The sequence below is a fragment of the Acinetobacter sp. YH12239 genome (assembly GCF_013417635.1).
Lineage (GTDB): Bacteria > Pseudomonadota > Gammaproteobacteria > Pseudomonadales > Moraxellaceae > Acinetobacter.
In genome coordinates, this window is the sequence record NZ_VPDP01000015.1 from 1 (window position 1) to 56414 (window position 56414).

Annotated in this window: 52 protein-coding genes, 4 tRNA genes and 1 rRNA gene; 32 read left to right on the top strand and 25 right to left on the bottom strand. The window is 39.6% G+C overall.

Going from position 1 to position 56414, the window contains the following annotated elements:
• Both rrf and FTV17_RS11970 read left to right on the top strand, forming a co-directional pair.
• Positions 1-84, top strand: a 5S ribosomal RNA gene (rrf, locus tag FTV17_RS11965); the annotation flags it as partial.
• Positions 85-291: 207 nt separating this feature from the next.
• The gene (locus FTV17_RS11970) at positions 292-1455 is read left to right on the top strand and encodes an acyl-CoA dehydrogenase family protein (RefSeq protein WP_179999823.1); all 1164 of its coding nucleotides are present in this window, start codon (positions 292-294) and stop codon (positions 1453-1455) included.
• Between the two features lie 52 nt (positions 1456-1507).
• Here the strand turns inward: FTV17_RS11970 and FTV17_RS11975 are convergent, their stop codons facing one another.
• Positions 1508-2110 carry a TetR/AcrR family transcriptional regulator gene (locus tag FTV17_RS11975; RefSeq protein WP_035269534.1) on the bottom strand — a complete coding sequence of 201 codons (603 nt, stop codon included), beginning with the start codon at positions 2108-2110 and terminating at the stop codon, positions 1508-1510.
• Between the two features lie 160 nt (positions 2111-2270).
• Between FTV17_RS11975 and FTV17_RS11980 the strand changes: the two genes are divergently transcribed.
• From FTV17_RS11980 to FTV17_RS12005, 6 genes are all read left to right on the top strand, one after another.
• Positions 2271-4070 carry an acyclic terpene utilization AtuA family protein gene (locus tag FTV17_RS11980; RefSeq protein WP_179999824.1) on the top strand — a complete coding sequence of 600 codons (1800 nt, stop codon included), beginning with the start codon at positions 2271-2273 and terminating at the stop codon, positions 4068-4070.
• 72 nt (positions 4071-4142) lie between these two features.
• Positions 4143-5024 carry an SDR family oxidoreductase gene (locus FTV17_RS11985; RefSeq protein WP_179999826.1) on the top strand — a complete coding sequence of 294 codons (882 nt, stop codon included), beginning with the start codon at positions 4143-4145 and terminating at the stop codon, positions 5022-5024.
• 31 nt (positions 5025-5055) lie between these two features.
• Entirely contained in the window at positions 5056-6669 is a 1614-nt protein-coding gene (locus FTV17_RS11990; RefSeq protein WP_179999828.1) for an acyl-CoA carboxylase subunit beta, read from the top strand.
• 129 nt (positions 6670-6798) lie between these two features.
• Positions 6799-7956, top strand: coding sequence for an acyl-CoA dehydrogenase family protein (locus FTV17_RS11995; protein ID WP_179999830.1), 1158 nt, complete (start codon positions 6799-6801; stop codon positions 7954-7956).
• Between the two features lie 14 nt (positions 7957-7970).
• A complete protein-coding gene (locus tag FTV17_RS12000) occupies positions 7971-8801 on the top strand; it encodes an enoyl-CoA hydratase/isomerase family protein (RefSeq protein ID WP_179999832.1) in 831 nt (276 codons plus the stop codon).
• Between the two features lie 83 nt (positions 8802-8884).
• On the top strand, positions 8885-10834 hold the full coding sequence (locus tag FTV17_RS12005) for an acetyl/propionyl/methylcrotonyl-CoA carboxylase subunit alpha (protein WP_179999834.1): 1950 nt from the start codon (positions 8885-8887) through the stop codon (positions 10832-10834).
• Between the two features lie 46 nt (positions 10835-10880).
• Here FTV17_RS12005 and FTV17_RS12010 read toward each other — a convergent pair whose 3' ends face one another.
• The 5 genes from FTV17_RS12010 to rplM form a co-directional block, all read right to left on the bottom strand.
• Positions 10881-11531, bottom strand: a complete 651-nt coding sequence (locus FTV17_RS12010; RefSeq protein WP_179999836.1) for a hypothetical protein — start codon at positions 11529-11531, stop codon at positions 10881-10883.
• Between the two features lie 19 nt (positions 11532-11550).
• Positions 11551-11985: a ClpXP protease specificity-enhancing factor gene (locus FTV17_RS12015; protein WP_035269488.1), complete on the bottom strand. Its 435-nt coding sequence runs from the start codon at positions 11983-11985 to the stop codon at positions 11551-11553.
• Between the two features lie 21 nt (positions 11986-12006).
• A complete protein-coding gene (locus FTV17_RS12020) occupies positions 12007-12660 on the bottom strand; it encodes a glutathione S-transferase N-terminal domain-containing protein (RefSeq protein ID WP_179999838.1) in 654 nt (217 codons plus the stop codon).
• A gap of 870 nt (positions 12661-13530) precedes the next feature.
• The gene (gene rpsI, locus FTV17_RS12025; RefSeq protein ID WP_035270019.1) at positions 13531-13917 is read right to left on the bottom strand and encodes a 30S ribosomal protein S9; all 387 of its coding nucleotides are present in this window, start codon (positions 13915-13917) and stop codon (positions 13531-13533) included.
• Positions 13918-13929: 12 nt separating this feature from the next.
• Positions 13930-14358: a 50S ribosomal protein L13 gene (gene rplM / locus FTV17_RS12030; RefSeq protein ID WP_035270016.1), complete on the bottom strand. Its 429-nt coding sequence runs from the start codon at positions 14356-14358 to the stop codon at positions 13930-13932.
• 313 nt (positions 14359-14671) lie between these two features.
• Between rplM and FTV17_RS12035 the strand changes: the two genes are divergently transcribed.
• From FTV17_RS12035 to FTV17_RS12050, 4 genes are all read left to right on the top strand, one after another.
• Positions 14672-14992 carry a hypothetical protein gene (locus FTV17_RS12035; RefSeq protein ID WP_179999840.1) on the top strand — a complete coding sequence of 107 codons (321 nt, stop codon included), beginning with the start codon at positions 14672-14674 and terminating at the stop codon, positions 14990-14992.
• A 106-nt stretch (positions 14993-15098) separates the two neighbouring features.
• On the top strand, positions 15099-16079 hold the full coding sequence (gene pdxA, locus FTV17_RS12040) for a 4-hydroxythreonine-4-phosphate dehydrogenase PdxA (protein ID WP_257219940.1): 981 nt from the start codon (positions 15099-15101) through the stop codon (positions 16077-16079).
• A gap of 30 nt (positions 16080-16109) precedes the next feature.
• Positions 16110-16922: a 16S rRNA (adenine(1518)-N(6)/adenine(1519)-N(6))-dimethyltransferase RsmA gene (gene rsmA / locus FTV17_RS12045; RefSeq protein WP_035270009.1), complete on the top strand. Its 813-nt coding sequence runs from the start codon at positions 16110-16112 to the stop codon at positions 16920-16922.
• Entirely contained in the window at positions 16923-17774 is an 852-nt protein-coding gene (locus tag FTV17_RS12050; protein WP_179999842.1) for a symmetrical bis(5'-nucleosyl)-tetraphosphatase, read from the top strand.
• A 74-nt stretch (positions 17775-17848) separates the two neighbouring features.
• Here FTV17_RS12050 and FTV17_RS12055 read toward each other — a convergent pair whose 3' ends face one another.
• The 3 genes from FTV17_RS12055 to hflX are packed head-to-tail and all read right to left on the bottom strand — an operon-like array spanning position 17849 to position 20281.
• A complete protein-coding gene (locus FTV17_RS12055; protein WP_179999844.1) occupies positions 17849-18526 on the bottom strand; it encodes an LrgB family protein in 678 nt (225 codons plus the stop codon).
• 9 nt (positions 18527-18535) lie between these two features.
• Positions 18536-18907 (bottom strand): hypothetical protein, encoded by a 372-nt coding sequence (locus FTV17_RS12060; RefSeq protein ID WP_179999900.1) that lies wholly within the window; start codon positions 18905-18907, stop codon positions 18536-18538.
• A gap of 42 nt (positions 18908-18949) precedes the next feature.
• A complete protein-coding gene (gene hflX / locus FTV17_RS12065) occupies positions 18950-20281 on the bottom strand; it encodes a ribosome rescue GTPase HflX (protein WP_179999846.1) in 1332 nt (443 codons plus the stop codon).
• 378 nt (positions 20282-20659) lie between these two features.
• On the opposite strand from hflX, the gene FTV17_RS12070 reads away from it, so the two are divergent.
• Positions 20660-21454 carry a 1-acyl-sn-glycerol-3-phosphate acyltransferase gene (locus FTV17_RS12070; RefSeq protein ID WP_179999848.1) on the top strand — a complete coding sequence of 265 codons (795 nt, stop codon included), beginning with the start codon at positions 20660-20662 and terminating at the stop codon, positions 21452-21454.
• Between the two features lie 40 nt (positions 21455-21494).
• Here FTV17_RS12070 and FTV17_RS12075 read toward each other — a convergent pair whose 3' ends face one another.
• Positions 21495-23129, bottom strand: coding sequence for a phospholipase D family protein (locus FTV17_RS12075; protein WP_179999902.1), 1635 nt, complete (start codon positions 23127-23129; stop codon positions 21495-21497).
• A 99-nt stretch (positions 23130-23228) separates the two neighbouring features.
• Between FTV17_RS12075 and FTV17_RS12080 the strand changes: the two genes are divergently transcribed.
• The gene (locus FTV17_RS12080; RefSeq protein WP_179999850.1) at positions 23229-24239 is read left to right on the top strand and encodes a metallophosphoesterase; all 1011 of its coding nucleotides are present in this window, start codon (positions 23229-23231) and stop codon (positions 24237-24239) included.
• Between the two features lie 40 nt (positions 24240-24279).
• Here the strand turns inward: FTV17_RS12080 and FTV17_RS12085 are convergent, their stop codons facing one another.
• Both FTV17_RS12085 and FTV17_RS12090 read right to left on the bottom strand, forming a co-directional pair.
• Positions 24280-25590, bottom strand: a complete 1311-nt coding sequence (locus tag FTV17_RS12085) for an MFS transporter (RefSeq protein ID WP_179999852.1) — start codon at positions 25588-25590, stop codon at positions 24280-24282.
• 140 nt (positions 25591-25730) lie between these two features.
• Positions 25731-26369, bottom strand: coding sequence for a hemolysin III family protein (locus FTV17_RS12090; protein ID WP_179999854.1), 639 nt, complete (start codon positions 26367-26369; stop codon positions 25731-25733).
• A 103-nt stretch (positions 26370-26472) separates the two neighbouring features.
• Between FTV17_RS12090 and FTV17_RS12095 the strand changes: the two genes are divergently transcribed.
• Both FTV17_RS12095 and FTV17_RS12100 read left to right on the top strand, forming a co-directional pair.
• Entirely contained in the window at positions 26473-27684 is a 1212-nt protein-coding gene (locus tag FTV17_RS12095; RefSeq protein WP_179999856.1) for an SAM-dependent methyltransferase, read from the top strand.
• A gap of 21 nt (positions 27685-27705) precedes the next feature.
• Positions 27706-28134, top strand: coding sequence for a GNAT family N-acetyltransferase (locus FTV17_RS12100; protein ID WP_179999858.1), 429 nt, complete (start codon positions 27706-27708; stop codon positions 28132-28134).
• A 37-nt stretch (positions 28135-28171) separates the two neighbouring features.
• Here the strand turns inward: FTV17_RS12100 and FTV17_RS12105 are convergent, their stop codons facing one another.
• Entirely contained in the window at positions 28172-28501 is a 330-nt protein-coding gene (locus tag FTV17_RS12105; RefSeq protein ID WP_179999860.1) for a hypothetical protein, read from the bottom strand.
• A gap of 120 nt (positions 28502-28621) precedes the next feature.
• The gene (locus tag FTV17_RS12110; RefSeq protein ID WP_179999862.1) at positions 28622-29275 is read right to left on the bottom strand and encodes a LysE family translocator; all 654 of its coding nucleotides are present in this window, start codon (positions 29273-29275) and stop codon (positions 28622-28624) included.
• Positions 29276-29412: 137 nt separating this feature from the next.
• Between FTV17_RS12110 and FTV17_RS12115 the strand changes: the two genes are divergently transcribed.
• A complete protein-coding gene (locus FTV17_RS12115; protein ID WP_179999864.1) occupies positions 29413-29880 on the top strand; it encodes an Lrp/AsnC family transcriptional regulator in 468 nt (155 codons plus the stop codon).
• A 38-nt stretch (positions 29881-29918) separates the two neighbouring features.
• On the opposite strand, the gene FTV17_RS12120 is transcribed toward FTV17_RS12115, so the two are convergent.
• The 4 genes from FTV17_RS12120 to FTV17_RS12135 all read right to left on the bottom strand — a co-directional run bounded on the left by FTV17_RS12120 (position 29919) and on the right by FTV17_RS12135 (position 35032).
• Complete coding sequence (locus FTV17_RS12120; protein WP_179999866.1) at positions 29919-32051, bottom strand: 3-hydroxyacyl-CoA dehydrogenase NAD-binding domain-containing protein; 2133 nt, start codon at positions 32049-32051, stop codon at positions 29919-29921.
• Positions 32052-32062: 11 nt separating this feature from the next.
• Positions 32063-33268 carry an acetyl-CoA C-acetyltransferase gene (locus tag FTV17_RS12125; RefSeq protein ID WP_035267939.1) on the bottom strand — a complete coding sequence of 402 codons (1206 nt, stop codon included), beginning with the start codon at positions 33266-33268 and terminating at the stop codon, positions 32063-32065.
• A 209-nt stretch (positions 33269-33477) separates the two neighbouring features.
• Positions 33478-33768, bottom strand: a complete 291-nt coding sequence (locus FTV17_RS12130; RefSeq protein ID WP_179999868.1) for a hypothetical protein — start codon at positions 33766-33768, stop codon at positions 33478-33480.
• Positions 33769-34021: 253 nt separating this feature from the next.
• Positions 34022-35032, bottom strand: a complete 1011-nt coding sequence (locus FTV17_RS12135; RefSeq protein WP_092768523.1) for an AraC family transcriptional regulator — start codon at positions 35030-35032, stop codon at positions 34022-34024.
• A gap of 210 nt (positions 35033-35242) precedes the next feature.
• On the opposite strand from FTV17_RS12135, the gene FTV17_RS12140 reads away from it, so the two are divergent.
• Complete coding sequence (locus FTV17_RS12140) at positions 35243-36361, top strand: CaiB/BaiF CoA-transferase family protein (RefSeq protein WP_179999869.1); 1119 nt, start codon at positions 35243-35245, stop codon at positions 36359-36361.
• A 131-nt stretch (positions 36362-36492) separates the two neighbouring features.
• A complete protein-coding gene (locus FTV17_RS12145; RefSeq protein ID WP_179999870.1) occupies positions 36493-37488 on the top strand; it encodes a DUF2804 domain-containing protein in 996 nt (331 codons plus the stop codon).
• A gap of 54 nt (positions 37489-37542) precedes the next feature.
• On the opposite strand, the gene FTV17_RS12150 is transcribed toward FTV17_RS12145, so the two are convergent.
• Positions 37543-38412, bottom strand: a complete 870-nt coding sequence (locus FTV17_RS12150; RefSeq protein ID WP_179999872.1) for a metal-dependent hydrolase — start codon at positions 38410-38412, stop codon at positions 37543-37545.
• Between the two features lie 159 nt (positions 38413-38571).
• On the bottom strand, positions 38572-39447 hold the full coding sequence (locus FTV17_RS12155; protein WP_179999874.1) for a metal-dependent hydrolase: 876 nt from the start codon (positions 39445-39447) through the stop codon (positions 38572-38574).
• A 141-nt stretch (positions 39448-39588) separates the two neighbouring features.
• On the opposite strand from FTV17_RS12155, the gene FTV17_RS12160 reads away from it, so the two are divergent.
• Positions 39589-40644: an AraC family transcriptional regulator gene (locus tag FTV17_RS12160; protein WP_179999876.1), complete on the top strand. Its 1056-nt coding sequence runs from the start codon at positions 39589-39591 to the stop codon at positions 40642-40644.
• A gap of 62 nt (positions 40645-40706) precedes the next feature.
• On the opposite strand, the gene FTV17_RS12165 is transcribed toward FTV17_RS12160, so the two are convergent.
• Positions 40707-42044, bottom strand: coding sequence for a Na+/H+ antiporter NhaC family protein (locus FTV17_RS12165; RefSeq protein ID WP_179999878.1), 1338 nt, complete (start codon positions 42042-42044; stop codon positions 40707-40709).
• A gap of 351 nt (positions 42045-42395) precedes the next feature.
• On the opposite strand from FTV17_RS12165, the gene trpA reads away from it, so the two are divergent.
• The 4 genes from trpA to FTV17_RS12185 are packed head-to-tail and all read left to right on the top strand — an operon-like array spanning position 42396 to position 46327.
• Positions 42396-43199 (top strand): tryptophan synthase subunit alpha, encoded by an 804-nt coding sequence (trpA, locus tag FTV17_RS12170; RefSeq protein WP_035267926.1) that lies wholly within the window; start codon positions 42396-42398, stop codon positions 43197-43199.
• Complete coding sequence (accD, locus tag FTV17_RS12175; protein ID WP_035267924.1) at positions 43196-44092, top strand: acetyl-CoA carboxylase, carboxyltransferase subunit beta; 897 nt, start codon at positions 43196-43198, stop codon at positions 44090-44092. Before trpA ends, accD begins: the two co-directional genes overlap by 4 nt.
• Positions 44089-45378 carry a bifunctional tetrahydrofolate synthase/dihydrofolate synthase gene (gene folC, locus FTV17_RS12180; protein ID WP_179999880.1) on the top strand — a complete coding sequence of 430 codons (1290 nt, stop codon included), beginning with the start codon at positions 44089-44091 and terminating at the stop codon, positions 45376-45378. Before accD ends, folC begins: the two co-directional genes overlap by 4 nt.
• Positions 45365-46327 (top strand): SPOR domain-containing protein, encoded by a 963-nt coding sequence (locus FTV17_RS12185; protein ID WP_373687208.1) that lies wholly within the window; start codon positions 45365-45367, stop codon positions 46325-46327. Before folC ends, FTV17_RS12185 begins: the two co-directional genes overlap by 14 nt.
• Positions 46328-46470: 143 nt before the next feature.
• Here FTV17_RS12185 and FTV17_RS12190 read toward each other — a convergent pair whose 3' ends face one another.
• Entirely contained in the window at positions 46471-47112 is a 642-nt protein-coding gene (locus FTV17_RS12190) for a peroxiredoxin (protein WP_179999884.1), read from the bottom strand.
• 329 nt (positions 47113-47441) lie between these two features.
• On the opposite strand from FTV17_RS12190, the gene secA reads away from it, so the two are divergent.
• The 8 genes from secA to FTV17_RS12230 all read left to right on the top strand — a co-directional run bounded on the left by secA (position 47442) and on the right by FTV17_RS12230 (position 53777).
• On the top strand, positions 47442-50156 hold the full coding sequence (secA, locus tag FTV17_RS12195) for a preprotein translocase subunit SecA (protein WP_035267914.1): 2715 nt from the start codon (positions 47442-47444) through the stop codon (positions 50154-50156).
• Between the two features lie 134 nt (positions 50157-50290).
• Positions 50291-50641: a hypothetical protein gene (locus FTV17_RS12200; RefSeq protein WP_179999886.1), complete on the top strand. Its 351-nt coding sequence runs from the start codon at positions 50291-50293 to the stop codon at positions 50639-50641.
• Positions 50642-50810: 169 nt separating this feature from the next.
• On the top strand, positions 50811-52031 hold the full coding sequence (gene argJ, locus FTV17_RS12205; RefSeq protein ID WP_179999888.1) for a bifunctional glutamate N-acetyltransferase/amino-acid acetyltransferase ArgJ: 1221 nt from the start codon (positions 50811-50813) through the stop codon (positions 52029-52031).
• Between the two features lie 114 nt (positions 52032-52145).
• A complete protein-coding gene (gene nadA, locus FTV17_RS12210) occupies positions 52146-53213 on the top strand; it encodes a quinolinate synthase NadA (RefSeq protein ID WP_179999890.1) in 1068 nt (355 codons plus the stop codon).
• Between the two features lie 156 nt (positions 53214-53369).
• Positions 53370-53446 (top strand) — tRNA-Pro (locus FTV17_RS12215).
• A 47-nt stretch (positions 53447-53493) separates the two neighbouring features.
• A tRNA-Arg gene (locus FTV17_RS12220) sits at positions 53494-53570 on the top strand.
• 37 nt (positions 53571-53607) lie between these two features.
• Positions 53608-53683, top strand: a tRNA-His gene (locus FTV17_RS12225).
• Positions 53684-53700: 17 nt separating this feature from the next.
• Positions 53701-53777, top strand: a tRNA-Pro gene (locus FTV17_RS12230).
• Between the two features lie 109 nt (positions 53778-53886).
• Here FTV17_RS12230 and FTV17_RS12235 read toward each other — a convergent pair.
• Genes FTV17_RS12235 through FTV17_RS12245 form a run of 3 tightly spaced genes read right to left on the bottom strand, consistent with a single transcriptional unit; the run spans position 53887 to position 56021 of the window.
• A complete protein-coding gene (locus FTV17_RS12235) occupies positions 53887-54366 on the bottom strand; it encodes an OmpA family protein (protein WP_179999892.1) in 480 nt (159 codons plus the stop codon).
• A 24-nt stretch (positions 54367-54390) separates the two neighbouring features.
• A complete protein-coding gene (locus FTV17_RS12240) occupies positions 54391-55608 on the bottom strand; it encodes a sensor domain-containing diguanylate cyclase (RefSeq protein ID WP_179999894.1) in 1218 nt (405 codons plus the stop codon).
• A 5-nt stretch (positions 55609-55613) separates the two neighbouring features.
• Positions 55614-56021, bottom strand: a complete 408-nt coding sequence (locus FTV17_RS12245; RefSeq protein WP_257219941.1) for a YfiR family protein — start codon at positions 56019-56021, stop codon at positions 55614-55616.
• Between the last annotated feature and the right edge of the window lie 393 nt (positions 56022-56414).

Below are 56414 nucleotides of genomic sequence, written 5' to 3' on the forward strand. Positions count from 1 at the left end.
ATCCCTTCCCGAACTCAGAAGTGAAACCTCTTAGCGCTGATGGTAGTGTGGGGTTACCCATGTGAGAGTAAGTCATCGCCAGCTCATTATTCTAAACACCCCCTTCATTCGAAGGGGGTGTTTTTTTTTATATCAAAAAATGGAATTTGAAAATAATTAAATCCTTGTAACTAAATAAGAAGCTCCATTCAGTTAATTTATGCCAAAAGATTGATGATTCTTGCAATTAAAAAAACAACAATAAATGTCAGTATGCCTATGAGGATTTAAATAATTTCAGGGACATAGTTGATGCAATACAATCCGATCTATTACACAGATGAACACTTTGCATTTGCAGATGCAGTAAAAAAATTTGTAGAAAAAGAAATTATTCCCTACGTAAATGAGTGGGATGAAGCCGAATCTTTTCCACGAGAACTCTACAAAAAAGCTGCAGAAGTTGGATTGATGGCATCAGGTTTTGATGAAAAATACGGCGGTATCCCTGATACAGATGCATTCTATACTTTATTGGGATGTGTGGAGTTGGCAAAGGCGGCATCAGGTGGGTTAATCGCTTCATTACTTTCACATATGATCGGTGCGCCACCAATTAATAGCTTTGCAAGTGAAGAGGTGAAAGCAGAGGTTTTGCCACAAATCTTATCAGGTGAGAAGATTTCGGCATTAGCAATAACAGAACCGGGAGGGGGGTCTGATGTTGCAGCACTTAAAACAAAAGCAGTAAAAGAAGGTGATTACTATGTAGTCAGTGGCGAAAAAACATTTATTACTTCTGGTATTCGCGCTGATTACTATACCGTTGCCCTTCGAACTGATCCTGAAGGAAAAGGACCCAATGGTATCTCAATGCTACTGATTGATGCCCATACACCAGGTATTACAAAAACGAAGTTAGATAAAATGGGATGGTGGGCGTCTGATACCGCTCATTTGCACTTCGATCAAGTTAAAGTACCTGCAAAAAATTTGATTGGTCCTGAGAATATGGGCTTCTTTGTTATCATGAATAACTTCAATATGGAACGTTTTTTCTTGGCTGCGAGTAGTTATGGTTATGCAAAAGTTTGTTATGAAGAAGCTCTAGATTGGGCTCAACAGCGACGTACTTTTGGTAAACGCTTGGTAGATCATCAAGTTGTTCGTCATAAATTGGTAGATATGGCAACACGTTTACAAACGACTCGTGCTTTACTTGAAGATACGGCATATAAAATGGGTCGTCCTGAACTTCAGGGGAATGAAATGATTGCACAAATTTGTATGCTCAAAAATGTAGCAACGCAAACTATGCAATTCTGTGCTGATGCAGCCGTTCAAACACTAGGTGGCATGGGCTTTATGCGTGGCATGAAATCTGAACGTATATATCGCGAAGTTAAAGTGAATATGATAGGCGGTGGAGCTGAGGAAATTATGAAAGATTTGGCAAGCCGACAGCTGGGCTTCTAAAAGAAATAAAAAGGTGGCTTAAGCCACCTTTTTTAATTGATCAGATATAAAGTTAAGCATTCATTGCCATATCCCAGACGATATTGGTTAACTCATCAAGTGACATTTTCCCTTCTGGATTGTACCAAGTTACGGTCCAAGCGATTGACCCACCAATCAGTCTTCGCCAGATAAAAGGATCGTGCTTAATTTTGCCTTTGTCATGTAATACCTTGATGACACTCAGCCATATCCCCTCATAATCATTTCTTAATTTTAATAGTTTCTTCTGATTTTCCTCAGAAAGTGAAAACCATTCATAGACCAATACAGCCATAGCGGAACCTGTATCCCCAGAGATCGCATCGAGTTCAGCTTTAATCAGAGCCTTGAGTTGTTGCTCTGGATGGTCTGAAGTGGATATGGCACTTTCAAGGCAAGCGTGATTGTAAATGATGGTTTGTTCCATCACATGCGCCAAAATATCGTCTTTGGTTTTGAAATGATGAAATAAACTTCCAGATTGGATACCAATAAACTGTGCGAGTTCACGAACAGTGGTTTTGGCATAACCTTGTTTATGGAATAAATAAGCTGCCCCCAAAAGTAAACGACCACGTGGTGTATCGTCAAAGCAGGCTATCGGTTGAATTTGGTCAATAGAGGTCGCGATCATCTTGTTATTTTATCCTATTTTGTTTTCTAAACGCGTTGCTTCCATGCAAATTTTAGCGCAATAAGCAGATTTGCAAATAATAATAACATTTTGCACTTTACAAACCAAGCGCTTGCTTGGTAGATTAAGCTCAAATTCTAAACAGAATAATGAGATGGTTATGACAAATATTCAGGACGAACAAAAAATTGTAAAAATTGGCTGTGCTTCAGGTTTCTGGGGAGATACCAACACAGCTGCATTTCAATTGGTACACATGTCGGATATTAACTATTTAGTATTTGATTATCTTTCAGAAATCACCATGTCCATCATGGCAAAAGCCAAAATGAAAGATCCTTCTCATGGATATGCATTGGACTTTGTTAGTCGTGTCATGACACCACTCATCAAAAAAATTGCGGACAAGAAAATCAAAGTTGTAAGTAATGCTGGCGGTGTAAATCCATTGGCATGCCGTGATGCACTTCAAGAAGTGATCAAAAATGCTGGTTTAGATTTGAAAGTAGCGGTGGTACTTGGTGATGATTTAATGGATCAGCACGTTGAACTTCAAAAACAAAATATAAAAGAAATGTTTAATGGTGAGGATCTTCCTCCACATGTCGCAAGTAGTAATGCTTATTTGGGTGCTGTAGGGATTCGTGACGCTCTGGATTTAGGTGCAGACATTGTGATCACAGGTCGTGTCGTGGATTCTGCTGTTGTGATTGGGCCTTTATTGCATGAATACAAATGGGATTTAGCGGATTACGATAAATTGGCACAGGCGGCACTTGCAGGTCATGTGATTGAGTGTGGTGCACAATGTACTGGCGGTAACTTCACAGATTGGCGTTTGGTTGAAGGCTTTGACAATATGGGCTTCCCAATTGTTGAAGTGAAAGCAGATTCATCATTTGTGGTGACTAAGCCAAATGGTACAGGTGGTTTAGTATCTCCGGGTACGGTAGGCGAACAAATTGTATATGAGATTGGTCATCCACAAGCTTATCTATTGCCTGATGTAACGGCTGATTTTAGCCAAGTCAAACTTGAGCAAGTGGGTGTGCATCGTGTACTTGTGACAGGTGCAAAAGGTACAGCGCCAACACAACACTACAAAGTAAGCACGACCTATCCTGATGGTAACCGTGTATTAGTCAGCTTCTTACTTGCAGGCCAAGATGCAGAAGAAAAAGCTTATGCCGTTTCTAATGCAATTTTAAATAAAGTTGAACGTGTGATGGCACTGCGTTCGATTCCACCATTTACTGAAAAATCAATTGAGATTTTAGGTACAGAAACAACGTATGGCGCAAATCGTCGTGTGCAAAAACCTCGTGAAGTTGTGGTGAAAATTGCCGTTAAACATATGTTTAAAGAAGCATGTATGTTCTTTGCATCTGAGATTGCGCAAGCTTCAACAGGTATGGCACCTGCATTAACAGGGATTGTGGGTGGTCGTCCAAAACCATCTCCAGTGATTAAATTATTCTCGTTCTTGGTAGAGAAATCTCAACTAAATGTTGAAGTGGATATCAATGGTGAGCGTCATAAAGTTGATGTACCACAGGGTGAGCCGCTTGCAGAGATTCCAACGATTCCTACAGGTGAAGTGGCAACTTTAACAGGTAATGAAATCGAAGTGCCATTGGTTGAAGTTGCACATGCACGTAGTGGTGATAAAGGTAACTACAGCAACATCGGTGTACTTGCACGTAAACCAGAATTCTTACCTTGGATTCGTGCATCTTTAACTGAAGCCAATGTTGCTGAATATATGAAGCATGTATTTGAAGGCGGTGAGGGTGGCGAAGTTCGTCGCTATGAATTACCGGGTTTAAATGCCATGAACTTCTTATTGATTGATGCGCTTGGTGGTGGTGGTGTTGCGAGTTTACGTATTGACCCACAAGGTAAAGCCTTTGCACAACAATTGTTAGATATGCCAGTGAAAGTGCCTGCAAATTTATTGTAAGCACAGCTTTGGGCATCGCCATGATGCCCAATCCAGAAAAATTTACATCAATTAAAAATGGAAGTATGCGCAATGGGTTATCAATCAATTTTTAGAAATGATGCGTTCGCTGGCAAAGTCGTGATTGTGACAGGTGGTGGTTCGGGGATTGGTCGTTGTACGGCACATGAGCTTGCATCACTTGGTGCGCAAGTGGTCATCACAGGTCGTAAGATTGAAAAACTTGAAAAAGTGATTGCTGAAATTACAGAAGATGGCGGTAAAGTGCATGGCATCGTGTGTGATAACCGCGAAGAAGAACAAGTCAAAAATATGATTGCGGAAGTGATCGAAAAATTTGGTCGCATTGATGGTTTAGTCAATAACGCAGGTGGTCAGTTCCCATCAACATTAGAAAGTATTTCTGCCAATGGTTTTGATGCTGTCATCCGTAATAACTTACATTCGACCTTCTATCTTATGCGTGAAGCCTATAACCAGTGGATGGCAAAAAATGGTGGTGCCATCGTCAATATGGCAGCAGATATGTGGGGCGGTATGCCTGGTATGGGGCACTCAGGTGCAGCACGTTCAGGTGTTGATAACCTGACCAAAACGGCTGCGGTGGAATGGGGTAAATCAGGTGTGCGGGTAAACTGTGTGGCACCGGGTTGGATTATCTCATCAGGTATGGATACCTATTCAGGCCCTGTCGCAGAATTCATTATCCCTAACCTTTCTAGCAATGTGCCTTTACAACGTATGGGAACAGAGTCGGAAGTATCTTCGGCGATTGTTTATCTATTATCTGATGCTGCTAACTTTGTTTCAGGGATGACAGTACGTATCGATGGTGCGGCTTCACAAGGTACACGCGTATTCCCATTATCATCTGCAGAAAATAGTGAGTCTTATAACGGCTTCCACCGTGCATTTATTCCAGATGTACTAAAGAAAAAAGACGAAAAGAATTAATCGAGATTATAAGGAACAAGGAGGAAACGGAATGGCAGTGATTCAGTCCGAAGTTGCAGTAGGAAGCGAAGTATTTGAACAGAATAAAGCGAAATTGCTCGAGCAAATTGAAGAGATTCGAGCGATTCAAAAAAGTGCGCTAGATCGTTCTTATAAAGCTAAGCCTAAGTTTGATAAAAAAGGAAAAATTTTACCGCATGAGCGTGTACGTATGTTGCTCGATGCAGATTCTCCATTTGTAGAGTTGTGTGGTCTTGTGGGTTACAAGATGCATGATGATAAAGATGGTTCAGAAGCAGGTGGCGGGATCATTGCAGGGATTGGTTTTGTAAATGGTACACGTTGTATGGTGGCTGCCAATAACAGTGCTATCAAAGGCGGTACGATTGCCCCAATGGGTGTACACAAAAGCCTTCGTTTACACCAAATTGCGTTAGAGCAAAAATTACCAATCATTACTTTGGCAGAAAGTGGTGGTGCAAACTTAAACTACGCAGCAGAAGTATTTACTGCCGGTGGTACAACATTTGCCAACCAAGCACGTTTATCTGCAAAAGGAATTCCACAAGTTTCTGTGGTACATGGTAACGCAACAGCAGGTGGTGCATACCAACCGGGTCTTTCTGATTATGTGATTACTGTACGTAAGCAAACTGAAATGCTGCTTGCAGGTCCGCCATTGTTATTGGCTGCAACAGGTGAAGTCGCAACTGCTGAAGAATTGGGCGGTGCGGAAATGCATGCTCAAGTCGCAGGTACAGCAGAATACTTGGCAGAAAATGATGCCGATGGTATCCGTATCGCACGTGAAATCTTTAAGCATTTAAACTGGAAAGAGCAAGTTAAGCTTGAAACACCAGAATATAAAGAGCCACGTTATTCAGCAGAAGAATTACTTGGCATCATTCCATCAGATCCAAAACAACCATTGGATATGAAAGAAATCATTGCACGTATTGTTGATGATTCTGATTTCTTCGAATTTAAAAATGAGTATGACTCACATACGGTATGTGGTTGGTCGCAAATTGGTGGTATGCATCTAGGCATCATTACCAATAATGGCCCAATTACCCCACAAGGTGCAGCAAAAGCAGCGCAGTTTATTCAGTTATGTGAACAAACACGTCGCCCAATTTTATTCTTGCACAACACCACAGGCTTTATGGTGGGCACAGATGCAGAACAAAACGGTATCATCAAGCATGGTTCTAAACTGATCCAAGCTGTTGCGAATTGCACAGTGCCGAAGATTTCGATCATTGCACATGGTTCATACGGTGCAGGTAACTATGCGATGTGTGGTCGTCCACTTGGCCCACAATTTATCTTCTCATGGCCGAACTCTCGTGTTGCGGTGATGGGCGGTGCGCAAGCAGGTAAGGTACTTCGTATTGTTGCGGAAGCGAAACAACGTGAATCTGGCATGGAGCCAAATGAACAAATGTTGGACTTCTTAGAGCAATCGACAGCAATGAAATTAGAGTCGCAATCGACCGCATTGTTCAATACAGCGATGTTGCATGATGATGGCATTATCGATCCACGTGACACACGTAAATTGCTAATTTTCTTATTGCAAACGATTAACGAGTCACAAGCACGTGAACTGAATCCAACACGTTTTGGTGTACCAAGATTCTAATAAATCCCTCTTGCGGAATATATTCCTCATCCCTGTGAAAAGGGAGGGACTTTACCCCACTTAGAAAAAGAGGGGCAAGGGGAGATTCAAGATTAAAAACAAATATTGAAATTTTAAGGAAGACAAAAAATGAAATTTACTGAAGAACATGAAGCGCTACGCCGTACAACACGTCAATTTGTAGAAAATGAAATCAACCCATTTACAGCAGAATGGGAAAAAGCGGGTCGATTCCCAATCCATGAAGTGTTCAAAAAAATGGGCGATTTGGGTTTATTAGGTATTTGTAAGCCTGAAGAAAACGGTGGTTTGGCACTCGATTATTCTTATAACTTAGTCGTTGCTGAAGAGTTAGGTCGTATTAATGTTGGTGGTGTTGCGCTTGCGATGGGTGTACAAACGGATATGGCAACCCCTGCAATTGCTCGTTTTGGTTCTAAAGAATTACGTGACGAGTTTTTAACACCAGCGGTTGCAGGTGAAAAAGTGGCAGCGATTGCGGTATCTGAAGTTCAAGCAGGTTCTGACGTTGCAGCACTTAAAACGACAGCAGTAAAAGATGGTGATGATTACATCATCAATGGTCACAAAATGTGGATTACTAACTCACTTCAAGCGGACTTCTTCTGTTTGTTAGCGAATACCTCTGATGGTAAGCCACACTTTAATAAGTCAATGATTGTGGTTCCTGCAAACACACCGGGCATTACTTTCTCTGAACCATTAGACAAATTAGGTATGCGTTCTAGTACCACTGCACAAGTGTTCTTTGACAACGTACGTGTGCCACAACGTAACTTAGTGGGTCAAGAAGGTATGGGCTTTATGATGCAAATGCTTCAGTTCCAAGAAGAGCGTATGTGGGGTGCTGCAAACGCTATGGGCGGTATGTTGCAATGTATCGAAAAAACAATTCAGTACACGAAAGAGCGTACGACATTTGGTCAGCCGTTAATTGACAACCAATATATCCATTTCCGTTTTGCTGAACTTATGACTGAGATCGAAGCACTTAAAGCATTAACCTATCGTGCTTGCCAATTACATATCGAAGGCGAAAACGTAACGCAAATGGCATCTATGGCAAAACTAAAAGCAGGTCGTTTAACGCGTGAAGTTGCGGATAGCTGTTTACAGTTCTGGGGGGGTAATGGCTTTATGGCAGACAACCCAGCAGCACAATTCTACCGTGATGGTCGTTTAGTTTCGATTGGCGGTGGTGCGGATGAAATCATGCTTGGCATTATCTGTAAGATGATGGACATCCTTCCTGGTAAGAAAAAATAAGCAGGAGATCTGATATGACATTATCAAGTTCAATTGCCAATTTAGAAGTTGATGGCAGCATCATCCTAGAGCAAGACGGTGGTATTTTAACCTTATGGTTAAACCATCTTGAAAGCCGTAATGCGATGAGCCTAAAAATGGTCCAATCGATGCAAGCGGTATTTGCTGCAATTAAAGATGATGTATCTGTACGTGCAGTGATTTTGCGTGGTAAAGGTGGTCACTTCTGTGCAGGTGGTAACATTAAAGATATGGCAGCGATCCGTGCTAAAGCAATGGAAGTGGGCAACAACACACCATATACCGAATTTAACCGTACGTTTGGTGCACTGATTGAGCAAGTCGATCAAGCACCGCAAACTGTTGTGGCTTTACTTGAAGGTGCTGTACTCGGTGGTGGTTTTGGTTTGGCATGTGTCTCTGATGTGGCAATTGCCCATGCGGAAGCACAATTTGGCTTACCTGAAACTGGTTTAGGGATTTTACCTGCACAGATCGCACCGTTTGTGGTGACACGTGTTGGCTTAACTCAAGCACGTCGTTTAGCCTTATTAGGTATGCGCTTTAATGGTCAAACCGCTTTAGAGGTGGGGATTGTGCATCAAGTGGTTGCAGATGAAGTTGAACTTGCATCAGCACTTGAAGAAACCATTACCCAAATTAAACGCTGTGCACCATTGGCATCGCGTGCAACCAAAGCATTATTACATCGTACCACCAAAGAAGAATTAGGGCCGTTACTTGATGATGCAGCACGTCAATTTGCAGATGCCGTGGCAAGCGCAGAAGGGATGGAAGGCACAATGGCGTTTATTCAAAAACGCCAACCAAGCTGGGCAGAATAAACCACATTTCAACGCCTGTATGAATGTGAATTAAAAAGGATACGCTCTTCAAAACAAGAGGAGCCTAAAAAATTGGTGGAACTATGGCGTTTACAAAAGTATTAGTTGCAAACCGTGGTGAAATTGCTGCTCGTGTAATGCGTACAGCAAAAGCCTTAGGTTACGAAACCGTTGCTGTGTACTCTGATGCCGACAAAAATGCGGGTCATGTACAAGTGGCTGATGAAGCGGTTTATATTGGTCCTTCTAAAGTATCAGAATCTTATTTATCGATTGAAAATATCATCGAAGCATGTAAGAAAACAGGCGCAGATGCGGTGCATCCGGGTTATGGTTTCTTATCAGAAAATACTGATTTTGCTGCGACATGTGCAGAAAATGGCATTACCTTTATTGGTCCACCAGCAGGTGCGATTGAGCTTATGGGTAGCAAGCGTTTGTCTAAAATCGCCATGATCGAAGCAGGCGTACCATGTGTACCGGGGTATGAAGGCGACCAACAAGACATCGACTTTTTAGCAGATCAAGCGAAAAAAGTAGGTTTTCCATTGATGGTAAAAGCATCAGCAGGTGGTGGTGGACGTGGTATGCGTCTTGTTCATCAAGAAGCTGATTTGCTTGAAGCTTTAAAAACTGCCCGTTCTGAAGCAGAAAATGCTTTCGGTTCGGGTGAGTTGATTATCGAGAAAGCGGTGATTGCGCCTCGCCACGTGGAAATCCAAGTGTTTGGTGATACGCATGGTAACTACGTGTATTTATTTGAACGTGATTGCTCGATCCAACGTCGTCACCAAAAAGTGGTGGAAGAAGCACCTTGTCCAGTTTTGACTGAAGAAACTCGTCAAGCAATGGGGAATGCCGCAGTTGCCGCAGCGAAAGCCTGTGACTATGTGGGTGCGGGTACGGTCGAATTCTTACTCGATCAATCAGGCGAATTCTATTTCTTAGAAATGAATACACGTTTGCAAGTAGAACATCCTGTGACAGAGATGATTACAGGTCTAGATCTTGTTGAATGGCAGCTTCGTGTGGCAAACGGTGAAACTTTACCGCTCAAGCAAGAAGAATTGACCATGAATGGTCATGCCATTGAAGTGCGTTTATATGCAGAAGATCCACGACAAGATTTCTTACCACAAACAGGCAAAGTATTACGTTGGCAACCTTCGGATTTAGAAGGCGTACGTATCGACCACGGTATGATGCCAACTGATGAAGTGAGCCCATTCTATGATCCAATGGTCGCGAAGATTATTGTACATGGTAAAACACGTACCGATGCGATCCGTTTATTGGCACGTGCGGTAAATGACTCTGTACTGCTTGGTGTAAACAGTAATAAGGAGTTTTTAGTTAACTTATTACGTCATCCACTTGTGGTGGAGGGTGATGTGAACACTGGTTTTATTCAACAGCATTTCCAAAGTGATGTGAGTTTGAATAAACAAAGTCTAAATTTAGAAAGCTTAGCATTGGTTGCAGCGTTGTTGACAAATGCATCTGCGCAAACAGATTGGAACACAGGGGTTTCTTCAGCATTGCCACTGAAACTTAGATATGATGATCAAAAGTTAGATCTCATTGTGCATCGTGATGGTCGTTCAGTGAGTGTTGAAATCTGTGGTGAAAGCCAGTCGATTGAGGTTGTAGCGCAAAATACACAGCAATTGATTTATAGCATTAATGGAATTCGACGTCGAATCGACTATGTTCTTGATGGTAATTTCGTTTATTTAGATCGCGCGAATGGCAACGTCATGGTGGAAAATATTACCTATTTACCACCTGAGACTGCCGATGTGGCAGGGGATGGTAAAATTCGTGCCCCAATGGATGGTGCAATTATAAATGTCATTGCTCAACCTGGAGAGCGTGTAACTAAAGGGCAAACATTATTGATTCTTGAAGCGATGAAAATCCAACAGCAAATTAAGTCAGATGTGGACGGTGTTGTGGGTGAAATCGTAGGACAAGTTGGCCAGCAAGTGAAAAAACGTCAAATCTTGATGAATATTGAGGTTGATGCTGAATAAGCAATAAAAAAAAGCCATCTAACGATGGCTTTTTTTATGACAGAATTTATGCAAATACTGTTTGTACGGCACAGTAAAGCACCCAAAGAATTGCAATCGCAACTACAGGTTCTAAAACTTTTGCCCAAGTTGGTGTAGCCACTACTTCTGGCTCAGCAACATCGTGGTGATCATGTTGAACTTGATTGACCATGTCATGAAACTCCTTCATCGTTTGGTCTAATGATATCTCTTCTTGAATGACAGGTTGAGAACCAATCAACTCATTTAGGTTATTTGTTAGCCAAACCCAATCTTTTGCTTTACCAGAGAGATGTTCAACTTGACCCTGAAGTAATTCATTCATGCCTTGTAGTTGATAATGACCTGTTACATCAAGTTGTTTAAGTTCATTAAGCTGTAAGGTCAAAATCTCTGATGTTGCAGTTTCAAGTTCTTGATGAGACAGCGTAGACTGATTATGTTGAGATGTCGTCAAATGCCGTGCGACTTCTTGAATATAAAGTTGGTCAGTGGCATGAATTTCTTGGTATATTTTTTTTTCGTCTTTACGCCATAGGCTGATGAGTTTGCCTAAAGCTAAGATATTTAATTCATTGAGATATTCATGCCGTTGTTCAGCTGGATACTGTTTCAACAGCTGAGGCTTTTGAATTTTGGTCTGCTCAACAAAATATTGTACTAAATCAAAAGCCATTCAACTCTCCTGTAAGTTTTTAATCCAAAATTCTTAAACTTGGTTTTTTCTTTGGTGCTTCATTTTCTTGATTTTGTTGCTGTTTAGATTCTATCGGATTTTCATCCGTTTGTGCATTGGCATATTCATCAGGGTCGAAGAATAATCCTTGACCATTTTCTTTTGCATACAATCCGAGTACAGCATTGATCGGGACATAAATATCTTTGGAAACACCACCAAAACGTGCAGAAAAGGTAATCGCTTCATTGCTCATGTGTAGTTGATGCACAGCATGTGGCACGATATTTAAAACAATCTGACCGTCTTGAACGAACTGTGTAGGTACATCGGTATAAGGCTGTGTGGCATCTACCAGTAGATATGGGGTGAGATTGTTATCGCAAATCCATTCATAAATCGCACGTGCTAAATACGGGCGAGTTGGACTTAATTTGATTTCTTGATCAGACATGTGACTCACTCTTTTGCTTTTTTAAGCGGATTTTAATTCAGGACTATAACGATTTTTTTCCTGAACCGTCATGGACTTAATGAAGGCTGGACGACTGAAAACACGCTGGCAATATAAATAAAACGGGCGGCATTGTTGCTTTGGAAGCTCAATACCCATCGTTCTTAACCGTATAAAAATCGGTGCCAACATGCAATCTAAAATTGTAAATTGTTCAGACATGAAATAAGGATAGTGCTGAAACAAAGGTGTCAGCGAGATAAGCGTATCTTTTAACTTTTTTTGGGCTGCCTTTTGTGCGTCAACATCAAGGGTGTCTGGGTGGCGCAACATATCATCTGCAAGTTTTAACCAGTCATTTTCAAAACGCCATATATATTGGCGTTGTTCTGCACGTGGAGCAGGAGCATCTGCATATAACTTATTCTGACGATAGCGATCATCTAAATATTCAGAAATGATGGATGTATTGAAAAGTTTTAACTCATTTTCAATCATCATCGGGAGTCGATTGTATGGATTTAAACTCGCAAGATCCTCGTTGTCTTCGTCGACAATAAATACATTGTGTTTAATTTGTTTTTCTGCCAGTAAGAAGCGAATCCAATGCGATCGAAAGTCATCTGCATGACTATAAACGGTGATGCCTTGTAAGGGGGTGGTTTCGACTGACATATTCCAATCAAAGTATTAATGAATAGATAAGGATACTAAAAATGCACGCTAAAATCATCGTTTAATGAGCGATGCCTATTAAAACACTTGAATTTCATATTGAATCGTATTTATGTCTGTAACGTGGTTTTCTAAATTTCTATCCTTGTATTGTTGAAATTTAATGTTTAGCTTTTTATCCAAAGCGATATAAAAAGCCGATCTTTAAATCGGCCTTGTGCACTAATGTATGATTCCAATCCACCATTGATGGACGTCGCGATTGTTAGTTAATGCACTTGTGTCGCCAGGTCTAAGTTTATAGCCACACTTGTAAACCACTGAGAATTTTTGACCTAAAGATCGATGTACCAGACTGTTATTTTGTACAGGATATCCATCTGAGCATCCAACTAACTCTACTGCTTTATTTATGTTTTCATATGAAGACATTAATCTTTGTATAGGTCCATCACAAACATGCTTACCCGTATTGGATTGCCAGCACACGGCTAAAGCATCTATTGATTGTGAGTTATTTGCTTGTGCAATATTGGATGTACCTAATATTGTAGCGGCTACGGCGAATGATAAACATATTTCCCTATTTAACATTTTTATCCTCTTAATTTAAAAAACTGTATGAAAGTATTTTTTAATGAAGTTGTAAAAAGTTAACAATCCTCAAATTGGGATAGATGATTAAGCATATGTTTGTTTAAGTCAGTCAAAATAGAGCAATAAAAACTAGCGTCTTTTTATTGATATCAGAGTTGAATATTCATTTTAAAGCATCGTGTACGACTGATTTTCATGAGTAAGGGAAAATATAAAGATGAAAAAAAACCTTGGCATAAGCCAAGGTTTTTTTGTCCGAATTCGGAAAACGAATTAACGTTTAGAGAATTGTGGACGTTTACGAGCTTTACGTAAACCAAGTTTCTTACGTTCAACTTCACGAGCATCACGAGTAACGAAACCAGCTTGACGAAGAGCAGGTTTTAAAGTTTCGTCAGCAGCGATCAATGCACGAGTAATACCGTGACGGATTGCGCCAGCTTGACCACCGATACCACCACCAGCAACAGTGATGTAAAGGTCATATTTCTCAGTAGCATCTAAAAGCTCTAGTGGTTGACGTACAACCATACGAGCAGTTTCACGACCGAAGTATTGTTCTAAAGAACGGTTGTTAATAACGAGTTTACCAGTACCAGCAGATAGGAAAACACGTGCAGTTGCGGTCTTACGGCGACCTGTACCATAGTTAGTAGCCATGTGCTGTATCCCTTAGATGTCCAAAACTTGTGGCTGTTGAGCTGTGTGAGGATGCTCAGCACCAGCATACACTTTCATTTTCTTGATCATAGCATAACCAAGAGGACCTTTTGGCAACATGCCTTTTACAGCGCGTTGGAAGATTTCTTCTGGCTTGTGAGCAACTAATTTTTCAAAGTTAGTTTCACGGATACCACCAGGGAAACCAGTGTGGCGATAGTATTTCTTATCAAGTGACTTGTTACCAGTTACTTGAACTTGCTCAGCATTGATAATTACGATGTAATCACCAGTGTCAACGTGAGGAGTATAAGAAGTTTTGTGCTTACCGCGTAAACGACGTGCGATTTCAGTCGCAAGACGACCTAAAGTTTTGCCAGAAGCATCAACAACGTACCAGTCGTGTTGAACTTCAGCTGGCTTAGCGCTGAGAGTTTTCATTAACCACTACCTATTATAGTTGGTTTGGACGGTGGAATCTGTCCAAACAAAAAGGAGAGCGAATTCTAGCGGAAAAACACTAGAACCACAATCAAAATATTAAGATTTCGAGGGACATATTCTATTTAATTTAGATTGAAAAGTATAGCGGTTTATTTAATCAATTTTGTTTAGAATGAGGAAATAATCATAATAATAGCTCGGAGTTTTGATGAGTTCACAAAATAATAATGATCGTTTCTCTCCTCCTGTTCATCATTCAGATTTATCTTCACGTCATGATTAAATCAAAGTGAGCAAGGTGACGAAATTTTTGACCGGATTTTTATTCATTTTTCTCGGAATATATTTAGCGTTAGGCATGGTGTTTGGCACTATTTATGGAATCGATGTTTTAAGTGTCATTCTTATATATTCAATGTATGCACATTTTATGATTTTCCCTTGGATCGTCTATTTAATCGGTGGCTTTGGTTTCTTGTGCATTAAAGATTCAGCGTTTTATTCAGTGCGTTCAACGATTGGACGGATTCTTTTGTTGGGTTTGTTCTTCGTCATCGTGATTGTATGTGTATCCGAAGTCGCTCATGCTTTTGGTCTATTAGATGCTAGATTTCGTATGGATTGGCGCTAAAAGACTCAAAAGAACGATTAAAAAAATCAGAGGGCTAAGATTTTACCATTTTGGGATTGTTGAACATCGTACATTCGATCTGTATTAAAATAATAAAAATCCTTGAATGATGATCGTTATGCTTCCTTTGTATGTCACCAGCGGTGAGCCTGCTGGAATTGGTCCTGATATCTGTTTAAGCCTTGCGCAACGTTTGGATGAGCGTCCACTCGTCGTGCTTGCTGATATACAAATGCTCAAGCAACGTGCAGAAACACTTCATCTTGAAGTTGAAGTGATTGAGTATCAAGGGCAACAAACATCGTCAAAAGTGGGTCAGCTTTATGTGGAACATATTCCTTTAAATGAAAGTGTAGTACTGGGTGAGTTAAATGCTCAAAATGCGAGTTATGTCTTAGAGCAACTCCGCCGTTCTGCAGACTATGCGATGTCAGGTAAAAGCGTTGGCGTGGCGACAGCACCTGTACAAAAGTCAGTGATCAATGAGGCAGGTATTCATTTCAGTGGTCACACTGAGTTTTACCAAGAGTTTGCTGGTGTATTACGCGTGGTCATGATGCTGGCAACCAAAACCTTACGTGTTGCACTTGCAACCACGCACTTACCCCTTCGTGCGGTTGCGGATTCGATTACAGCTGAGCGCTTGCATCAGGTCATCGACATTCTGATTCATGATTTAAAATCTAAATTTAAAATCGAATCTCCCAAAATTTTGGTGTGCGGTTTAAATCCTCATGCAGGTGAAGATGGTTATTTAGGAGTGGAGGAGATCGAAGTGATTAATCCTGTACTTGAACGCTATCGTGCGCAAGGGATAGACATGAGTTTATGTCTGCCTGCAGATACCTTATTTACACCAGAAAATTTAAAAGATGCCGATGCAGTTTTAGCCATGTATCACGATCAGGGATTACCTGTGTTAAAATCGCAAGGATTTGGTGAAGCCATTAATATTACTTTGGGCTTGCCGTTTATTCGCACCTCTGTCGATCATGGCACAGCACTCTCCCTCGCAGGTACTGGACTTGCGAAAAGCTCGAGCTTACATGTGGCTGTGGACTTAGCGCTCGATTTAGCGCGTCAGTGATCTTGTCTTAATTACACGTTGGAAATCTTTATGTATCAGATTAATGCCTTAAACCCGAAAGATGAAGGGCATCACACGCGTAAGCGTTTTGGTCAAAACTTCTTACATGACCAACGTGTCATTGCCAAAATTGTGCGTTCGGTGAACCCGCGTACTGGTGACAATATTGTTGAAATTGGTCCAGGTCTTGCTGCTTTAACATCGCCTTTAATTGGTGAATGTGATGCTTTGACTGTCATTGAATTAGACCGTGATTTAGCAGCTGGATTACCGGGTCGTGTACCGCACCCTGAACGTTTAACTATTGTGGAAACTGATGCTTTACGCTACGACTTCACTGAATTGTTTGATGGTCGTCCGTTGCGTGTTGTCGGTAACTTACCTTATAACATTTCTACACCTTTGTTATTTCATCTCTTAGAGTTTGGTGACAAAGTCAAAGACATGCACTTCATGTTGCAAAAAGAAGTGGTCGATCGTATTACGGCATCACCAAATACCAAAGAATATGGTCGTTTATCAGTCATGATTCAGTACTACTGTAAACCGACATTCTTGTTTGAAGTGCCACCAGGTTCGTTCAACCCACCACCCAAAGTAACTTCTGCGGTATTTCGCTTAGAGCCGTATGATGTAAAGCCAATAGTGGCGAAGAATGAGAAAGCCTTGGCACGTTTAGTCTCTCATGTGTTTACGCAACGCCGTAAGACACTTCGCAACAGTTTAAAAGGCATGTTGCAAGAGGAAGGATTTGAAAAAGCTGGTGTTGATCCAATGGCGCGTCCAGAAACATTAACACTTGCTCAATTTGTTGCACTTGCAGATCAAATGGTAGATGCATAAATGTCTGGTGAAAACATTCGATATAATTACGTGATTGGTGATGTTCAGGGCTGTTTTGAAGCTTTGAAAATGTTACTCAAGGAAATCAAATTTGATCCTGATCAGGATTTTTTATGGTTTGCGGGTGATTTAGTCGCACGTGGTGAAAACTCGATTGGCGCTTTACGTTTTATCAAGAAACTGGTCGATCGTGGCGTTGCTGCGACAGTCTTGGGTAATCATGATCTGACCTTGTTAGCGGGCGCACGGGGCATTAAAGAGATTAAAGAGAAAGACAATACTCGTGATGTGATTGATGCGATTGACAGTGATGATTTAATCGACTGGCTACGCAAACAACCTTTATGTTTATGTCCAAATGAAAATACTGTCATTACACATGCGGGTATTCCACATATTTGGACAGTAGAGCAAGTGAAACAGTTTGCTCAAGAGGTTGAAGCGGTTATTGCACATCATGATTTTGATGTTCTGGATGCATTTTTGAAAGAAATGTATGGTAAAGAGCCTACATTATGGTCAGATGATTTAACAGGATATGAGCGCTTACGATGTATCGTGAATTATCTAACCCGTATGCGTTTGACTGATCCAGAGGGTCGACTTGAATTTAGTTTTAAAGACGCTTTAGATGAGCCGATGCCAGCTGGCTATCAGCCATGGTTTGAATATAAGTCAAAAGCTGCTCAAACTCATCAAGTCATTTTTGGACATTGGGCTGCCTTACAGGGCAAAACAATATCTGCGCATATCCAGAATGTTGACGGTGGTTGTGTCTGGGGTAATCAATTAATGGCGTATCGTCTTGAAGATCAGCAAATGTTTGCTGTCGATAATCCTATGTTTGCATAGAATCTACTTTAGATCATTTCGTCTAATAAAAAAGCCACTCATCAGTGGCTTTTTTATTTTCAATTGTGGGTATATCAAGAGGTCGATTTTAAAAAGTGAATAAAAGTGGGAAGCCAAACGGCTGTAAACGTTGCATTTACCGCCATACCAAATGCAGCATAACGACCAGCTACACTGCCTCGTTGCCAAGCTTGAGCTGTCCCAATCGCATGAGCTGCTAAGCCGAGTGCTAAGCCTGAGGCACGCTCATCATTAATATGACGTAGTATGAGTGGTGAAAAAGCTGCGCCGATAACACCAGATAAAATGACGATTAAAATGGCTAAGCTAATTGGTGCATGGAGTAAGGTCGCAATATTAATTGCGATTGGTGTCGTCACTGCACGTGTAGCGAAAGCCATAATGGTCGAATCCGCCATATGCAGTAAATAGGCTAAGCCCATAGGCAATGCGACTGCACTGACACTGGCAAACACTAATATTCCTAAAATGCCTTTTAGTGGTAAATCGTCATAACGCATCGCTGCAAGTGGGATCGCGAGAGCCACTGTGACATATCCTAATAAATGATCAAAAATCGGATTGACATCTTTCATATAGTGATCATATGGAATACCAACAATTAGTAAGATGATGATCACAAAGAACATCCCGAACACAATGACAGGAATCTGTGGTACGACACGGTTACAGGGTTTTGAAATTAAATAGGCGAATAACGTAATAGCAAAGCCGATTAAAATTGCGAGCATATTTCTCTCCTATAACCAGCGTTTTGCCATTTTGGCGTAAACCCAAAGTGGAATAAGTGTACTTAACGTGAGTACGAGTAAAAAAAGAGGAATTTCTTTACCCATATGAACCAACATAACCAATGCCCCAGCACTAATCGGTAAAAATGCGAAAGCACTTTCTTTCATGATTTTATTATTTACATCGACAACTCTGGTTGGAAAAGTGCCAAATCTACGCCAAGCAAACAGTACAAGTAGTAAAGAAAGCAACCCGACAAGATTGCCCAGTTCAGGATGATTCAATTGAGTCATAAGCCAAACTGAACCTTCTCGGAAGCCAATAATAAGCACTATGGTGCCAATCCATGCTGGCCAATCTATCGTTTTCATCCACTGCATCATGATTATACTTTTAACATTATTTATCACGTTTTAACTGATTTATGATTTGATTTCAAACTCTTCTAAAGGTCTTTTAAATTGTTGCGCCTTATCACCAAGAATTTGATCAATTGGTAAATGTGCTTGTTTTATAAGTTGCTCTAATTTATGTGGTGCAATTTGAATATTTAAAATCAAATGACCTAGATCATCATAATGTTCAGACTGAATCACATTTAATTCATACAGCTGATTGCGTAATTTGCCATATTCAGGTCTGAGTGTGAGTTCAAATTTTTGTATTTGCCCCATTAAACATTCTTGAACGGCTTGTCGCAGTAAATCTAAACCTTGACTTGAGTGTGCTGAAACATAGACTTGATCGGGCAAATTGGGAGAAGCATAAATGATTTTAGGTTCTTCACCCGTTTGATCAATTTTGTTGTATACGCGTAGTATTGGCACTTGAGCCCCAATTTCTTTCAGGACTTTTTCAACAGCATCAATTTGCTCAAGCTTTTCTGGACTATTTGAATCGATAACATGTAAAAGCAAAGTCGCCTCAAGTGTTTCTTCAAGGGTAGCTTTGAATGACTCTACTAACGAGTGTGCAAGATTGCGAACGAATCCGACTGTGTCAGCCAAGACCAATGTTCCAATGCCATCCCAATTTAATCTTCTTAAAGTTGGGTCAAGAGTTGCGAACAATTGATCTGCTGCATACACATCACTTTCAGCAAGAATATTAAATAGGGTGGATTTTCCTGCGTTGGTATAACCGACTAGAGACACTGTTGGAATAGACGCTTTTTGACGCGCTGCACGACCTTGAATTCGTGTTTGGCGGACTTTTTCAAGTTTGTCTTTGAGCTGGGTTATGCGGAGGCGAAGTAAACGACGATCTGTTTCTAATTGTGTTTCACCTGGACCACGTAAACCAATACCACCTTTTTGACCATCTAAGCCCATGCGACCACCCACTAAACGTGAAGCGAGATGGTCTAACTGCGCCAATTCAACTTGTAGTTTACCTTCATGTGTTCGTGCGCGTTGTGCAAAAATATCTAAGATCAGGCGAGTACGATCGATAACACGACATTGAATAACACGCTCGAGATTACGTTCTTGAGATGGTGTGAGGGAATGATCGAAAATGACAATATCAGCTTCTACCGCTGCAACAAATTCGGCGATTTCTTCAGCTTTACCCGAACCAATAAAAAATTTAGGGTCAGGTTTAATACGTTGAGCTTGTATATGTTCAAGAATCTCTGCACCAGCAGATTTGGCCAATAAACGAAATTCTTCTTGATCAAGATCTTCTAATATTTGGACATTAACACTCACCAAGACCGCACGTTCATTTGCTTGATTTTGTCCAGTAACTTCCACTCAGCTAACACTCCACATCAAAACTCTAGTGTAGAGGAAATTGAACAATTGAGGGAAATAGATTTAAATTAACCTAAAGCAGTTTTGAACATAAGTATAAACGCCAGCATAAATAAAAAGATGCCACCGACAATTGATGCCAATGAGAAGAGTGCCGACCAGATGGGAATGACTTGATTTGATAATGATTGAGTTGGAGTTTGCGTAATTTTTCAATCTATAAATTCGATTTAAAAATTATATTTTATTGAGTGTTTGAATTGAAATTGAATTTTCAAATCTGTGTATACGGTTTTTATAATCAATGCATCTCTGGTGAGCTCAGTATAGAATGGAGCTATAGTGGATAACGCCTGTTATTATTTAGTGAAATAATTTATGACAACATTAACGCCTAAAAAACTCAATTTATTTTCAAAAACAGCGCTATATAGCCAAAAAATCATCTCAGGTACTGCTGCTGTCACTGAAGGGTTTTATTTAATTTTTAGGCATCAAATGTATAAAAATCCGAATAATCCAAACAATACTCGCTATGTACAACATTTTTGCCGTCGCTTATGCAAAGTTTTTAATATCGATTTACAAGTGCATGGCAACATTCCTCGTGAACCCGCATTATGGGTGAGCAATCATATCTCTTGGTTAGATATTCCTGTATTAGGTTCGAGTGCGCGTGTATTTTTCTTAGCAAAAGCAGAAATTGAAAATTGGCCGATTTTTGGGAAACTTGCCAAGGGGGGGGGGACACTGTTCATTAAACGAGGTTCAGGAGATTCGGTCCGTATTAAAGAGCAAATCACAGAATTTTTGAAGCAAAATATCCCTGTCTTATTTTTTCCAGAAGCAACCACGACTGATGGAACTAAAGTCAAAAAAGTGCATGGAAGAATTTTAGCTGCAGCCATCGAGGCTCAAAAACCAGTGCAAGTTTGTTTAATCTGTTATGTCAATCAAGAGGGGGAGTTAGATCAGGTTGCTCCCTTCATTGGAAATATTGGATTTACAGCGCATCTCAAAGCAGTATTGGAAATGCCTCAAGTCGTTGCACATTTAACAGCTTTGCCCACGATTGATGTTACTGGACATACAGTTGAAAGCTTAACGAGAGAAGTGCAACTCAGAATGCAGGAAGGATTGGAAGTATTACATCAAAAAGTACTCAAAGCTTAATCAGTAGAAGCAAAGCAGGGATCATGATGATCCCTGCTTTTTACATGAATCCTTCGATTGGCAACCACGAGATAACTTTCAAGCTTGCTTTTTGCCACCATTTCATTTTTGGTTCTTTGGTATAGATTTTAATACCTTCAGGTGTCGCTTGTTTCCAATTAATATTATTTTGTGAATCTAGAACTAATTTATAGGCATATTTTTTTAGGTTCTGATCCATGGTTTTATGGACAGCTTGCGCTAGGGGCTGGCTGTTTAAAATGACGCCAATTTCAGTATTTAAATTGGCTGAACGTGGATCAAAATTAAATGATCCGATAAATACTTGCTTATCATCCAAAGCCATCATTTTTGCATGCAGGCTTGAGCGACTCAGCCCTTTAAGGCTCACTTTGGACTGCTTAGAAATTTCAATATTATTTTTATTTTGGAATTCTTCTGGCAAAGCAGGGAGGAACTCATATAACTCTACGCCGTTTTGCAGTAAATCCTGACGATATTTCGCATAAAATGCATGTACAAGCGCAACATCATTGGCTTTAAAAGAGTTGGTCAGTACGCGAACTTTAACGCCATCTTGTGCGATCGCACTTAAGCGTTGCTCACCCTTGCGTTCAGGAACGAAGTAAGCGGAAATGATATCGACACTTTTTTCTGGTTTCTCTAAGCGTTCAACCAGTTGAAAGTTGAGATGTTCTTCTTTCTTAGCTTTCGCTTTGATTTTTTCAGGAGAATCTTTAATGACTTCTGCTTTCACCCAATCCAGCTTAATTTCTTGATTGAGCCAACGATCAAAATCATGAGATTCACGAGTAATTTCAACATAACTACGTACAGCACCATCATCAAAGTGCTCTTGCAGTTGCTGTTTTAAACCTTCATAGCGCAATGTATATTGTTGATGATTGACAATATTTTTAACTGGATAGGCATATTCATGATTCCAGTACTCATCAAATGAGTGTGTAATATCACTTACTGCATGACCGACAAGCATGACATCAACATCTGAAAATTGATATCGGTCACTGACATTGTAGTATTGATTACTCATATTTCGGCCGCCAATCAGGGTAATTTGATTGTCAGCTGTAAACGTTTTGTTGTGCATCCGTCGATTGATACGTTTCAGATCCAAAATCATATCAACGGGTCTAAGGCGTCGGAATTTATAAGGATTGAATAACTTTACGTCAATGTTTTGATGTTGATCCAGCGCGAGATAAATACTTTCCATCGTCTTAGCGTTGTTGTCATCCATTAACAATCTGACTTTTACACCACGATCAGCAGCTTGAATGATTTTATAAAGAGCCAATGCACCTACACGGTCGTTATCCCAAATGTAATATTGAAGGTCGAGTGTTTTCTCAGCTTTCTCAATTAATTGAAAACGTGCAGCTATCGCTTCGATTGGATCATATAAAACATGAAAACCTGTTAATTCAGGATTCTTAATTTTCAAAGGTTCGACAATTTGCGCCAATGAAGTGTCATGAGTGTCGATGTCGTACGCATATTGAGGTGCAATAGCTTGTTGAGTAGGTAAAGTTGAGCATGCAGGTAAAGCAAGAACCAAACATGAACTCATGATGAAGCGCATTTTAAAAGATGTTCTCTTTTGGCGATTCAATTGTTGAGATTGATTCTTTTTCATGTGATTTGCTTGCATAATCTATTCTTTGAACTCAGTGTGCTAAAGTATAAAGAGCACCATTTAAAAGATAAATGAACCACTCAGATTATTCGTCTGATTTAATGAAAGAGATTGAATATGTGGACAACAAATAACATCCTTGCTGCGTTCTATATTATTTTCTCGCTCTTCGCTATTTGGGGAGTCACGCAAGCATGGATGAGCCAATCTCGAACTGAAACCATACATCCATTTAAAGCCTTTGTTCATCTCTTGGCATTTTATCTTTCTTATTTACTTGTTCCGTTGTGGTTTTTTAGTATTTTTGCTACTTGGCAAGGTATATTTTCATTGCATGAAGGTGTGTTTATTTTCTTGTTGAGCAGTGTATTGATTTATGCACGTTTCATTGAGCCACATCGTGTAGTAGTGAATAACCTGAGTTACAAGTTAAGTTCAACGCAACCCTTTAAACGTCCGATTAAAGTGGCATTAATTGCAGACCTACATATTGGATTGTTTTCTGGGCATGAAAGACAACTGAAAATTATCGTAAATAAGATTAATCAAGCTCAACCAGATTTAGTGGTTGTGGCAGGAGATTGGACCTACGAACCAGAAAATAAGCTGGCAGAAGAGCTCCGAGTATTGAGAGAAATCCAAGCGCCTGTCTATTCTGTAAATGGTAATCATGATGAGCAATATCCAGGTCCACCGATTCAGGCATTATTAAAAGATGCGCTAGCTTCAAATCAGGTGATGGATATTGAAGGTAAGATTGTTGAGTTTGATGAGTTTAGATTGATTGGTGTGGGGGATTTGTGGGCAGGTAAGGCTGACATGCGGGATATGCTTGATTTACCACAAGATAAGCCGTGGGTGATTCTGTCACATAATCCGGATACGGTGGACATGGTGCCAAAATTGCCAACTCATCCGTTGATGTTGTCAGGGCATACACATGGGGGACAAGTGGAACTTCCGTGGTTGACAGATTACATCATGCAAAAAGTGTCTATTTTGGGTCATAAACGTGGTCTATATAAGCATGAACATGCCAATGTTTATGTGTCCGTAGGTACTGGGATGGTAGGTGTCCCATTCAGATTCAGAGTACCACCGATGATTGATATCATTGAACTCAGCTAATAAAAAAACCGGCTTAAGCCGGTTTTTTTAGATGAAAACATCAAATTTGATTATTCACATCATCATGTTTCGTTTCGCGAATCATCAGGAAAGCAATCAGTGAAAGGATTGATGCAGCCGTCAAATAATAGCCTACTGCAGACAAACCATATTCAGTTGCTAATTTCGTTGCAATCAAAGGTGCGAAAGATGCACCAAAAATACCAGCAAGGTTAAATGTTAACGCCGAACCAGTATAACGCACCGATGTCGGGAAGATTTCTGAAAGTACCGTACCGATTGGACCATAGGTTAAGCCCATAATCGCAAGACCAATACATAAGAATAAGAACACAATCAGTGTGCTTCCTGACTCCAACATGTCCGCAAAGAAAATACCAAAAATAGCAGAAATTACACACACCGCGATCGAAGTGGTTTTACGACCGAATTTTTCCGCAAAAATTGCAGAAAGGGGAATAAATGCTGCAAAACAAAGCGTTGCAACCAACTGAAGTTGTAGGAACTCTTCACGAGAGTAACCTAATTGTTTTGTACCCCATTGCAATGCAAATACAGTAGTTAAGTAAAAAACTACGAACGTACAAATGGCTGCAATCGTTCCGAGGACAAGCATTTTTGAATGCTTTTTAAAAACTTGTACAAAAGGAACATTCACTTCTTTTTGTTTATCAAGCACGTTTTGGAATGCTGGCGTTTCATGCAACTTTAAGCGAATCCACAAGCCTACAATCACCAATAAGGCACTTGAAATAAATGGAATACGCCATCCCCAGGACATGAATACTTCTTCACTCATGAATGCCCCAAGTGTAAGGAAAGAGCCTGTGGCAAGGATGAAGCCGATAGGTGCACCAAGTTGAGGGAACATACCGTACCAAGCACGTTTACCTTCGGGTGCATTTTCAGTTGCGAGTAGAACTGCACCAGACCATTCACCACCTAAACCTAAGCCTTGACCTAAGCGGCACAAAGCTAAAAGTAAGGGTGCCACAATGCCAATTTGCGCATAGGTTGGAAGTAAGCCAATCGCAACGGTAGAAAGTCCCATGGTTAGCAAGGCTGCTACTAAGGTTGCTTTACGACCGATTCGATCTCCCAAATGACCGAATAGTGCGGCGCCGATAGGACGTGCGATGAATGCGATTGCAAAAGTTGCTAATGATTGAATCGTTGCTGTCATAGGATCTGTACTTGTTGGAAAGAACAAGTAAGGGAAAATAATGACTGCAGCTGTCGCGTAAATATAAAAATCGAAGAACTCGATGGTTGTACCAACGAGACTTGCAGTTAATACCCGAGTTTTAGAGTTTGCGGGCTGAGCTTGTTGTGATGCTGTATTAGACGCCATGAGAGACCTTACACTTACTAAAAATAAAAAACTTAGATTTAATAGCGTAATCTTTTAAAAAAGGCGTAATTTCTTAAAAAAATACGAAATACCAGCTTGCTCTACGGTGTTAGGGTTGCTAGACGATGTAGTTAAAGTGGTTATAGCACGTAAAGATAAATAGACAGGAAATGTGATCCTGCACCTATCAATACAAAAATATGCCAGATAGCGTGAGTGTATCTTACCTTTTTTAAAGCATAAAACAATGCGCCTATGGTGTAAGCAAGGCCACCAATTATAAGTAAGGTTAAACTTTGATCAGATAAATATGTGCGCATATCATCAATCACAAGTAATGCTAACCATCCCATTGCGAGATAGGCAAAAAGCGATATTTTTTGAAAATGGTGAATAAATACCAATTTGAATAAAGTGCCAATCGCCGCAATTACCCAAAGCGCAATTAATAAATAGTGAGCTTTTTGCGTTGGTAAAGCTATAGATAGAAAAGGCGTGTATGTTCCTGCGATGAGATAATAAATAGCCGTGTGGTCCAATTTTTTAAACCAACCCCGACGCTCAGGTGTTTCCGCAAAATGATAAAGACTAGATGCCGTAAAGAGTAGAACTAAACTGAGTCCATAGACCCAAAGCCCGATCCATTGCGCCAAAGGATAAGCAGCACCTTTTATAATCAATAAAATGGCACCGATGACGGCCAAGACAGCACCAATGGCATGACTGATGAAATTAATTTTTTCTTCTAATGGATCATACGAAGCATGAGATGCTTTCATTGTTCACTTACACATTTAATTATACACCTGTATCGTAATTGAATTTTGCTTTTCGCGTAAGACGCATTAAAATTTAATAGCATTTCTTTTTTTGGCACTGTTTATGACCGTTTCGGCATCTTCCACCCCACAAGAGCAACAATTTCTTGAAGCATTTCATCAAGCTTTAGCATCTCAGCGTTTTGATCGTATGATTCTTAGTCAATATCAGGGCGAGATAGAGGCTTTAGAGAAGATGACTATACGCATGATTCGATTACAAGATGAATGGATGCTGAATGTTCTGTATCGCTTTAAAACTCAAGATGTGACCAAAAATTTTCCAATTGATGAAGCTGATCCGTTGGTAAGTAACTTAGTCAGTGAATGCAAACAAGCCAATCTTTTTACATTGGACAGCGAGTTACAGCTCAAGAAAAATAAGAAAAAAGCGATCTTAACTCAAAGTAAAAAGGCTTCAGCCTCCAAGATTATTGAAAAATCACACGATCGTCAAAAACACCGTTTTGTTGAGCAAGAAAGTTATTTTCTTCAACCGTTGGGTATTACGGATCAAAAAGAACAAATTATTCCCAGCATGGCGCGTAAGTGGAAACAGATTAATAAATTTGTTGAGATCTGTTCCGGTGCATTAAACCAAATTCAAGTTGATCAGCAGCTCAACGTTGTCGATTTTGGCTCAGGTAAAGGTTATCTCACCTTTGCACTGTATGACTATTTACAAAAAAATGATTACAAGCCTTATGTAACAGGTGTGGAACTGAACGAGAAAATGGTTCAATTCTGTCAAGATGTTGCTCGTAAATCAGATTTTAAGCATTTAGATTTTTTCCAAGGAGATGTACGAACTTACTCGCCTGAAAAACTCGATGTCATGATTGCGTTGCATGCCTGTGATGTAGCAACTGATTTTGCGATTCATACCGGTATTCGATTGAATGCGCAAATGATTATGTGCGCGCCGTGCTGCCACAAAGAGTTGCGACCTCAAATGCAAAGTCCCTCTGTACTAAAACCAATGTTGCAGTTTGGTATTCATGAGGGGCAACAAGCTGAAATGCTGACAGATACAATTCGAGCGCTATTGTTAAAAGCCTATGGTTACGAGACAAAAGTTTTTGAATTTGTGGCTTTGGAGCATACCAGTAAAAATAAAATGATTTTAGCCACCAAGCGCAAAGACTTTAACGCACCAGATCAGCAAGTGTTGGATCAAATCATTGCATTAAAAAATATGTATGGTATTCAAAAGCACTCATTAGAGTTGCTTCTAAAAGGTGAGTGGGAGCAACAAAATATTGGTGAAAAGTGCTAATACACCTTTGGGAATTAACATATGAGTAATGTCTTCGATGTTCAAGTAGGTTCATGGTCGCAATTAAAGTTCTACGCGATGCAGATACGAGAGCAAGTATTTATTCTGGAACAACAAATTTCACCTGAAGACGAATGGGATATGGAAGATGAGACATCGATTCATTTTGTTGTTTTCCATGAAGATGAGGCAATCGCCACGGCTCGACTACTTCAAAATCATAGTATAGGCAGGGTAGCAGTCATAAAGGCTTATCGAGGAAAAGGTGTTGGGTTTGAGCTCATGAAATTTATAATTGAGTTTGCTCAAAGGGAAAAGCGACCAACCTTGAATCTTTCTGCTCAAGTTCATGCATTACCATTTTATCAACGTTTAGGGTTTGAGCCCCAAGGTAAGGAATACTTAGATTGTGGTATTCCTCATGTTTATATGACGATGCAGCTTGAATAAAAAACGGAGCCAATGCTCCGTTTTTTCATCACAAATATCAATGACTATGTGAACCTGATTCACCATCATGTGTATGACTGTGTTCGCCCATTGCTGCGTGTTCTTCTTCAGTCATATTGTGTTCAGTTGCACTGGCTTGAGCAGCTTTGTTGGCTTCGATTTTTGCTGCTGCTTCTTCAGACATCACAGGTGATGCTTTGAATGCATGATGTTCACTGGTTTCTGTTCGTTGTTTACTTGGCATATAGTCAGGTTCATTTTCAATGGCGACATAGAAAATCACCATAAATATAATACTTAAAATGATCGCGATAATTAGCGCTTTCCAACCCCAAGGAGATTTTTCTGGTGAAGAATGATCAGTCATAATGCTATACCAAGTTGGGTAAAATGAATCTGAGAATATGTTACTTTATAACACAGAATAGAAGTATAGAAATGTTCACAACAAAATATTGTTGTATTTATAAGCATATTTTAATGATCACTATGTAAAAGCTGAAATGTTCGAATAGATCAGGCTTAGTGATATAAATGCCATAATTGATGCTAATAATTTCATAATGATATCCATTTTTCTTTGAGAACATAAATATTTCATAATGATGATAGCCAAAGAAATATACAGTCCTCCAATCAAAACTAAGACGAACATTGTCGCGACATATACACTAAAGATCTGCTCTAAACTGAACATGGTATTGGAGGAAAGAAATGGGGGTAATAGTGCAATGTAAAACGTCATCGTTTTAGGATTGCTCATTGTGACAAGTAGGCCTTGTCCATAGGAGGTTTTGTAAATTTTTTTATTTGTCGGTGAAAAGTTGAAATGATTTTGGTTCATTTCACGGACATTGGATGCCCAAATTTGTATTGCTATGTATAGTAAATAAAATGCACCAATGATGATAATGATCTGAATAATTTTAGGATTTATAAATTGGTGAAGAAATTTAATAAAGATAAGAGATAAGGTTAAATATAAGAAATCACCTGTGATTAATCCAAATAGAGTAAACCAGCCATGCATTTTGGTATTTTTAATTGTATTAATTAGAATTGTAATCATACCTGGCCCGGGTACAGCGGCAGCAATAGTCAGAGCTAAAACATAAGTGCAAAAGTTTTGTTCTACAAACATGGATATCTTGTTATTTATGAAGGTAAGAACATTTTCAATTAAATACAAAGCACAAAGTGATCGTTTTCGCTTGTCTTTTCTACTGATTGAGGTATATCCTTTCTATAAATAAAATAAAAAAGGTTAAAATTTTCATTATGAACTTTGATAGATTTGATAAAAAAATTTTAAGACTACTTCAGCAAGATTCAAGAGTGACCAATCAAATACTGGCAGAACAAGTCGGTATTTCTCCATCACCATGTTGGCGTCGTGTTAAACGATTAGAAGACGAAAAAATTATCAAAGGATATGGTGTTAACCTTGATAGAAGAAAAATTAATTTGGGTGTAATGGTCTTTATACGAGTGTCAATTGATAGACATAGTGAAGTTGAAGCCAAAAAATTTGAAGAAAAGGTTCTAGAGTTAGATAACGTAGTCGCTTGTTATAGTATTGGCGGAGATGCAGATTTTTTGCTTCAAGTTGTGTCTCGAGATCTCGATACTTATGCAGATTTTGCTATGAAAACAATTAGAAGACTCCCTGGTATCAAGGAAATGCAGAGCATGTTTACGCTCAAAGAGATTAAGACTTTTAAGGGATTTCCAGTTACTTTAGATTGAAAAAACCTCTCCGAAGAGAGGTTTTTAATTTATATCAATCAGATTGATTGACCAGACTGAACTTTGTCCTTGAGGAGTTGAGGTGCTTTAAAACGCTCACCATACTTCGCTTCAAGCTGATTCGCGCGCTCAAGCGTTTGTGCGAGTCCATATTGATTGAGGAACTGTAAAGCGCCGCCAGTCCAAGGTGCGAATCCTATGCCAAAAATAGAACCGATATTTCCATCAATGACAGACTCTAAAACGCCTTCTTCCAAACAGCGCAGCGTATCCAAGGATTGAACAAATAGGAAGCGATCAATCATTTCTTGTTCAGAAATATCTGTTTCTTTCGTCCAATGGTTTAAACCATCCCAAAGGTATTTTTTACCACTTTCTGGATATTCATAAAAACCAGCACCAGCAGCTTTGCCTTTACGCCCAAACTCATGGATCATTTGCTTTAAAACATCTTCAGCAGGGGAGTGTGGTAAATCTTTGCCTTCAGCCTGAAGCGCTTTACGCGTTTCGTTGGTCACATGCTCAGACAAGGTTAATGCGACTTCATCTTGGATTGCTAATGGACCGACTGGCATACCTGCTTTTAAAGCAGCCATTTCAATTTTGGCTGGATGTACTCCCTCAGCCAGTAAACGCAAACCTTCGTTGACAAAAGTACCAAATACGCGGCTGGTGAAGAAACCACGACTATCATTCACAACGATAGGTGTTTTTCCAATTTGTTGAACATAATCATAGGCTTTAGCTAGTGTCTCAGCTGAAGTCTCTTTACCTTTAATAATTTCAACCAACTGCATTTTATCAACAGGGCTAAAGAAATGCAGTCCAATAAAGTTTTTCGCATCTTTACTTGCTGTTGCAAGACCTGTGATCGGTAAGGTGGATGTATTAGAAGCCATCACACCGCCGTCAACCAAATATTGCTCAGCTTCATGAGTTACTTTGGCTTTGAGTTCTTGATTTTCGAATACAGCTTCAATGATTAAATCACAGCCTTGTAGATCGGATGCATTTGCTGTAGGGGTAATGAGAGATAAAATTTGTTCGCGCTTTTCAGCAGTCATTCGACCTTGTGAAACACGCTTATCTAACAGTTTTTGACTATACGCCTTACCTTTTTCTGCATTTTCAATCGATACATCTTTAAGGACGACTTGAATCCCCTTAATCGCTGTCGAGTAGGCAATGCCAGCCCCCATCATTCCAGCGCCTAAAACACCTACTTTGGTCGCTTGCCATTTTGCAGGCTCTTTAGGGCGGCTTTCACCCGATTTGATTGCATTCAGTCCATGCCAGAAAGTACCAATCATGTTTTTCGCAACTTGACCAGTTGCCAGATACGTAAAATAGCGAGACTCAATAGTTAATGCAGTATCAACATCTACCTGAGCACCTTCAACGGCAGCAGCCATAATGGCTTCAGGGGCTGGATAGCAACCTTTTGTTTTGTCACGCAACATTGCTGGTGCAATCGCAAGGACTTGAGCCACTTGAGGTGATGATGGCGTACCACCTGGAATTTTGTATCCTTTAACATCGAATGGTTGTTGAGATTTTGGATTTGCTTTAACCCAAGCAATCGCTTTATCCATGAGCTCTTGTTCAGAATCAGCCGTATCTTGAATTAAGCCTAGAGATTTTGCTTTTTCTACACCAAATTGTTTACCTTCCATCAAGAAAGGAAAAGCATTCTGCAAGCCGAGCAGTCGTACCATACGCACGATACCACCGCCACCTGGTAACAATCCTAAGGTAACTTCAGGTAGACCAAATTTCGCTTTAGGATCATTTAATGCAATACGAGCATGACAGCCTAGTGCGATTTCCCAACCACCACCGAGCGCTGTTCCATTTAATGCAGCAACAACAGGTACACCCAAGGTTTCAATATAGCGGAATTCCGCTTTCATTTTTTGGATCATGCCAAAGAATTCAGTGGCGTGTTCTGGTTGAGCTTGAATCAACTCATCCAAATCACCGCCTGCAAAAAAGGTTTTCTTTGCAGATTTAAAAATGATACCTGTAATGCCAGATTCGGCTTTCAGTTTTGTTACCGTCTCTTCCAAAGCAACTCGGAAATCTGCATTCATGGTATTGGCAGACTGATTAGGTGAGTCTAAGGTGAGAATAACAATGCCATCAGCATTTTTTTCAAATTGAATTGCACTCATTATTCTTCTCCTTATACCAATTCAATGATCGTTGCGATACCCATACCACCACCTACACACAGTGTAGCCAAGCCACGTTTTTTACCTTGACGCTCAAGTTCATCGAGCAACGTACCTAAAATCATGGCACCTGTCGCACCGAGTGGATGACCCATTGCAATTGCACCACCATTTACATTGACTTTTGCAGGATCGACATTGAGTTCATTAATAAAGCGCATTACTACAGCCGCAAACGCCTCGTTCACTTCAAATAAATCGATATCATCAATGGTTAAGCCAGCTTTTTCCAAAGCTTTGCGTGCCGCAGGTGCTGGACCAGTTAACATGATTGTTGGATCAGTTCCGACAAGCGCAGTTGCTAATACTTTGGCACGTGGTTTTAAGCCTTGTTCTTGAACCGCTTTTTCAGATGCAAGTAGAACAACAGCAGCGCCGTCTACAATGCCTGAAGAGTTTCCTGCATGGTGAACGTGATTAATCTTCTGAGCTTCTGGATATTTTTGTAATGCGACTGCATCAAATCCCATACCACCCATCATTTCAAAGCTTGGATTTAATTTGGCTAAGCCTTCAACGGTGGTCGTTGGTTTGATGAACTCGTCTTTATCTAAAACGACAACCCCAGCTTTATCTTTTACTGGTACAACTGATTTATTGAAGTAACCATTCGCTTGAGCCGCTGCTGCTTTCTTTTGTGAATCTGCAGCAAAAGCATCTACATCAGCACGAGAGTATCCATCTAAAGTTGCGATTAAATCAGCACCAATCCCTTGTGGAACAAAGGTAGATTTCAGGTTTGTTTCTGGATCGAGTGCCCATGGCCCACCATCGGAGCCCATTGGAATACGCGACATTGACTCTACACCACCTGCAACGACAACATCTTCCCAGCCTGAACGAACTTTCTGTGCAGCAAGATTGACAGCTTCTAGTCCTGAAGCACAAAAACGGTTGATTTGAACGCCTGCTACATCATCATTCCAGCCTGCAGCAATTGCAGCAGTTTTAGCGATATCACCGCCTTGATCACCAATTGGAGTTACACAACCCAGTACGATGTCATCGACTTTAGAAGTATCGAGTTGATGGCGAGTTTGAAGTTCATTTAACAGCGTTGTGAGTAATGTGATTGGTTTTACTTCATGTAAAGAACCATCTTTTTTTCCTTTTCCGCGTGGTGTGCGAATGGCATCAATGATGTAAGCCTCGCTCATAATAGTTCCTTTTTTATAGGTTGAAATTGTTATGGTGTTTTGAGTGTAGATGATCTATGTGATTGTGCAATGACGAGAACGGATGAGTCGTTTGATATTTTTGGTCACTTAAAAATTAAATGTTTTAGATTGCGAAATGAAAAGTTTTTTAATGAATGTTAAAAATTAATAAAGCGAATGCTTAGATTATAATTTTGCTATATCAAATCTTAGGCGTTTGATATGGCAAGCTTTACACCATAAGAGCCTTCATCATCTTCATCAACAGACCAACCACTGTTAATTACAGCGGGTACTTTTTTATTGATAATCTGTCCTTTCAGCTTTTGTGCTTCTAATTTACTTAAATAGCCAAATGTTAATCCGTTGATTTCAACTTTGATTGCATTTGGATCGTATTGGTTAAATGGCTCTGACAGAACATGAGCAGTACATTCATGAAATTTAGATACAGCTTTTTTTTGACCAGCTATTTTAAGTAAATTTTTTTTAATATGCATTTTCTCCGACAATATTATAAGTGTACTGTATATCAGCTTGAGGTCGATAACTGTGTGATTTTACACTTTAAAAATAAATTGTTATTCCAATCAAAATTGATATTAGGATTGCAGTAAGTGTCATCTTATTATTCCTTTGAATATTCCGAATATTTTAATTTCAACTTGAATATTTTTGTTAAATAAATAAGCGCTTAAATCCATATGTAAAAAAAAGCCTGAACAATGTCAGACTTTTTTATGTTTGAATAAATTAATGATAACCATGTAATTGACGATACAGTCCTGGTGTGACACCTGTCCACTTTTTAAATGCTCGGTGGAAGGTACTGGTTTCACTAAAGCCGACTTGTTGTGCAACATCTTCTAAAGTTAAAGATGGGTTTAACAATAAGTGAATTGCGGCGTCTCGACGCAAAGCATCTTTCACACCTTGATAGCTCTTACCTTCAGCAGCTAAGCGACGGCGAAGCGTCTGTGGTGATAAATAGAGCATGGCTGCAACATCATTTAATGTTGGCATTTCTTCACCAATTTGACTCTTTAATACTTCACGAATACGTGATGTGAGCGAATTGGTATTTTTGAATTTCACCAACAGTTTCGCTGGAGCACCTTTTAGAAACTCTTCCAAGGTGTTTTCATCTTGGCGAATTGGAAGATCTAAGTAGTCTGCAGCAAATGTGATTTCAGTACGAGCTGAATCAAATTGGATTACTGGCGCAAAAAATAACGCATCATATTCATCTGCATGTTGTGGGCGTGGATAAGAAAAATGTACACGCTCTAAGGGGATGCGACGCTCAATAAGCCACGAGGCCAAACCATGCCAGATCATGAGCATACTTTCAGTAATGAAATGGTCAGGATCCATTGTTTTTGGAATGAGTGGAACTAAGCGTGCTTCATGTTTATCGCGCTCTAAAGTCACAGACCACTCATCACCGAATAACTTATAGAACTGTGATGATAACTCAAGCGCATCACCTAAAGTTTTGGCATGTATGATCAATTGACACATGATCGCAAAGGTCCCTAAGCGACGTGGCTGGATATCAAAACCAACGTGTTCATCTTGGGTGACCATCCACAGCATTTTAACAAAGCGTGTGTACTGCTCAGGAGAAATACGTGCTTTAGGTTGGCGGAGTAGTTCAGCTTCAATGCCGACATGTGAAAGTAAAGTGTCAACATCCATCCCTAGACGTTTTACCCCAGTCAGGGCTGCATTCACAAAATGGATACTTATCGTATCGCGACTCATGTTAAATCCTTCAGTCTCTTTGATGTTCACTGCTACTTGACCTAAATGACACAAAAAATAATTTAATTGGCAATTATCACTAGAGTAATTGCTCTTTTACATCATAAATTGCCGAAATGATCAAGGTAAATGGCTGAACATGACATTGTTAATCTTGTTTTATATTTCTATTATGGGTGAAAAATCAACATATTCTTGGTGAAAATAACAATGACAGCTGCATTAAAGGGATTGAAAGTTTTAGATTTTTCCACATTATTACCCGGACCTTTTGCAACCTTGTACTTAGCAGATCTAGGGGCAGAGGTGGTCCATATAGAGTCACCAAATCGACCAGACCTTGTCAGAATGTTGCCACCTTATGCAAATGGTCAAGCCACGGCGCACAGTTATTTGAATCGTAACAAGCAGTCGATTGCCCTAGATTTAAAAGATAGTCAGAGTATTGAACTCATTAAATCAAAAATTTCAGAATACGATATCGTGATTGAGCAGTTCCGTCCTGAAGTGATGCGACGTTTAGGACTCGACTATCAAACTTTATCTGAAATAAACCCACGTCTGATTTATTGTTCAATAACAGGATATGGGCAAACAGGTCCTTATAAAGATAAAGCGGGACATGACATTAATTATGTATCGCTCTCAGGGATTGCTGGGCATTCAGGTCGGCAGGAAAGTGGACCACCACCTATGGGGATTCAAATTGCTGATGTCGCAGGCGGTTCTTTACACGCAGTGATCGGCATTTTAACAGCCGTGATTGAAAGGCAACGAAGCGGTTTAGGTCAATATATTGATATCTCCATGACGGATTGTGCGGTGACCTTAAACAATATGGCTGCGGCAGCTGTACTTGCAGGTGGACAGAATCAATACCCTGAAAATGAACATCTGAATGGGGGAACATTTTATGACTATTATCAAACGCAAGACGGGCGCTATATCTCAATTGGGAGTCTAGAGCCTCAATTTATGACAGGTCTGGCAACTATATTAGAACTGCCTATCTTATTGGAAAAAGGAACTTCATTTGATGTTGAAGATCGAAAAGCAGTCAAGGCTGCGATCACTGATAAAATCAGGGAAAAAAGTTTTGATGTATGGCGTAAAACATTTTCTGAATTAGACGTATGTGTAGAACCTGTGTTAAATCTAGATGAAGCTCTGACGTCAGACTTGGCTCAACATCGTGCTTGGACAGTAGATGTACCTCTAAGGAAAGATGCAAATGAGGTAGAAAAACAGTTGGCTTGTCCAATTAAATTTTCAAGATCCAAGGCACAGTATCATTATATCGGCCAAACACTGGGTGAAGGGAACTGGTAGTCAAGGTATTGAATATATGAGAAAAAAGAACCGATCTTTATCGGTTCTTTAATCTATGCTTTCACACAGTAAATGAAATGCTTTAGACTAAAGTCTATAATTGTCATGGAATGAAATTAGGCTGAGTCCCAATGGATTTAATTCAAGTAAATGGTCAACCACGCTATGGGCGTTTTACAGAATTGCCAAGCGCAATTTCTGTTTCAAAATATATTTATAAAACGCCATATGGCAAAGTGCTCAAAGGGTGGAGAAAAAAACTTAAATATAAGAAATTTAAGTTTTGTAGTATCCAACATCAGCAATACAGTATTGGGATGGCTATCGTCGATATCGCTTGGGCGGGACATGGTTTCATCTATATCTATGACCATAACACCGGACAAGTCGTCGAGTGGAACGCGATTAATGTATTGGCACACAGTACGGTTCTAGATGAACAGCCACTATTTAATCATAGCCATTTTCAACATGGAAAAATCCAACTCGATATCCAACATGCCAATGGTGTTCGTTATATCAAAGTGATCAAACATGGTGAAGAAAAACTGTCCGCGCGAATCTTTTGTGCTGGAACAGATCCTTTGTCGATGTGCAGTCCTACTGGGATTAATGGTTGGACCTATACTCAGAAACTAACTACATTGGCCGTTGAAGGGTATTTCATTAATAAACAAAAAGAAAAAATTGAATTTAACTCACGAACTTTTGCTTCGCTTGATGATACTTGCGGATTTCTAAGACCTGAAACGGCTTGGTTTTGGCTATCTTCAAATTTTTGGGATGCGCAAGGAAATCGTGTGGGTTTGAATCTTGCCTCTGGCGTGAATGAAAGTTTTGGGAATGAAAATTGTTTGTGGATTAATGGACGCCTTTATGCGTTGACGGATGTTCTTTTTGAAATGCAAAATGATCAGATGTGGACCATACGATCTATGGATGACAAATTACAATTGACCATTGAAACAGGCTGGCGCCGTTATGAAAATCTTAATCTTAGAATGGTAGGCAGCCAGTTCAGTCAGTGGCAATCTAAAATTACGGGTTTTATTATTTCAGATGATGGTCAGCATATTGAGCTTAATCAAGAGTATGGACTATTAGAGCAACATTACGCTAAATGGTAATGGCGTCATAACAACAAAAAAGTCCGATTGATCGGACTTTTTTTACATTCTTTTTTATATCGCAGCTTGCCAAAAAGCTTCACCTGCTTGAATTGGATCTTGAGTTTCAGCGAGCGTATCAACCCAAACTTGGTATTGATGAATAATAGGGTGTTGGTTTGGGTGGAAATCAGGTTTAAACCAGTCTAAATATTCTCGTTTTTTTGCCGTTAAAATGCCATCTTTTCCAAGCAACCATTTCAAGCCTTGAGCAAACATTTTTAACCTTTCAATTCGACTAAAACCATCTTGTTTGAGAAGTCCATGTGTTCTTTGCATAGTAAATCCAAACATCATAAGCGTAACTAAAACCAAGGCGGTATAACGTGTAAGGTTTGAAGTCTGCGCTACCTCGATCATAACATCATAAGCAACATCGCGATGTTCCATTTCTTCAATACTATGCCATGCAAATAAACCACGGACAAAAGGATGTGCATGGGCCATCGTACTTTTATGACTGAAAAAGGTCGTTGCCATTAAAGCGGTTAAGTGTTCGCATGAAGCGGTGATCGCAATATTAAAACGATCAGGATACCTTTTTAACGCATGTTTGAAACGTTGATTGACTTGATGAATATATTTTTCAATCGGCATACCTTGCTCAATTAAAATTTTATTCATTTTGTCATGGGCAATACCGTGTTGCGCTTCTTGTTGAATAAAGTCTTTCACACGTTTGGCTAAGACAGGATCTTGAATATGCGGTTGAAATAGTCGGACACACTGTATGAAATATCGTTCTCCATCTGGAAATGTCAAACTCAAAGCATCAAATACACGTGTTTTAAAAGGATCGTTGTTAAACCAAAATCGTGGTACTTCGTTGAGTCGGAAATCAAGGTGCTTACGAATCACTGGATGGTATGTGGTAATTGCATTCATTTTATTTTTATCACTTATGCAGAAAGAACAAGTATGTAAAAAAATCACATTGAGGTCATTATCTCTACAGGACAAAAGAAGAGAGAGAAGGAGATCAAAACTGTAAGTAATGTCGGCTAAATCATCCGAATAAAAATGATCCAGCCGGCAATAGGAATATTATCGAGCTGCTTGCCAGAATGCTTCACCAGCTTGAATTGGATCATTGGTCTCGGCTAATGTTTTTACCCAGACATCATATTGGGCAATCACAGGATGTTGGCTTGGATGGAAGTCTTTATTAAACCAATCTAGGTATGGACCTTTCATTCTCGTTAACATGCCATTTCGACCGATAAACCATGGAAGTCCTTTGACGGTCATTTTGAAACGGTCTAAACGACTAAATCCGTCATACTTCAACATGATATTGGCACGATAAGTTGTAAATCCAAGCATCATGAAAGTTGTAAATGCCAAAGCAAATTGTCGAGTAAGTTCTGGAACATCACCGACTTGTTTCATGACATCAAAAGCCACATCACGATGCTCCATCTCTTCGATAGCATGCCATGCTAAAAGCGCGCGCACATAGGGGTGAGCATCTTCAAGGGTTGCTTTTTGACTATAAAAAGTATCAGCCATTAATGCAGTTAAGTGTTCGGCTGCAGCAGTCATGGCAATATTATATTGAGGTGAACGACGTGTCAGTTCGAATTTAAAAATTTTGTTAAGAACCTTAATAAATTGATCGACAGGCATACCTTGATCTTTCATGACCTGATTCATCTTGTCATGCGCAATTCCATGCTGTGCTTCTTGTCGAATAAAATCTGCGACTCGTTTTTGTAATTCAGGGTCTTTGATTTTATCTCTAAATAATCGAACTGATTCAATGAAGTAGCGCTCTCCATCTGGGAAAGTTAGACTCAATGCATCAAACATACGGGTTTTGAATGGATCTCCACCAAACCAAAAACGAGGAATTTCTGAGAGCTTGAAATTGAGATTCGTGCGTACGACAGGATCAACCTGATATTTTACCAATGCGTTCATCTTATTTTCATTCATCCGCTTTAGATCGTTTAAGTATGTATGGCATTGGTCTGATTGTTTTGACAGTACTTGCCATTTTTTATACATTTTACGACAAATGAAAATGAATAAAGTCAATTTTGCCTAAAGGAATAGTGCATCGTGAAAGATATTCAAATACCCAATGGATATTTCCATTTATGGCAAACATTTATTCAAGTGAAACAGCTCGATAAAGAGATAAAGACTGCATTAAATCAGGATGTTGATACGCTGAATAAGATTTTGGCAGCACCGATTGCCATGCAATCCTCTTATTCTTTTTTCTTAAAACTTAACTCTCTCACGCAGGTTTATTTGAATCGCGCCAATTATATTTTTGAAATGGCTCAATATGTGAAGCCTGAGCATTTTGGTGTGCTTGGATATATGGCGACACGAAGTGAGACGGTGGCGGAAGCACTGAACTATATTTTAAGATTTAGCCGCTTGGTGATTGATGGTGAAGAGATTACACCCATGCAGATTCACCAGAACGGTGAAATACTGATTTTAAGCTGGCCGTTTATTTGTGATGACTATAATTTTATCAATGAGTTGACGAATGCCATGATGGTCTCATTGGCAAAGCAAATATTAGTGCATGATACCTTTCCACTGTATAAAGTGATCATGGCGCACGAAGCGATTGCACCATTGTATGAATATCAAAAGTTCTATGGTTGTCAGGTAGAGTTCAGCCAAGTTGAATATCAGTTTCAAATTCGCACGCAGGGGTTGCAGCTAAAACCACAACAAGCAGATCCTTCACTTATGCAATTGTTGGTTCAACAAGCAGAAGAAGCGATTGCATCTAAACCCGTGCAGTCGAGTCTTGATCGGCAACTCCATTTAATTATTGCTGAGTATTTGCGTATTCGTCACGAAGCGCCAAAGATTGAAGATATTGCGACAGAATTATGTTTGTCGGTGAGGACTTTGCAACGACAATTAAAAGATCGTGGAACATCATTTAAACGCATACTTGAGCAAGAACGGATGTCACAATGTGAGCGCCTATTAAATCAGGGGCAAGAGTTAACGGATATCGCAGTGCAACTCGGTTACTCAGATCAGTCTGCGCTTGCTAGAGCATTTAAAATGTATAATGGAATAACGCTGTTGCAGTATAAAAAACAACTTAAACAACGTCCAATTCATCGTCATAATCTAAGTTAGAACATAAAAATAAAAAAGGTAAGCATCTAGCTTACCTTTAAAGACTCTATTTTTATGCCAGTCTAAATTTGATTCATCTGTATTTTGGGATATCTAAAAGCAATGGAGAGTATAGCAATCACCGCTAAGATCCAACAGTAATAAACGTTTTGGATCATTTCCATTGGCGATAATTTTGCAATTGAACACGCCAATAATAATTGTGCGCCAAACGGAATTAAGCCTTGAACAACACAAGAAAAAATATCCAACAAAGCAGCCGAGCGTTTTGGGTCAACACCATATTCTTTAGCAACTTCACGTGCCATATCGCCAGATAGAATAATGGCAACCGTATTATTTGCCACAAAGAAATTAGACAAGATTACCAGAAGGCAGATTCCGATTTCACCAGCTCTTTGCGTTCCTACTTTGAATAAACGCGTAAGTTGATAAATGCGTTGTATTAGCCACTCTAAGCCACCTTCTTTTCGCATAAGGGCAGAAATACCACCGAGTAACATTGAAAGCAATGCGACTTCAAACATGCCCAAAAAGCCATCGTAAATCGCATTATTTAATTTAAGTAGGTTAAAGTCAGGGGCTTGAATCAGACCGACGAGTCCAGACATAACAATGCCCAGCATAAGTACAGCCAACACATGTAATCGGCTAAAAGCCAAAGCAAATACGGCTAAATAAGGCAAAATCAGCCAAAAATTATAGTCATTGAAAGAAATTTGTTGCGTATCACGACTCATCACAAAATAAATCAAAATCGTGAAAAGCGCTGCTGGTACTGCAATCCATACATTGACTTTAAATTTATCCTTTAGTTCTACACGTTGGCTACGAGTTGCAGCGATAGTGGTATCTGAAATCATAGACAAGTTATCACCAAACATGGCTCCTCCAACCACAGCACCAATCGCAACAACAGGATTTATATCGGTGACTTGCGTGAAGCCAAATGCGATCGGCGCACAAGCAGCGATAGTACCCATTGAGGTTCCCATCGCGGTAGCAATAAACGCTGAAATAACAAAGAGCATTGGCAGGACAAAAGCCGAAGGAATGAGAGATAAACCTAATTGTACTGTTGCATCAACACTACCAATGGCACTACTAATACTGGCAAAAGCACCTGCCAGCATAAAGACCATAAACATTAAAATAAGATTAGGATGGCTTGCCCCACGGAGAAACTCATCTATACCTGTATTTAATTTGCCACGATAAAGTAATACCGCAAGAATAAGGGCGGGGATAGCAGCAATCGGGGCTTTAATTTGGTAGAAGGCAAACTCAGTGCCAATCAGAGTGTGATAAATACCGCTGCCCAAAAAAATGGCTAAAAACACAATAAGCGGTAGAAGGGCAAGCGCTCGCGGAGAAGCTTTGCCTGGGGAAATTGTGGTCATAACATAAGAAATAAAAGAGTAAGCATGTATAGTATAGAACAGCTTTGGCTAATTCAGAAAAGTTAAAATGTAAGTGCTAAGCTATTTGTTTTTAAACACTTTTAATCAATAAACATAAGTTCATATAAATATTCATGATTTAGAAAAAACAGAAAAAATCGAGCTTTTTGATCATTGTTAAAAAAATCAAAACATTGATAAATATGCACTTGGAATACTTAACTGAAAAGAGTGTTTGGTGCTTTTCATCACACTCTGTTCAATGAGTAAAAAATAGCGTTACAATGGGCCGTCTTGTATTTTACAAAACCAACTCCTCAATTCTATACAATTCAAGGAAAGTACATCCCTATGTCACGTTTAGCCACACGATTTGCACAGCTTAAATCTCAACAGCGTAAGGCTCTAGTTTCTTATGTCATGGCAGGTGACCCTCATCCACACGTAACGGTTCCTTTGTTACATCAAATGGTGGAAGCAGGTGTGGATGTAATTGAACTTGGCTTACCATTTTCAGATCCAATGGCCGATGGTCCAGTGATTGCACTTGCGGCTGAGAGAGCATTGGCAGCTGGTACAAATACATTGGATGCATTGGAAATGGTCAAGCAATTCCGCGAAAAGGACACAGATACACCAGTGGTGTTGATGGGTTATTTGAATCCTGTAGAAGTCATTGGATATGAAAAATTTGTATCAACTGCTCATGACTGTGGTGTGGACGGTATTCTTTTGGTGGACTTACCACCTGAAGAAGCACAAGCGCTCGATGTTGTCTTGAAAAAGTTTGATATGGATCAGATCTTCTTGTTGGCGCCAACATCTACAGATCAACGTATTCAACATGTCGCTAATCAAGCGAGTGGTTTTATTTACTACGTGTCTTTGAAGGGTGTAACAGGTGCAGCGACTTTAGATGTGAATGAAGCTGCTCAACGCATCGAAAAAATCAAGTCGATGACGGATGTACCTGTTGGTGTAGGTTTTGGTATTAGTGATGCAGCCTCTGCAAAAGCAATCGGAAGCGCAGCGGATGCGGTCATTGTTGGTAGTGCTTTTGTTAAACCATTTGCACAGACAACTCCTGATCAAGCAGTTGAACAGGCGGTCAATAAAGTCAAGGAGCTTCGAGCAGCGCTCGATGAGTTAGTATGAATCAAGAAGTTAAATCAGGGAAAACTTTAGCACCTGCAACACCTTGGACAGATCGTTCAGTACCAGGTATTCAAATCCCTGATCAACAGCAATCGTTAAAAGCGACGTTTACTGAGCCTACGATTGAATGTCCAGAATGTCATGCTCTGGTGACTCGTACGGCGATGTCTTTCAATGCTTATGTTTGTCCTCAATGTGATGAGCATTTAAAAATGAAAGCACGTGACCGCTTAAATTGGTTCTTTGATCAAACCGCAAAAGAATTAGGTCAAGAGTTTGTTGCAAAAGACCCACTCAAGTTTGTGGATAGCAAAGCTTATCCTGTGCGTATGAAAGAAGCACAAGAGAAAACTGGCGAAACTGAAGCACTCGTAGTGATGGAAGGACAAATCAAAGGTTTATCATTAATCGCTTGTGCATTTGAATTTGATTTCATGGGCGGTTCAATGGGTACGGTAGTTGGTGATCGATTTGTACAAGCAGCAGAGCGTGCGATTGAAACCAAACAGCCAATGATTTGTTTTGCTGCCTCTGGTGGTGCTCGTATGCAAGAAGGAATGCTTTCTTTAATGCAAATGGCACGTACATCAGCTGCGATTCAAAAAATGAAAGATGCTCGTATTCCGTACATTGTTGTATTAACTCATCCAGTATATGGTGGTGTGACCGCATCTTTAGCCATGTTGGGTGATGTGCATATTGCTGAGCCTAAAGCAATGATTGGTTTTGCTGGTAAACGTGTCATTGAACAGACTGTACGCGAAAAGTTAGAAGAGCCGTTTCAACGTGCTGAATTCTTGCTTGATCATGGTGTAGTCGATCAAATTGTTCATCGTCATGCATTACGTGATACAGTTTATCGTATCGTAGCGAAATTGATGAATTTGCCTTGAACCTCACTGCTCCACTCAGTACAGATAGTTTACAAACATGGCTCGATTATTGGAGCCATGTTCACGTTACAGGAATTGATTTAGGGCTTGAACGCGTCATTCCTGTGGCTGAAAAATTGGGCGTTACACACCCGCAAGCGAAAGTCATTACTGTCGCTGGTACGAATGGTAAGGGTTCAACAACCACAACCTTAGCTTCTATTCTGAATGCTCAAGGATATCAAGTCGGTCTCTATCAATCTCCGCATATCTATCGTTTCAATGAGCGTGTAAAACTCGCAGGTCAGGAAGTTTCAGATGAGCTTCTGATCGAAGCATTCGTTCAAGTTGATCAAGCACGACGTGAATGTGATTTAAGTTTATCTTTCTTTGAAGCAACAACCCTTGCAGCTTTTGTCATCTTTAAACAACAGAAATGTGATGTTTGGGTATTGGAAGTTGGACTAGGGGGACGTTTGGATGTTGTGAATGTCGTTAATCCAAATGTTGCGGTCATTACCAATATTGGATTGGATCACACAGATTGGCTGGGTGACACCATTGAAAAAATTGCTTTTGAGAAAGCGGGTATTATTCGTCCAGATATTCCAGTCATTTTTGGTGGGCAACAAATACTTCCAACATCAATACAGGATAAAGTCATTGCATGTAATGCGACGCTGTCATGTCTAAATCAGGATTATTTTTATCAAGCAAATGATGATGGTAAAACTTGGACATTTTCAAGTTCAGCACTGACCTTAAAATTACCATGTGGTCAGTTGGCCCTAGATAATATTTCTACTGCCGTGGCTGCATTATTGGTCAGTGGATTGAAAGTTTCTCAAACTGCACTAGAGCAGGGTATTATTCAAGCACATTTACAAGGTCGATTTGAAATAAGGGAAATCTCAGGAAAAACAGTGATTTTCGATGCGGGACATAATCCGCATGGTGTAGAATTTTTGTTAAAGCAATTGCGAAATTATTTAGAATACAATAAACAGTACACAGAAGTTATCGCTGTGTTTTCGATGTTAGCGGATAAAGATATAGATTCAGTCGTTAATTTATTGAAAAACACGGTATTAATGTGGAAAATTGCGCCGATGGATGTGCCTCGTGCAGCACCATTAAAACAATTAGAGTCAGCGCTTCAAGGTGAGACAGTACAACAGTATTCAAATGTACAGGTCGCATTTAAATCAGCACTTGAAGAAACAAAAAATAATCAGCTGATTTTGGTGTGTGGTTCGTTTCATACCTTAGAAGCGGTCTGGGAGTATTTAGAGAATGTCAATGAATAACAAACAACGCTGGATGGGTGGTGTTGTTTTATTGGGTGGTGGTGTTTTATTGGCAGCATTACTTCTAAAAGGTAAAGAAGAGATTCACCAAAATAATGTTGAACAACCGGTTGAAGCTGTTCAACAAAAAAATAATGAACCTGAAGCAGTACAACTTCAACCTCTCACAGTTGATGTGGAAACTGAAAAGCGTTTACTTGAAGAGCAACGACGTGCTCGTGAGAAAGCTGTGGCAGAGCAAGAGGCTCGTGCTGCTGAATATTTAAGAATGCAACAAGAGGCCGAAGCTGAAGCCGCACGTCGCGCTGCTGAAGAATATGCTGCAATGAATGCTCGTCGAAACGCTGCTCAGCAAAGTTCAGACAATATTCCTCCTGAACTGGTTGAGGATGAAGCTGAAAAGCAAAAGCGTTTGGCTGAAGAAAAACGCATAGCTGAACAGAAGCGTTTAGCTGAGCAAAAAGAACAACAGGCGAAATCCTCAGAAGAACAAAAGCGTAAAGCCGAAGCAGAAAAACGTGCAGCTGAAAAGAAAGCAGCAGAGCAAAAAGCTGCTGAGGAAAAACGTAAAGCAGAAGAAGCGAAGAAGAAAGCTGAAGCTGATAAAAAAGCTGCAGAAGAGAAAAAACGCAAAGCTGCTGAAGAAGCGAAGAAAAAAGCTGAGGCAGAAAAAGCTCGTGATCTGCTGGAAAATGGAGATCGTCAATGGATGGTTCAAGTGGCATTGGCTGCGAATGAGGCGAATGCAGATGCGCTTGCGGCTAAGCTTCGTGCCAAAGGATATAAGGTAACGAAGAGTCCAACGTCGAAAGGTATTCGAATTATGGTTGGTCCATCTAAAGATCGTGATTCGGCAGATGCGTTACGTAAGAAAATTAACAGTGATGCAAGTTTAAATATGAAATCAGCATGGGTGATTGATTGGGTACCACTGGATAAGCGTCAATAGTTTCTTGCTTTGTTTTAGAAAAAAGGATTCAAACTATAATTTGAATACTTTTTTAAATCAATATGTTAAAGAATATAAGCCATAATCAAAAAAAAGCCTATCTGAGGATAGGCTGAACGCTGAAACTTGATGGCTCGTCAAAATTAATCACGATCAGGTTGAGGTGTTAAACGTAAATAAGGTGTCACTGCCCTGTACCCTTTAGGGAAGCGTTGTTGAATTTCATTTTCGTCTTTAATAGAGGGAACAATCACAACATCTTCACCATGTTGCCAGTTTGCAGGGGTTGCCACTTTATAGCTATCTGTTAACTGTAATGAATCTATAACACGTAAAATTTCATGGAAATTGCGACCAGTTGACGCTGGATAAGTAATAATCAAGCGTACTTTTTTATTTGGATCAATGATCACAAGAGATCGGACGGTTAGGGTCTCGCTGGCATTGGGATGGATGAAATCATATAAAGTCGAAACTTTACGATCCTGATCAGCAATGATTGGGAAATTTACCGTGGTAGACTGAGTTTCATTGATATCTTTAATCCAACCATGATGTGATTCAACATCATCTACAGAGAGAGCAATCGCTTTAACATTACGTTTTTCAAACTCGTCTTTTAGTTTTGCTGTAAAACCTAATTCCGTCGTACATACGGGAGTGTAGTCGGCAGGGTGTGAAAATAAAACGCCCCAATGCTCTCCTAAAAAATCATAAAAATTAATTACTCCTTCACTTGATTGCTGTTCAAAGTCTGGAGCAGTGTCACCTAAACGTAATGCCATATAAACCTCTATTTTTATCAAAACCTTAATGTGCTGAAATTAATATGGCGGAAACTCTTTATAATTAAAAATAGTGTTTTTTTATTTAGTTATGAAAAAAACAGATTTATTTGAATGTCTGAAGGCAAATAAACGTTCATAAATTTGAATTTGAACGATATATATTTTTGATCAAATTTGCTACATTAACTCGCCGTTGCTCATGCGTCATGGAAAATAATCCAGAAATTTTTTATTGCATTTGTTTAAAACCCTTGTACTTCAAATTTCTAGCACCATAATAACGTTTGAGAAAAATCATTTTGATAAGTAAGTTTTAGAGAGTCTATATGTTGGCAAGTCTGATCGGAGGAATCTTCGGTACTAAAAACGAGCGCGAATTGAAGCGTATGCGTAAAATTGTCGAGAAGATCAATGCGCTCGAGCCGACGATATCTGTGTTAAGTGATGCAGACTTATCTGCAAAAACAGAAGAATTCAAACAACGTTATAAAAACGGCGAAAGTCTTGATCGCTTGTTACCAGAAGCTTTCGCAGTATGTCGTGAAGCTGGTAAGCGTATTATGGGTATGCGTCATTATGACGTACAGTTGATTGGTGGTATTACCCTACATGAAGGTAAAATTGCAGAAATGCGTACAGGTGAAGGTAAAACCCTAATGGGTACTTTGGCTGTATATTTAAATGCAATTAGTGAACAAGGTGTTCACGTTATTACTGTCAATGATTATCTGGCGCAACGTGATGCTGAGTTAAACCGTCCACTTTATGAATTTTTGGGATTATCTGTTGGGGTGATCTACTCCATGCAGAATCCTGTCGAAAAAGCAGAAGCTTATCGAGCAGACATTACCTACGGTACAAACAACGAATTTGGTTTCGACTATCTTCGTGACAATATGGTGTTCTCGTTAGCCGAGAAAAAACAACGTGGTCTTGCCTATGCGATTATCGATGAGGTTGACTCAATCTTAATTGACGAAGCACGTACTCCACTTATTATTTCGGGTCAAAGCGAAGATTCCTCACAACTTTACGCGGCAATGAATGCGATTCCGCCAAAGTTACATGCTCAAAAAGAAGAAAAAGTTGCAGATGGTGGGCACTTCTGGATCGATGAAAAGCAACGTTCAGTCGAAATCACAGAAGCTGGTTTTGAAGCCATTGAAAGTGAACTTATTGCGATGGGATTATTGGCAGAAGGTGAGAGTCTATATTCTGCAGCCAACTTAAATCTTGTTCATCATGTGACAGCTTCTATTCGCGCACATTACTTGTATCAACGTAACGTGCATTATATTGTCCATGACGGTGAAGTGATTATTGTCGACGAAAATACAGGTCGTACGATGCCTGGTCGTCGTTGGTCTGAAGGTTTACATCAAGCGGTAGAAGCGAAAGAAGGTTTAGAGATTCAACCTGAAAACCAAACGCTTGCAACGACCACATTCCAAAACTATTTCCGTTTATACCGTAAACTTTCAGGTATGACAGGTACAGCAGATACTGAAGCTGCTGAAATGAAAGAAATTTATGGCTTAGATGTGGTGTTGATTCCAACCCATCGTCCAATGATTCGTAAAGATCTGAATGACTTAATTTATTTGAATCGTAATGGTAAATACAATGCGATTATTGAAGAAATTAAGAAAATTCATGAAGCTGGTGTTGCACCGATTTTGATTGGTACGGCAACAATTGAAGCTTCTGAAATCTTATCGGATAAACTGAAAGAAGCGGGTATCGCACACGAAGTACTGAATGCCAAACAGCATGAGCGTGAAGCGGATATTATTGCACAAGCCGGCTCTCCACGTGCCGTGACTATTGCGACCAACATGGCAGGGCGTGGTACGGATATCTTGCTCGGTGGTAACTGGAAAGCGAAACTGGCGAAAATTGAAAATCCAACTCCTGAAGATGAAGCACGTTTAAAAGCAGAATGGGAACAAAATAACCAACTGGTGCTGAATTCTGGTGGTTTACATATTATTGGTTCTGAACGTCATGAATCTCGTCGTATTGATAACCAGTTACGTGGTCGTTCAGGTCGTCAAGGTGATCCAGGTGTTTCGCGTTTCTTCTTATCGTTAGAAGATGATTTGATGCGTATCTTTGCGGGTGATCGTGTCGTCGCAATGATGCGTGCAATGGGTCTGCAAGAAAATGAAGCCATTGAACATAAAATGGTATCTCGTTCGATTGAAAATGCGCAACGTAAAGTTGAAGCGCGTAACTTCGATATTCGTAAGAACCTGTTGAAGTATGATGATGTAAATAACGAACAACGTAAAATTATTTACTCACAGCGTGATGAAATTCTGGCAGAAAGTACTTTGCAAGAATATATCGAGTCAATGCATGAAGAAGTGATGAAAGGGGTGATTGAAACGTATATCCCACCTGAATCTATTCATGATCAGTGGGATGTACCAGGTCTTGAATCTGCATTACGCTCAGACTTTAATATTGATCTTCCTGTACAGCAATGGTTGGACCAAGATCGTCGATTAGATGAAGAAGCATTAGCACGTCGTATCACTGATGAGGTTTTACAACGTTATCGTGCACGTCGTGAACAAATGGGTGCTGAATCTGCAGCAGTGTTAGAACGAAACTTTATGTTAAGTTCTTTAGATCGCCACTGGAAAGATCATTTAGCAGCGATGGATTATTTACGTCAAGGTATTCATTTACGCGGTTATGCGCAAAAGAATCCTGAGCAGGAATATAAGAAAGAAGCATTCAATCTGTTTGTAAATATGTTAGCTGTCATTAAGTCTGATGTTGTGACAGATCTTTCATTAGTACGTTTACCAACGCCTGAAGAGCTGGCAGAAATGGAAGCACAGCAGCAAGCTCAAGCTGAAGCGATGCAACTTTCACTTTCTCATGCTGAAGTTGATGGTTTAACAGGTGAGCAAACAGTTAATACTCAAGAATTGGATCAGAATGAAGTTGAGATTACGCCACCTCAAAGCCGTAATGCACCTTGTCCATGTGGTTCTGGTTTAAAATACAAGCAGTGTCACGGTAAAATCTAAATTTCATGAAGCAGAACTTAGGTTCTGCTTTTTTTATTTTATTATAGTGCTTGGTCAGTTCATGTGAATAAGCATTGCCAATTTGCTCAGTTAATGCTATTTAATTTTGCATGATTGAATATATGGAAGCGACAATGAAAAAAATACTAAAACCGGCTTTATTTGCAGTTTTTGCTTTACCAGCTTTTGCATTTGCCAATACTGATACAAAAACTGTACCTCTAGCGAAAGTTCAAGCAGCTGCGGGTGTTATTCAAGCACAAACTGAAGTTAAAAATGACTCCACAACGGTGATAAGTCCACGCACTGGTATCCGTTATACACTTGGTAATACGGCTGGTCGACCAATTATTCTTCAAACAGCTGCAATAGCACCAGCAACACCAGCTACAGCAAATCGTATTGTTGCATCAAATCCAGCTCTTTCAAGTTCAAGTCAAGAAAAAGCAAAACAAGCTTTATTAGAACAAACTGTATCTAACTAATTTTAGAATTTCGTACTAAAGCCAGTCTTTGACTGGCTTTATTGTTTTTAGGGATCGAGATTTATTTCAAATCATTCATTTCAATCAACCCTAATGCCTTATTCACTCGATTTTTTTTCTAATTTCTAATAAGCTTAGTCATCATTTTTTTTAATTCGGACAATCAAAAATGGCGGTGGGTGACGTATCAATGCCACAAATGCATGTGGTAAAGGGTGTAAGAATTGGCTCAGCAGAAGCGTATGTACGTTACCCAAATCGACGTGACTTGGTTGTATTTGAATTCGCACAAGGCACTCAAGTTGCAGGTGTATTTACCCAAAATGCTTTTTGCGCAGCGCCAGTACATATTTCAAAACTGCATTTGTCTCAAACAAATCCACGTTACCTTGTAATTAATACAGGCAATGCGAATGCAGGTACTGGTCCTAAAGGTATGAAAAATGCAAAGGACACTTGTGCTGAATTTGCCAAAATTGCTGGTGTAAATGAGAACGAGGTTTTGCCATTCTCAACAGGCGTAATTGGTGAAAAATTACCCATGGAGCGTTTGATTGCTGGGTTAAAACCAGCATTTGAGAGTCTTGAAGATGATGTATGGCCTCAGGCAGCTTCAGGTATTATGACGACGGATACTTTGCCTAAGGGCGCTTCTGAACAATTTGAAATTGACGGGGTTGTGTATGCAATGACGGGTATTTCAAAAGGTGCAGGAATGATCCGTCCTAATATGGCAACAATGTTGTCTTTCGTAGCGACAGATGCGCCTATTGCTCGTGAATTGGTTCAAAAACTTTTAAAAACCACGGTCGAACAATCATTTAATCGCATCACGATTGATGGTGATACATCTACTAATGACTCTTGTATTTTTGCAGCAACTGGTCAAGCAGGTGGTGCTGAAATTACATCTGAAGAAGATGCTCGTTACTCTGTTGTTTTAGATGTACTTGCACGTGTCATGAAGCGCTTGGCTCAGTTGATCGTTCGAGATGGTGAAGGTGCTACCAAATTTATAACTGTTTCAGTTGAAGGTGGTGCAAATACGCAAGAGTGTTGTGACATCGCTTACAGCATTGCACATTCACCTTTGGTAAAAACAGCGTTCTTTGCTTCTGACCCTAACTGGGGACGTATCTTGGCTGCAATTGGTTATGCTGGTGTCCCAGATTTAAATGTCGACAAAATCCAAGTATGGTTAGATGATGTCCAGATCTGTAAAGATGGTGGTGCAGCGGCAGATTACACAGAAGAGGCTGGTGCTAAAGTAATGAATCAATCAGAAATTACAATTCGCGTTGATTTGGGCCGTGGTTCTGCCAAAGATACGGTTTACACCTGTGATTTGTCATATGATTATGTCAAGATCAACGCAGATTATCGTTCTTAAATAAATTAAGCCTCCCTGTTGAGGCTTTTTATTTATCAAATTTTAATGATTGGTCAAATCCAATCGGTGTGTAATTGCTTATATTGATAAGCGCTATGGATAGAGATACAAATAATGAATGATGCAACCAATTTAATTGCAAATGATGCGAAAGCAATTGTTCAAGCTCATTTAGACCTGATTGGTGAATCTAACAATCAAGATTTAACACCAGAGTTAAAGCAGCAAAAAATTGCTGAGATCCAAGCTGAATTGGAAAAGCGTAATGCGGTATTGGTTGCTCATTATTATTGTGATCCAGTCGTACAGGAGCTTGCGGAGCTGACTGGTGGTTGTGTTTCAGATTCACTTGAAATGGCACGTTTTGGACGTGATCATGATGCGACAACACTCGTTGTGGCTGGTGTGAAGTTTATGGGTGAAACTTCTAAAATTTTATCACCTAACAAAACCATTTTAATGCCTACTTTAGAGGCAACTTGTTCACTCGATCTAGGTTGTCCTGTAGATGAGTTTACCAAGTTCTGTGATGCTCATCCTGATCATACTGTTGTGGTTTATGCAAATACCTCAGCTGCGGTAAAAGCACGTGCAGATTGGGTGGTGACATCCAGTTGTGCTGTCGAAATTGTTGAGCATTTAGATAGTTTAGGTGAAAAAATTATTTGGGCACCTGATCAGCATTTAGGACGTTACATTCAAAAGAAAACTGGAGCGGATATGTTGCTCTGGGATGGTTCTTGTATCGTACATGAAGAATTTAGAGCACGCGGTATTGCTCAAATGAAAGCCATCTATCCTGATGCTGCAGTTTTAGTCCATCCTGAATCACCAGAATCGGTGATTGATGTCGCTGATGCAGTAGGAAGTACCTCACAATTGATTAAGGCTGCAAAAGAACTACCGCATGAAACAATGATTGTTGCGACAGATCGCGGTATTTTTTATAAGATGCAGCAAATGGTGCCGAATAAGACTTTGATTGAGGCTCCTACGGCAGGTGAGGGAGCGACTTGTCGTTCTTGTGCACACTGTCCATGGATGGCAATGAATGAATTGGATGGCATTTTGCATGTTTTACGACATGGTGATCAGAAAGTGCATGTTGATCTCGCTTTAGCAGAGCGCGCTAAATTACCATTAGATCGAATGTTAAACTTTAGTGCGTCATTAAAGCGTTAATATTAGTCAAAATGCTTGATAAATATACATTTGAAGTGTTTTTTTGATTTTTTTTGAAGATAGGTGTTGACGTTGTCCAGCGTCACGCCTAGAATGCACACCGTACCGAACGATACATCAAACGATAAGTTGAACGGTACAAAAGCTGAGATGAATCGGAGTATAGCACAGCCTGGTAGTGCACCTGGTTTGGGACCAGGGGGTCGTAGGTTCGAATCCTACTGCTCCGACCAATTCTTCAAGGCAAAGGTTTTCCAATGATCTCGCAATCATGGGTAATGCGCCTGTAGCTCAGTTGGATAGAGCATCCGCCTTCTAAGCGGATGGTCACAGGTTCGAATCCTGTCAGGCGCGCCATTGGTCGCTTGATTTTATAGAACCAAATTTTGTGATGGTGGATGTAGCTCAGTTGGTAGAGCCCCGGATTGTGATTCCGGTTGTCGCGGGTTCGAATCCCGTCATTCACCCCAACACAAACCGATGTAATCGGAGTATAGCACAGCCTGGTAGTGCACCTGGTTTGGGACCAGGGGGTCGTAGGTTCGAATCCTACTGCTCCGACCATTTATTTCATTATAAATGGTCAGATAAAAGATACCGCGTTAAGCGGTTTTTTTATGTCTGATTTTTGCTGTTAAAAAAGATCCTATCAGGATCTTTTTTTGTTGAATGTTTAAGGCACGATAATAACAGCAACGCGTCTATTTTCTGCATGGGCAGCGTCAGTATTTGCAGTATTAATAGGTTGGGTTGAACCACGACCAATGGTTTGGATATGAGCAGGATTAAAACCCTCTTCGATAAAAATAGTGCTTACGCTTCGGGCACGGCTTTCAGAAAGTTTAAAATTATAATCTGGATTGCCAATAAGATCGGTATGACCGACGATACGGACTTTCTTTAAATTGTATTTTTGTAGTTGTGCTGCGAGATGTTGAATCTGTTCACGATTTTTTTGAGAGATTTCAGCCTGATCGAAATCGAAAAGAAGTCGTTCGGGGAGTCCTAAACTCCAACCTTCCTCTGTGAGAACGAAACCTTGTTGTTTTAACATTTTTACTTGTTTATAGCTTAAAGATCCCATACCCAAGCATGCACTTAATCCTATACAAAGAATGCTCATGATAAAAAGTTTGAAACTACGGTTGAGCATAGGTATTAATCCTCAGTAAAAATTCTATTGTTGAAATATGTGCCAATGATGTTTTAGATTCTTCGCTTTGTACATCGCTTGGTCTGCTTGAGAAATTAAGTCCTCTGGGTTATGAGCTTCTTTAGCCAAAGCAATACCAAGACTAAAACTAAAATGAATTGATTGTCCGTTATATTTTAATGGCTCATCAGAACATTTTATAAGATTTTCGGCGATTGAAATTAAGTGATCAACCTGACTGACAGGACTTAAGATAATTGCAAATTCATCACCACTTAATCTTGCGACAAAATCATTTTGACGAGTGTTTTGTTTTAATCGGTTTGCCATCTCTTTCAACACTTCATCCCCCACTAAATGACCATATTGATCGTTAATAGACTTAAATTTATTGTTATCTATAAAAATCAAAACAGTATTTTCACGTTTATCAGGCTGATCGAAAAGGTTACATAAAACTTTATAAAAGTAATGTCGGTTTGGTAAATGTGTTAATTCATCATGTTGTACTTGATAATTAAGCTGCGTATTTTCAGACTGTAATTGGTTGTGCCAAGATTGAATTTCTTCTAACAGTTGATTAAATACTGAGTTTAGATGATGAAATTCTTGAATATCATTTTTTGGAAAGCGGAGATTGTATGCTTTTTGTTGACTCACTAATTGTGCTGTATGAATAATTGGTGATATAGAATTCATAATATGACGATAGGTTGCATTAACCGACCACCATAAGGCGAAAATCATAAAAAGCATACCTAAGATCAAGGCTAAGCAAATCTTGATGATGAATAAAATGATATCTTGAGAACTGCCGAATAGATGAAGCTCACCGACTAATTGCCCATTGTGAGTAATGTCAATTTGAATCGGCTTAGAAAAAAATAATCCATCAAACCAAGTTTGAAGTTCTGAATGACGATCTATCAGTTTGCTGCTTTCAGTGATTTTAACTTTATTGCTATCCAATACTTGGATAAGGCGAATTGAATGTTGTTGTGTGTACTCGTGTAAAATATTGTCTAAAGTGTATTTATCTTGGAAAACAAGAGCAGGTTGAATGCGTTCCGCAATTGTGCGACTCACTAAGGTTAAGTTTTGATTGGCGTATGATTTCACCGTAAAGATTGAAATCGATGCAAAAATTAAAGTGCAGATCAAAAAAGTGATCGCAAAAATTAAAAATTGTGATCTTCTAAATAGTGATTGGAGTGAAGTTAATCCAAAAAATTTATCAATCATCTGAATTACTCCATATTCTGTGCAAGAAGTAATACACGAGGATCAACGTGGATTTTGGTTTTTGCAAGACTGTCTAAATTGACTTTAAATTTTGTAATACCTGCTTTATTGCTATAGAGACAGAAAACACTTCCAACCTCGCAATCTTCATTATTTGTTGAAAATGAGAGAATTGACTTATTTAGTGATTCTCGAATGAGCTTTTGTTCGACTGTTGGAGAAGATTTAGAGAAAAATATAACATCACAATTGGTCTTGTTTAATTCATAATCATGAATATTTTGTGCTTTGATATTTGAATTTTGCTTTTGAATGGTTTGATTAAACTCTGCTAATGCTAAAGTGTTATCAATTAGACATAAATTTGGTTGTGGAGATGAAATTTTGGCATAGCTCAAAATAGATAGAGTCATTTGATAAATGTTCTGGTTGGAATTGGCATGGCTAAAGCTGCACATCAAAAGCAGTAGGGAGATCAATACGGCTTTTTTGATTTTAAATATAGCCATTTAGTAACATAGTTCTAGTCAGTTAAATAATAGTGACTATTCTAATCTAATTTTAATAAAGTTAAAGTGTTCGATTTTTTATCAATATCATACTGAATGATGTGAATTTGATTATTAAATACCCACTCAATACACATAATTTAAAAAAATTCTAAAATATTTAAAAAAGAGGTTGCATTGGGAGAGGAATGCTGTAGAATGCACATCCATCGGCGGTGATGTTGATTAAAACTTGTTGAAAAACAAGGATTTAGCTGAATAGGTTGGATCTAAGTTTTGAGAATGAGTTAGAAAATA

Excerpts from the sequence above, each read along its gene's own strand:
- FTV17_RS11995 (WP_179999830.1), top strand. The coding sequence starts at position 6,799 with ATGAAATTTACTGAAGAACATGAAGCGCTACGCCGTACAACACGTCAA.
- FTV17_RS12145 (WP_179999870.1), top strand. The coding sequence starts at position 36,493 with ATGGATTTAATTCAAGTAAATGGTCAACCACGCTATGGGCGTTTTACA.
- FTV17_RS12125 (WP_035267939.1), bottom strand. The coding sequence starts at position 33,268 with ATGAGCGAGGCTTACATCATTGATGCCATTCGCACACCACGCGGAAAA.
- FTV17_RS12020 (WP_179999838.1), bottom strand. The coding sequence starts at position 12,660 with ATGTCAGTCGAAACCACCCCCTTACAAGGCATCACCGTTTATAGTCAT.
- pdxA (WP_257219940.1), top strand. The coding sequence starts at position 15,099 with ATGATGATCGTTATGCTTCCTTTGTATGTCACCAGCGGTGAGCCTGCT.
- accD (WP_035267924.1), top strand. The coding sequence starts at position 43,196 with ATGAATCAAGAAGTTAAATCAGGGAAAACTTTAGCACCTGCAACACCT.
- FTV17_RS12005 (WP_179999834.1), top strand. The coding sequence starts at position 8,885 with ATGGCGTTTACAAAAGTATTAGTTGCAAACCGTGGTGAAATTGCTGCT.
- FTV17_RS11975 (WP_035269534.1), bottom strand. The coding sequence starts at position 2,110 with ATGATCGCGACCTCTATTGACCAAATTCAACCGATAGCCTGCTTTGAC.
- FTV17_RS12200 (WP_179999886.1), top strand. The coding sequence starts at position 50,291 with ATGAAAAAAATACTAAAACCGGCTTTATTTGCAGTTTTTGCTTTACCA.
- FTV17_RS12155 (WP_179999874.1), bottom strand. The coding sequence starts at position 39,447 with ATGAACGCATTGGTAAAATATCAGGTTGATCCTGTCGTACGCACGAAT.
- FTV17_RS12120 (WP_179999866.1), bottom strand. The coding sequence starts at position 32,051 with ATGAGTGCAATTCAATTTGAAAAAAATGCTGATGGCATTGTTATTCTC.
- FTV17_RS12015 (WP_035269488.1), bottom strand. The coding sequence starts at position 11,985 with ATGTCTGATCAAGAAATCAAATTAAGTCCAACTCGCCCGTATTTAGCA.
- FTV17_RS12140 (WP_179999869.1), top strand. The coding sequence starts at position 35,243 with ATGACAGCTGCATTAAAGGGATTGAAAGTTTTAGATTTTTCCACATTA.
- FTV17_RS12050 (WP_179999842.1), top strand. The coding sequence starts at position 16,923 with ATGTCTGGTGAAAACATTCGATATAATTACGTGATTGGTGATGTTCAG.
- FTV17_RS12235 (WP_179999892.1), bottom strand. The coding sequence starts at position 54,366 with ATGCTCAACCGTAGTTTCAAACTTTTTATCATGAGCATTCTTTGTATA.
- FTV17_RS12070 (WP_179999848.1), top strand. The coding sequence starts at position 20,660 with ATGACAACATTAACGCCTAAAAAACTCAATTTATTTTCAAAAACAGCG.
- FTV17_RS12110 (WP_179999862.1), bottom strand. The coding sequence starts at position 29,275 with ATGTTTGTAGAACAAAACTTTTGCACTTATGTTTTAGCTCTGACTATT.
- FTV17_RS12090 (WP_179999854.1), bottom strand. The coding sequence starts at position 26,369 with ATGAAAGCATCTCATGCTTCGTATGATCCATTAGAAGAAAAAATTAAT.
- rsmA (WP_035270009.1), top strand. The coding sequence starts at position 16,110 with ATGTATCAGATTAATGCCTTAAACCCGAAAGATGAAGGGCATCACACG.
- FTV17_RS12185 (WP_373687208.1), top strand. The coding sequence starts at position 45,365 with ATGTCAATGAATAACAAACAACGCTGGATGGGTGGTGTTGTTTTATTG.
- FTV17_RS12085 (WP_179999852.1), bottom strand. The coding sequence starts at position 25,590 with ATGGCGTCTAATACAGCATCACAACAAGCTCAGCCCGCAAACTCTAAA.
- FTV17_RS12190 (WP_179999884.1), bottom strand. The coding sequence starts at position 47,112 with ATGGCATTACGTTTAGGTGACACTGCTCCAGACTTTGAACAGCAATCA.
- FTV17_RS12150 (WP_179999872.1), bottom strand. The coding sequence starts at position 38,412 with ATGAATGCAATTACCACATACCATCCAGTGATTCGTAAGCACCTTGAT.
- secA (WP_035267914.1), top strand. The coding sequence starts at position 47,442 with ATGTTGGCAAGTCTGATCGGAGGAATCTTCGGTACTAAAAACGAGCGC.
- FTV17_RS12055 (WP_179999844.1), bottom strand. The coding sequence starts at position 18,526 with ATGCTCGCAATTTTAATCGGCTTTGCTATTACGTTATTCGCCTATTTA.
- FTV17_RS11980 (WP_179999824.1), top strand. The coding sequence starts at position 2,271 with ATGACAAATATTCAGGACGAACAAAAAATTGTAAAAATTGGCTGTGCT.
- nadA (WP_179999890.1), top strand. The coding sequence starts at position 52,146 with ATGAATGATGCAACCAATTTAATTGCAAATGATGCGAAAGCAATTGTT.
- FTV17_RS12000 (WP_179999832.1), top strand. The coding sequence starts at position 7,971 with ATGACATTATCAAGTTCAATTGCCAATTTAGAAGTTGATGGCAGCATC.
- FTV17_RS12115 (WP_179999864.1), top strand. The coding sequence starts at position 29,413 with ATGAACTTTGATAGATTTGATAAAAAAATTTTAAGACTACTTCAGCAA.
- FTV17_RS12130 (WP_179999868.1), bottom strand. The coding sequence starts at position 33,768 with ATGCATATTAAAAAAAATTTACTTAAAATAGCTGGTCAAAAAAAAGCT.
- rplM (WP_035270016.1), bottom strand. The coding sequence starts at position 14,358 with ATGAAAACTCTCAGCGCTAAGCCAGCTGAAGTTCAACACGACTGGTAC.
- FTV17_RS12080 (WP_179999850.1), top strand. The coding sequence starts at position 23,229 with ATGTGGACAACAAATAACATCCTTGCTGCGTTCTATATTATTTTCTCG.
- FTV17_RS12135 (WP_092768523.1), bottom strand. The coding sequence starts at position 35,032 with ATGAGTCGCGATACGATAAGTATCCATTTTGTGAATGCAGCCCTGACT.
- FTV17_RS12165 (WP_179999878.1), bottom strand. The coding sequence starts at position 42,044 with ATGACCACAATTTCCCCAGGCAAAGCTTCTCCGCGAGCGCTTGCCCTT.
- FTV17_RS11990 (WP_179999828.1), top strand. The coding sequence starts at position 5,056 with ATGGCAGTGATTCAGTCCGAAGTTGCAGTAGGAAGCGAAGTATTTGAA.
- FTV17_RS12010 (WP_179999836.1), bottom strand. The coding sequence starts at position 11,531 with ATGGCTTTTGATTTAGTACAATATTTTGTTGAGCAGACCAAAATTCAA.
- trpA (WP_035267926.1), top strand. The coding sequence starts at position 42,396 with ATGTCACGTTTAGCCACACGATTTGCACAGCTTAAATCTCAACAGCGT.
- FTV17_RS12100 (WP_179999858.1), top strand. The coding sequence starts at position 27,706 with ATGAGTAATGTCTTCGATGTTCAAGTAGGTTCATGGTCGCAATTAAAG.
- FTV17_RS11985 (WP_179999826.1), top strand. The coding sequence starts at position 4,143 with ATGGGTTATCAATCAATTTTTAGAAATGATGCGTTCGCTGGCAAAGTC.
- FTV17_RS12060 (WP_179999900.1), bottom strand. The coding sequence starts at position 18,907 with ATGCAGTGGATGAAAACGATAGATTGGCCAGCATGGATTGGCACCATA.
- argJ (WP_179999888.1), top strand. The coding sequence starts at position 50,811 with ATGGCGGTGGGTGACGTATCAATGCCACAAATGCATGTGGTAAAGGGT.
- FTV17_RS12095 (WP_179999856.1), top strand. The coding sequence starts at position 26,473 with ATGACCGTTTCGGCATCTTCCACCCCACAAGAGCAACAATTTCTTGAA.
- FTV17_RS12245 (WP_257219941.1), bottom strand. The coding sequence starts at position 56,021 with ATGACTCTATCTATTTTGAGCTATGCCAAAATTTCATCTCCACAACCA.
- rpsI (WP_035270019.1), bottom strand. The coding sequence starts at position 13,917 with ATGGCTACTAACTATGGTACAGGTCGCCGTAAGACCGCAACTGCACGT.
- FTV17_RS12240 (WP_179999894.1), bottom strand. The coding sequence starts at position 55,608 with ATGATTGATAAATTTTTTGGATTAACTTCACTCCAATCACTATTTAGA.
- FTV17_RS12105 (WP_179999860.1), bottom strand. The coding sequence starts at position 28,501 with ATGACTGATCATTCTTCACCAGAAAAATCTCCTTGGGGTTGGAAAGCG.
- FTV17_RS11970 (WP_179999823.1), top strand. The coding sequence starts at position 292 with ATGCAATACAATCCGATCTATTACACAGATGAACACTTTGCATTTGCA.